The 45574-nt window shown below is 49.4% G+C and carries 38 protein-coding genes and 1 riboswitch; of the genes, 23 read left to right on the top strand and 15 right to left on the bottom strand.

Translation table 11 applies throughout. The features are described from left to right. Nucleotides 1–74 precede the first annotated feature (74 nt). The 3 genes from J3L11_RS03810 to J3L11_RS03800 all read right to left on the bottom strand — a co-directional run bounded on the left by J3L11_RS03810 (nucleotide 75) and on the right by J3L11_RS03800 (nucleotide 3677). Nucleotides 75–572, bottom strand: a complete 498-nt coding sequence (locus J3L11_RS03810) for a hypothetical protein (protein ID WP_207570134.1) — start codon at nucleotides 570–572, stop codon at nucleotides 75–77. 390 nt (nucleotides 573–962) lie between these two features. Next, nucleotides 963–2606: a pyridoxal-dependent aspartate 1-decarboxylase PanP gene (gene panP, locus J3L11_RS03805; protein WP_189615926.1), complete on the bottom strand. Its 1644-nt coding sequence runs from the start codon at nucleotides 2604–2606 to the stop codon at nucleotides 963–965. A gap of 171 nt (nucleotides 2607–2777) precedes the next feature. Beyond that, nucleotides 2778–3677 carry a LysR family transcriptional regulator gene (locus J3L11_RS03800; RefSeq protein WP_207570133.1) on the bottom strand — a complete coding sequence of 300 codons (900 nt, stop codon included), beginning with the start codon at nucleotides 3675–3677 and terminating at the stop codon, nucleotides 2778–2780. A 156-nt stretch (nucleotides 3678–3833) separates the two neighbouring features. On the opposite strand from J3L11_RS03800, the gene J3L11_RS03795 reads away from it, so the two are divergent. After that, a complete protein-coding gene (locus tag J3L11_RS03795; protein WP_207570132.1) occupies nucleotides 3834–5015 on the top strand; it encodes an MFS transporter in 1182 nt (393 codons plus the stop codon). Between the two features lie 154 nt (nucleotides 5016–5169). On the opposite strand, the gene J3L11_RS03790 is transcribed toward J3L11_RS03795, so the two are convergent. From J3L11_RS03790 to J3L11_RS03750, 9 genes are all read right to left on the bottom strand, one after another. Next, the gene (locus J3L11_RS03790; protein ID WP_207570131.1) at nucleotides 5170–6327 is read right to left on the bottom strand and encodes a glycerate kinase; all 1158 of its coding nucleotides are present in this window, start codon (nucleotides 6325–6327) and stop codon (nucleotides 5170–5172) included. 57 nt (nucleotides 6328–6384) lie between these two features. Further along, nucleotides 6385–7743, bottom strand: coding sequence for a GntP family permease (locus J3L11_RS03785; RefSeq protein WP_207570127.1), 1359 nt, complete (start codon nucleotides 7741–7743; stop codon nucleotides 6385–6387). Nucleotides 7744–7915: 172 nt separating this feature from the next. Further along, nucleotides 7916–9061: a sugar diacid recognition domain-containing protein gene (locus tag J3L11_RS03780; protein WP_133037741.1), complete on the bottom strand. Its 1146-nt coding sequence runs from the start codon at nucleotides 9059–9061 to the stop codon at nucleotides 7916–7918. Nucleotides 9062–9065: 4 nt separating this feature from the next. After that, complete coding sequence (locus J3L11_RS03775; protein WP_133037740.1) at nucleotides 9066–9677, bottom strand: uracil-DNA glycosylase family protein; 612 nt, start codon at nucleotides 9675–9677, stop codon at nucleotides 9066–9068. 7 nt (nucleotides 9678–9684) lie between these two features. Next, the gene (locus J3L11_RS03770; RefSeq protein WP_165900068.1) at nucleotides 9685–10143 is read right to left on the bottom strand and encodes a hypothetical protein; all 459 of its coding nucleotides are present in this window, start codon (nucleotides 10141–10143) and stop codon (nucleotides 9685–9687) included. Nucleotides 10144–10622: 479 nt separating this feature from the next. Next, complete coding sequence (locus J3L11_RS03765) at nucleotides 10623–12713, bottom strand: MtrB/PioB family decaheme-associated outer membrane protein (protein WP_133037738.1); 2091 nt, start codon at nucleotides 12711–12713, stop codon at nucleotides 10623–10625. 12 nt (nucleotides 12714–12725) lie between these two features. Continuing rightward, nucleotides 12726–13715, bottom strand: coding sequence for a DmsE family decaheme c-type cytochrome (locus tag J3L11_RS03760; protein WP_189615919.1), 990 nt, complete (start codon nucleotides 13713–13715; stop codon nucleotides 12726–12728). 72 nt (nucleotides 13716–13787) lie between these two features. Beyond that, nucleotides 13788–15794, bottom strand: coding sequence for an OmcA/MtrC family decaheme c-type cytochrome (locus J3L11_RS03755; protein ID WP_189615916.1), 2007 nt, complete (start codon nucleotides 15792–15794; stop codon nucleotides 13788–13790). A 318-nt stretch (nucleotides 15795–16112) separates the two neighbouring features. After that, the gene (locus tag J3L11_RS03750) at nucleotides 16113–18293 is read right to left on the bottom strand and encodes an OmcA/MtrC family decaheme c-type cytochrome (RefSeq protein WP_207570126.1); all 2181 of its coding nucleotides are present in this window, start codon (nucleotides 18291–18293) and stop codon (nucleotides 16113–16115) included. A 633-nt stretch (nucleotides 18294–18926) separates the two neighbouring features. On the opposite strand from J3L11_RS03750, the gene J3L11_RS03745 reads away from it, so the two are divergent. From J3L11_RS03745 to J3L11_RS03650, 20 genes are all read left to right on the top strand, one after another. Beyond that, a complete protein-coding gene (locus J3L11_RS03745) occupies nucleotides 18927–19166 on the top strand; it encodes a FeoA family protein (RefSeq protein ID WP_133037734.1) in 240 nt (79 codons plus the stop codon). Next, nucleotides 19159–21453: a Fe(2+) transporter permease subunit FeoB gene (gene feoB / locus J3L11_RS03740; protein ID WP_207570121.1), complete on the top strand. Its 2295-nt coding sequence runs from the start codon at nucleotides 19159–19161 to the stop codon at nucleotides 21451–21453. The genes J3L11_RS03745 and feoB overlap by 8 nt, the downstream gene beginning before the upstream one ends. 167 nt (nucleotides 21454–21620) lie before the next feature. Continuing rightward, complete coding sequence (gene glnS / locus J3L11_RS03735; protein WP_133037732.1) at nucleotides 21621–23291, top strand: glutamine--tRNA ligase; 1671 nt, start codon at nucleotides 21621–21623, stop codon at nucleotides 23289–23291. Nucleotides 23292–23667: 376 nt separating this feature from the next. Next, a complete protein-coding gene (locus tag J3L11_RS03730; protein ID WP_347566493.1) occupies nucleotides 23668–25791 on the top strand; it encodes a TonB-dependent receptor in 2124 nt (707 codons plus the stop codon). 38 nt (nucleotides 25792–25829) lie between these two features. Further along, nucleotides 25830–26909 (top strand): ATP-binding protein, encoded by a 1080-nt coding sequence (locus tag J3L11_RS03725; RefSeq protein ID WP_207570118.1) that lies wholly within the window; start codon nucleotides 25830–25832, stop codon nucleotides 26907–26909. Further along, complete coding sequence (locus J3L11_RS03720; RefSeq protein WP_207570116.1) at nucleotides 26887–27423, top strand: response regulator; 537 nt, start codon at nucleotides 26887–26889, stop codon at nucleotides 27421–27423. Before J3L11_RS03725 ends, J3L11_RS03720 begins: the two co-directional genes overlap by 23 nt. A gap of 330 nt (nucleotides 27424–27753) precedes the next feature. Next, nucleotides 27754–29823, top strand: a complete 2070-nt coding sequence (locus J3L11_RS03715) for a TonB-dependent receptor (protein WP_207570114.1) — start codon at nucleotides 27754–27756, stop codon at nucleotides 29821–29823. A 184-nt stretch (nucleotides 29824–30007) separates the two neighbouring features. After that, entirely contained in the window at nucleotides 30008–30766 is a 759-nt protein-coding gene (locus J3L11_RS03710; protein WP_207570112.1) for a transporter substrate-binding domain-containing protein, read from the top strand. 73 nt (nucleotides 30767–30839) lie between these two features. Beyond that, a riboswitch (TPP riboswitch) is annotated at nucleotides 30840–30952 on the top strand. Nucleotides 30953–31010: 58 nt separating this feature from the next. After that, nucleotides 31011–33173, top strand: coding sequence for a TonB-dependent receptor (locus J3L11_RS03705; protein ID WP_207570110.1), 2163 nt, complete (start codon nucleotides 31011–31013; stop codon nucleotides 33171–33173). A gap of 46 nt (nucleotides 33174–33219) precedes the next feature. Continuing rightward, on the top strand, nucleotides 33220–33480 hold the full coding sequence (locus J3L11_RS03700) for a hypothetical protein (RefSeq protein WP_189615902.1): 261 nt from the start codon (nucleotides 33220–33222) through the stop codon (nucleotides 33478–33480). A 2-nt stretch (nucleotides 33481–33482) separates the two neighbouring features. After that, nucleotides 33483–34115: a nicotinamide riboside transporter PnuC gene (gene pnuC / locus J3L11_RS03695; RefSeq protein ID WP_207570108.1), complete on the top strand. Its 633-nt coding sequence runs from the start codon at nucleotides 33483–33485 to the stop codon at nucleotides 34113–34115. After that, nucleotides 34115–35122, top strand: a complete 1008-nt coding sequence (locus tag J3L11_RS03690) for a phosphotransferase (RefSeq protein ID WP_207570106.1) — start codon at nucleotides 34115–34117, stop codon at nucleotides 35120–35122. Before pnuC ends, J3L11_RS03690 begins: the two co-directional genes overlap by 1 nt. Nucleotides 35123–35173: 51 nt before the next feature. Continuing rightward, the gene (locus tag J3L11_RS03685; protein ID WP_189615896.1) at nucleotides 35174–36019 is read left to right on the top strand and encodes a DUF6279 family lipoprotein; all 846 of its coding nucleotides are present in this window, start codon (nucleotides 35174–35176) and stop codon (nucleotides 36017–36019) included. A gap of 90 nt (nucleotides 36020–36109) precedes the next feature. After that, entirely contained in the window at nucleotides 36110–36661 is a 552-nt protein-coding gene (locus J3L11_RS03680; RefSeq protein WP_133037722.1) for an NAD(P)H nitroreductase, read from the top strand. A gap of 237 nt (nucleotides 36662–36898) precedes the next feature. Beyond that, nucleotides 36899–37522 carry a 2OG-Fe(II) oxygenase gene (locus J3L11_RS03675; RefSeq protein WP_207570102.1) on the top strand — a complete coding sequence of 208 codons (624 nt, stop codon included), beginning with the start codon at nucleotides 36899–36901 and terminating at the stop codon, nucleotides 37520–37522. Between the two features lie 139 nt (nucleotides 37523–37661). Beyond that, nucleotides 37662–38261, top strand: coding sequence for a GNAT family protein (locus J3L11_RS03670; RefSeq protein ID WP_268244720.1), 600 nt, complete (start codon nucleotides 37662–37664; stop codon nucleotides 38259–38261). A gap of 139 nt (nucleotides 38262–38400) precedes the next feature. Beyond that, nucleotides 38401–38796 (top strand): hypothetical protein, encoded by a 396-nt coding sequence (locus J3L11_RS03665; RefSeq protein WP_242695076.1) that lies wholly within the window; start codon nucleotides 38401–38403, stop codon nucleotides 38794–38796. Nucleotides 38797–38953: 157 nt separating this feature from the next. Continuing rightward, nucleotides 38954–39985, top strand: a complete 1032-nt coding sequence (locus J3L11_RS03660) for a DUF2157 domain-containing protein (RefSeq protein ID WP_207570101.1) — start codon at nucleotides 38954–38956, stop codon at nucleotides 39983–39985. Beyond that, the gene (locus J3L11_RS03655) at nucleotides 39982–41055 is read left to right on the top strand and encodes a DUF4401 domain-containing protein (protein ID WP_207570099.1); all 1074 of its coding nucleotides are present in this window, start codon (nucleotides 39982–39984) and stop codon (nucleotides 41053–41055) included. The genes J3L11_RS03660 and J3L11_RS03655 overlap by 4 nt, the downstream gene beginning before the upstream one ends. After that, nucleotides 41055–41585: a GDYXXLXY domain-containing protein gene (locus J3L11_RS03650; protein WP_207570097.1), complete on the top strand. Its 531-nt coding sequence runs from the start codon at nucleotides 41055–41057 to the stop codon at nucleotides 41583–41585. The genes J3L11_RS03655 and J3L11_RS03650 overlap by 1 nt, the downstream gene beginning before the upstream one ends. 42 nt (nucleotides 41586–41627) lie before the next feature. On the opposite strand, the gene J3L11_RS03645 is transcribed toward J3L11_RS03650, so the two are convergent. Both J3L11_RS03645 and folX read right to left on the bottom strand, forming a co-directional pair. Then, nucleotides 41628–42518 carry a TIGR01777 family oxidoreductase gene (locus J3L11_RS03645; RefSeq protein WP_189615887.1) on the bottom strand — a complete coding sequence of 297 codons (891 nt, stop codon included), beginning with the start codon at nucleotides 42516–42518 and terminating at the stop codon, nucleotides 41628–41630. A gap of 67 nt (nucleotides 42519–42585) precedes the next feature. After that, entirely contained in the window at nucleotides 42586–42957 is a 372-nt protein-coding gene (gene folX, locus J3L11_RS03640) for a dihydroneopterin triphosphate 2'-epimerase (RefSeq protein WP_189615885.1), read from the bottom strand. A gap of 77 nt (nucleotides 42958–43034) precedes the next feature. On the opposite strand from folX, the gene J3L11_RS03635 reads away from it, so the two are divergent. Together J3L11_RS03635 and J3L11_RS03630 are read left to right on the top strand one after the other, a co-directional pair. Then, on the top strand, nucleotides 43035–44132 hold the full coding sequence (locus tag J3L11_RS03635; RefSeq protein ID WP_207570095.1) for an AI-2E family transporter: 1098 nt from the start codon (nucleotides 43035–43037) through the stop codon (nucleotides 44130–44132). Nucleotides 44133–44137: 5 nt separating this feature from the next. Beyond that, nucleotides 44138–45046 (top strand): class I SAM-dependent methyltransferase, encoded by a 909-nt coding sequence (locus tag J3L11_RS03630; RefSeq protein ID WP_207570091.1) that lies wholly within the window; start codon nucleotides 44138–44140, stop codon nucleotides 45044–45046. Here J3L11_RS03630 and J3L11_RS03625 read toward each other — a convergent pair. Beyond that, nucleotides 45043–45267, bottom strand: coding sequence for a hypothetical protein (locus J3L11_RS03625; protein WP_207570090.1), 225 nt, complete (start codon nucleotides 45265–45267; stop codon nucleotides 45043–45045). The genes J3L11_RS03630 and J3L11_RS03625 overlap by 4 nt on opposite strands. Between the last annotated feature and the right edge of the window lie 307 nt (nucleotides 45268–45574).

Genomic DNA, 45574 nt, shown 5'->3' with positions numbered 1-45574 from the left:
TGGGTCTTCAATGAGTTTCAAATGGTCAAACAAGGACATGGATTAGGCTGAGTAGAATAACATGCCTTCTCAGATCATGCTGATACTGATAAGTTCCATGCTGTTAACAAAGTATGATCCCACCCTGGGGAGGTGTATGGGTCGCTGATGAATAAATCATTATCTCTCACCGCACCTTCATACCAGCTGCGTTTACGGGGATCGTAGTTTTGCAAGATGACGTTGGGGTCATTTTGTAACATCTGACCATCGGTCGTCCCGAGGTAAGTGATAATAAAACCAAGTGCTTGTTTTGTTTGATGAAGGATAATGTGTGGCGCAATTTCCGGGTGTTCACTCAATGTGGTTGCTGTTTTTTCTATCGCCTGGACTCGGTCATTCATCCAACTGCTTAGATTGACAGAAACTGACTGTGCAAACCCGTCAATATCGGTGTTGAGCGTATTGTTAATGGTCTGATCGAGTGACGCCATACTTTGCCAAATCAAAGCAAAACTCATGACTGCCAGAAGCAGTGCCGAGGTCAGCGTTATTTTGATCCTTAAAGGCCAGTTATTGATGAAGGACAGCATACAACTCCTTAATCCTGCTGAATGATGGGATGCGACATAAAAAAGATTTCAGTAATGCAAGGAATACCAAGTGATGTTGTAACCGGGTTTCGGTCGGATATTCGAAATCTATGTCATTAAGATAAGGCGACTATCATAGCAGTTAACTTTAGAAAGTTATGATAAATAACTGGTAAGCATTAGCTGATGGCTCTGGAATTGGTTAATTATTCAGCGAAACGTGCCATGTGCTACTAGCATTGGGATGGCGCTGGTTTCCCTCAGCGTCTTTGCTGCTGGCCGCTGATTGCTGGCGGCGGAGGCTTAATTGCTCCGCCACTGATGACCACGGCAATCGCTGGCAACAGCTCGATAACCGCTGGCGTAGCTAGATACTGGTCGCTCAGTTAATCAGCCACCAGTAAGTTGCAGTTGTTGCAGGATCTCTTGTTGTTGTTCCGCCAGTTGCTGTTGTTCTGTCAGCACGTCGCGGAGGATTTGCTCCGTGGTCAACGGGTTCGCCAGTACTACGCGGAAAACTGTTACCGTTTGACGCTGGTAACGCGCAGGCTGCAACCGGGTTCGGGAAACAAAAGATTTCCCCTGTTCACGTTGGTTTTTCTGTACTAATTGTGTCAGATCGTTTAGCAAGTTGTTGAGCAACGCCACTTTATCCCATTCACCCTTGGTTACTGCAGCACTGAGCGCAACTTGTAGCTGTCTTGGTACATAGCGATACGTCAGCAGGCACAATTCCGGGGCACTTATCAATTCAAAATCTGGATGCGCAGTAATTAATCCGGCAAAGAAACGGGCCTTTTCCAGAGAGTTATTGATCAAAATCTCATAGCCGTGGCGGCCGATAATATTCAAGCAGGCGTGCACTAGCATTGCCATACCAGGCCGGGAACCTTCCAACGTTTGTGAGCCAAGATCTTTGGAACCACGGCGCAGGATATATTCGGCATGGTGCACAATGGCACGGGCGAGTCTGGGATCTCGAAATAGCACCATGCCAGCGCCCATTGGCACATACAGCTGCTTGTGCGCATCAATGGTGACTGAGTCCGCGCGCTCAATCCCATCCAGTAAGTATCGATATTTGGACGACATCAAACTGGCGCCGCCCCAAGCCGCATCGACATGAAAGTGGCACTGGTATTCGGCAGCAAGGTCAGCCAACTGGTGCAGCGGGTCGATATTCCCGGTTTCTGTGGTACCGGCAACACCAACAATTGCCATGATACGTACGCCTTGTGCCGTCAGCCGTTCGGCGGCTGCGCGCATTTGCGCTACATCCACTTTGTTGTCCGCATCGGTTGGGATTGACACAATATTCTGGCGGCCAATGCCCAGCAAGTCAGCGGCTTTGCCGAGGGAGTAGTGACCGCGTTCAGAAACTAGAATGGCCAGATCCTGCCAACCATAATGGCGCAGAGCCGCCATCAGTCCGGCGCTGGTAACCCCGGGAAATTCGCCATCGGCTTGCAGTAATTGGTTACGGGCAATCCATAACGCGGTGATATTGGCAACCGTGCCGCCGGAGCAAAACGCCCCTAGCGCGTGCGTAGCGCTATGCATCCATTGACGGTAAAACGCGGTATTTTCACCATAGACCAAGTGGTGCATCATCCCCAGCACCTGACGTTCTAGGGGGGTAAACGCCTTAGATGTTTCGATTTTGACCAGATTCTGGTTGAGTCCCACCATAACTTTGGACAGTGGCAAGACAAAGTAAGGCATTGCTGACGTCATATGGCCGATAAAGCTAGGTGCGGCAGTATGTACCGAATGTGCCACCAGGTTTTGCATCATCTCTTCGGTATAATCAGACACAAACGTGGGTTCAGTCGGGATGTTGTAAGCCTGAAAATCCTCTTCAATCTCGCTCAGCGGTTTCTCCAGTGCCACAATGCTCTGGGTCAGAAATCCCGCTAAATCCTCAGATAGCGCGTGTTCAATCTTACTTAAAGTCGATTCTGGCGCTTCTGGAACGGTAAAGATGCGCATCATGCTCTGCGCTGAGGCGGTTGCCTTGCGAGGCTTATCGGTCATGGATGGTCCAGATCTCACATTACAAGAGCCAGCCAACGGCAGGCGATATCTACTTGGGGTGCTCACTTTACTGCAAGCAGCATAAGGCGACAAGTTCTGGCTGTCAGTGCCATAAACACAAGCGCCTCTAGCCGATGCTTACTAAGCCGCCGTTGCCTATGCCGTTTGCCTTCACGAGCTCATTTTTTCGACCAGATAATCCACGAATACACGGATGCGGGCGGGCACATTGTTACCGCCGATAAACACGGCGTGAATCGCCTCTCTGTCCTGCGGGTTGTAGTCTTCAAGCAGTGCAACCAGTTGGCCGCTGGCCAGCGCCTGTTGCACATGAAAGCGGCCAACGCGGGTAATACCGATACCCTGTTGCGCCAGTTCTACTAAGGTTTCGCCGTTGTTTGCGATAACGTTACCTCTGACGGCGAGCATAAAATCCTTACCGTTCTGCCGAAACGGCCAGCCCGGCTCGATCCGGCGAAAGTTAAAATCGAGGCAGTTGTGCTTGGCCAAATCGGCTGGCGTTTGTGGCTCGCCAGCTTTAGCCAGATATTCGGGGGAGGCCAGTACTACGCGGCCGGTATCGCCTAAACGGCGGGCATGTAAACCGCTGTCTGGCAACTGGCCAAAGCGGATAGCCACGTCAACCTGACCGGATGCGACATCCCGGAGTTGGTCTGATACATCAATCTCCAGTGTGATATCGGGATAGCGCTGCAAAAACTCTTTTAATAGTGGCACGATTGTCAGGCGGCTATGTGCGGTCGCTGTGGTGACTTTGATCTTGCCACTGGGGCTGCCACGGTTAGCGATGGTTAGCTCGGTATCATCCAAATCTTTTAAAATACGCCGCGCGGCTAACGCGTAAGATTCTCCTTCGCTGGTTAAACGCAGACTGCGGGTGTTGCGCACGATAAGGCGCACGCCAAGGCGTTTTTCTAGCCTCGTCATCATGCGGCTGACGGCTGAAGGCGTAAGCTGCAGTTCACGTGCTGCCGCACTTAAACTGCCTGTACAGGCAACCGATAAAAAGGTTTCCATTTCTGCTGTTCTGTCGGTTTTTATTACGCTCATAAGAAACCTGCTGATAGTGATTAGCCTATTTGTGTACTGCTTATTTGTGATTCAGGCGCAAAGCTGAATGTCTCTGACGCTGCTTTTTCTCGGTTTTTAACATGAGTATATTCTGCTGCATCACAAATTAGCGAGATTTAATTCACGAGACACAGTATGAAAATCAATATTCCTTTATTCGCGCTAGCGCTAGGGGCCTTTGGCATCGGCGTTACCGAGTTTTCCCCTATGGGTATGCTGCCAGTGATAGCCACTGATCTTGGCGTATCTATTCCAACCGCCGGTATGCTGATCAGCGCTTATGCCTTTGGTGTATTGCTGGGAGCCCCTTTAATCACGCTGGCATTTGCCAATATGGCACGGCGTAATTTGCTGCTGTTGTCGATGGCGATATTTACCGCCGGTAACCTGATTTCGGCAATGGCCGACAATTATAACGTGCTGCTGTTGGGGCGAATTATTACATCGTTTAACCACGGCGCCTTTTTTGGTGTCGGGGCGATCGTTGCGATGAACGTGGTGCCGCCAGAAAAACGCGCCGGGGCTGTAGCCGCGATGTTTTCTGGTTTGACAATAGCGACCATCGGTGGCGTGCCGTTGGCCTCTTATATTGGTGAAGTGGTTGGTTGGCGCCCGGCTTTTTATGGTATGGCCGTTATTGGTCTGATGACCATGTTGGCGCTACGGCTGTCGTTACCGCCTATGGCCAATAAACAAAAAGCCAATGTGCGTAATGAGCTGCGGGTGCTGGGTAAAAAGCCGGTGCTGGTTGCCTTGTTGCTAACCGTGGTTAGCTCCAGTGCGATGTTTACCGTGTTTACTTATATCGTGCCTATTTTGCAGCAGGAGACTCAAGCTTCTACCTTTTTTGTGACGGCAATGCTGGTGCTGTACGGTATTGGTTTGGCCGTGGGCAATCTTCTTGGCGGTCGCTTTGCGGATCGTTCAATGGATTTAACGCTTATCGTGTCGTTAGTGGCGGTTATGCTGCTGTTGGTTGTGTTGGCTATCACTGTTGCCGTGCCATTAATGGTTGTGCCGCTGATTTTTATGTGGGGTATTGCCAGTTTTGCGTTGGTGCCACCACTGCAGGCTATGGTAGTACAGGAGGCAGCAGAAGCGCCCAGCCTGGCATCCGCGATGAATATAGGTGCATTTAACTTGGGTAACGCATTAGGCGCGATGTTGGGGGCGCTGATGATAAGTGCTGGCTTTGGCTTGAGCGCCGTGCCACTGGCCGGTGCGGCTACCGCAGCGGTGGGGCTGGTTATGGTATTGTGGTTCAGGTATGGCCGGCGGCCGGCGGTTGTTACAGCAGAGCAAAGCGCCGCAGGCTAACAATATTGTTTAAAAAGTAAAAAGCCTGAAAAACAGGCTTTTTAGACATTTACTGGGGCTTAATCTTAATTGCCGCTATGTGCATGAACTTGCATGACAAACCTAACGATGATGAACCATCTCTGCCCAACTGGTGTATATCGAAAAGGTAATCTTAGTTTTTGTCTTGTAGGCCAAGCACCCACATAGCAGCAATGTTACTGGCGGCTCGATGCAGGTTGGGGCGGGCATTGCGTAATGCATGTTCCAGATCTGTGGCGGCCGGGATGATATCGAAAATGGCTGCCATGCCTTTCTCTAGCACTTTTTCTGCGCCGTCGCCTAGACAACCCGCTATGCCTATCACCGGCAATTGTCTGGCTTGTGCCAGCCGCAACACACCCATGGGGGTTTTGCCGAAAATTGTCTGGCCGTCAATGCGTCCTTCACCGGTGATCACCAAATTGGCGCCCGCCAGCTTCTCATCCAGTTTGACGGCTTCCATGACGATATCGATGCCTGGGCGCAACTTGCCACCAAGAAACGCCATCACCCCCAGTCCCATACCACCCGCGGCTCCTGCGCCAGGTTGTTGCCGCAGATCGGCAAAACCGCTGCGAGCCAGAACATCGGCATAATGGCTCAACGCTTGATCCAAAGTGTTTACCATGGCTGGCGTCGCGCCTTTTTGTGGACCAAATACTGCGGAGGCGCCGCGTTCACCACACAGCGGATTATCAACGTCACAGGCGACTTCAACAGTACACTCGGCCAGCAAAGGTTGCAGCTGTGACAAGTCAATGCTGGCAAGCTGCGCCAGTGCGCCACCGCCAACGGCTAAGTCGTTGCCTGCTTTATCTAGCAAGCGGACACCCAGCGCCTGAGCCATGCCGGCACCACCATCATTGGTAGCACTGCCTCCCAGCCCCAAAATGATATGACGAATGCCGCGGGCAAGGGCATCGTTGATCAGCTCACCAGTACCATAGGTGGTGGTGATTAGTGGGTTACGGTCGGCAGCTTTCACGTGATGCAAACCCGAAGCAGCAGCCATTTCGATCACGGCAGTCAGCGGTGTTCCCGCAACCTGTCCCAGAATACCGTAGTGGGCACTGACTTTGTTGCCTAGTGGGCCGGTGACTGACAATTCAATGATGCTGCCATTGGTGGCATCCACCATAGACTGCACCGTGCCTTCACCGCCATCGGCAACCGGCACTTTTAGATATTCGGCATGGGGTAAGTGCAGTTTAAACGCCGTTTCAATCTCGGCGGCGACTTCCATAGCACTCAGACTTTCTTTAAAGGAATCCGGAGCGATGACTATTTTCATTGAGTGTTCCTGTTACAGCAGACTGCCGCCCTGATGGACGGCAGCAAATCGGAATATTTACAGCAGTACTAAGCTGAGCGACCAGACAAAAATAATGGTTACAATGCCCTGTACTAAGGTGGCCATGGTCTGAGCCTTGTAGGCTTGTGACACGCTCATGCGACTGAACTGAGTAACCACCCAGAAGAAACTGTCATTAGCATGAGACACTGTCATGGCCCCAGCACCAATGGCCATCACAGTCAGCACATGGCCCATTTGCGAACCTAAGCCAATGGATTCTAGCATTGGCGCAACCATCGCAGAGGTAGTCACCAGCGCCACAGTGGAAGAACCCTGCGCGGATTTCAGTGCCGCCGCCACAATAAATGGCATAAAGATGCCAATCCCCAATGCCGACAGGGTAGTACCCAGATAATCACCAATTGGCGTGGCTTTGATAACAGCACCAAAGGCGCCGCCAGCACCGGTGATCAACAGAATGGGGGCTGCACTGGTAAGACCTTCCGAAATCCGTTGTGAGAACTCTTTCATACGGTTTTCTGGTTTGAGCAGCAACAGCGACAACAGCAGACCTATCATCAAAGCATTCAACGGTTGTCCCAAAAAGTGCAGCAGCGCAAATACATTACCAGTACCAAAAGGCTTGGATGGAAAGGCGGCAATTGAACCGATACAAATCAACAGAATCGGCACAAAAATAGGGGCAAAGGAAGCCAGCGCGCTGGGCAGTTTGCCGTAAGCGGCTTTTACTTTCTCAAACTCTTCTGCCTGATGCACCAGTTCTTCGGCACCTTCGCCCTCTGGTTCATCTTTCATAAACCGGTTAGCCCATAGCAATCCCGCAAGTGCAGCGACAACGGCGACTACTAGGCCAACACCGATAACCAATCCCAAACTGTCTTCCAGTCCTAGGTTTCCCGCTGCTGCGATAGGCCCAGGTGTTGGTGGCACAAAGGTGTGGGTTGCATACAAACCGGTTGCCAGTGCCACGCTCATGGCGACACTGGACACCTTCATGCGACTCGCCATCGATTGTTTAAGACTGTTCAAAATAACGAACCCGGAGTCACAGAATACCGGGATTGACACCATGTAACCAATGATGGACATAGTGAGGGTCGGGAAGCGGTTACCCAGCAATTTGATCACCGAGTCGGCCATAGTGATGGCGGCACCGCTTTTTTCCAGAATAGTGCCGATGATTGTCCCCAATACAATCACCAGACCGATATACCCTAGAATACCGCCGAAACCTGTACCTATGGTTTTGGCAATATCCTTGAGTGGCAGACCGAAGCACAGTGCAGCGATAAACGTTGCCAGCAACAGCGTTAGAAACGGATGAAGCTTAAGTTTGGATGTAGCGATCACAATGAAGATGATCACTCCCAGTAATATCAATACCAGGTTCATGATGGTCCCTTAATTTTTTGTTATTCGGGTTTATCTTTAGGCGTTTATATCCTGGCGGCCAACAGGCACAAGGACTCCGCCATTATGCGGGACTTGGGGCTGACAAGGCTTTGGAAATGATCACGGAAATTATTGTCACAAACGACATTTTTTTGGTCATTTGCACAAAATACTAGGATTGTAGGCGTTCCAGTACTTCGCCAAGATAGAGCTGTAATAGCCCATCCAGTGAGTTGAGATCAATACCGGTAATCTGGGTGATTTTTTCGAGGCGGTAACGCAAAGTATTGCGATGAATATACAGTGCATCGGCACAACGCTGCTGGTCACCAAAATGCTGCAGATAGACTTGCAGTGTCTTGGTCAAAACACCGCGCCGATCGCGTTTTTGCAGCAAGCGGAATGGAGCCGCTAGCTCTTGACCCCGCCAGTCATCGCCCAGTCCAGAGAGCAGCACTGGCAACGCATGATCTTGATAAAGATATTTAGTTTGCTCCGGTGCCCGCCGTTTGCCGAGTGCCAAGGTTTCACAGGCGGTGCGATAGGATCTGACAATACCGCCAGCGCCGGGAAAATAATGCCCCAAGGCAATTTTTAGTCTGCCCTTGGTGTCCGCTGGGAGCCGAGCCAGTAACTTCTCAATACGAATGTCTTCCAGTGACGGGTCCCAACTGCAACCATCGAGAAATGCAGGTTTAAGAATGACTAACTGATCCAATGCCGTCAGCGCCACCAGATTGTTGCGTTGTGGATATTCCAGCAGTAATTGAATATCGCGCAGACTAGTGTGCTGCAGTTCATGTGCTTGCAGCTCAATAACCGCAGCTACCCGTGGCACAGTTAAATCAATCTGCAGCTGTTTGGCCCAGGTTTGCATCTCCTCGGGGTAGCTGCCCTCATGACGGATCAGCTGCAAAATAAACTCTTCGCGCTGACGTTTACGCCACTGCTCCACTTCCAGGGAGTTGGCTTGTTCCACCATCATCTCCGCGGTCATTTTCAGCAGTTCCCCGAATTGCATTAGTTGCGCTGGTGCGCCGGTAATCCCCACCACGCCAATGATTTGTCCGTGATAATGCAAGGGCAGATTGATACCGGGTTTGACGCCATGAAGACTGTGTACACCGCCATCATCGATAACCACTGTACGATTCTGGCTGATGGCCAGTAATGCGCCTTCGTGAACGGTATTGATACGGCTGCTGTCACCAGAGCCGAGGATCACTCCCTGACTGTTCATTACATTGATGTTGTGATCAATGATCCGCATGGTGCGATCGACAATCTGTTGCGCGGTTGCAGCATCAAGGAAATACATGGGGCTATCCGTTCATCAGCGCAGCTACCCGCTGCTGCAATAAAGGTAACAGGGTTTGCTCAAACAGTGGATGCTGTTTCAGCCACAAACGATTTCTGGGGCTGGGATGGGGCAGTACCAGCATCTGTGGCCACAACGATTGCCAAGCAGCAACCGCCTGTGACAAGTTAGCTTTTGCTAGCGGATTGCCGGCCAAGTGCCAGGCCATGGCATACTTCCCCAGCAGTAATGTCAGTTGAATATTGGGCAATGACGCGAGTAGTGGCTGCCGCCACGCCGCGGCGCACTCAGGTCGTGGTGGTAAATCACCTTGCCGTCGACCATTTTTTTCTTGGGTACCAGGATAGCAGAAACCCATCGGCACTAGTGCGAACAAGTCGGGATTGTAAAACTGCTCACGCGTGACACCTAACCACTGTCGTAATCTATCACCGCTGACGTCGTCGAACGGCCGTCCCCGCTCATGGGTAATCCGCCCGGGGGCCTGGCCTGCGATGAGAATTCTAGCGGGAGCCGCAGCCTGCAAAATGGGTTTCGGGGGCAGTGGCAGATGTGACTGGCATAAACGACAATCATTAATCTGTTGCAGTAAAATCGCCGATGCGGCTATAACCATTGTGGATTTAGCTTCCTAGCAGCAATTGCCACAAATGATAGAGGTTGTAGAGGCACCAACCTACACTTAGTAGCAACAATATCCAACGCATAACATGAAACAATATTGATGGTTTTGGCTGTTGATTAAGTGAAAACCAACCGATTAACAACGTCAAAATAACTAGCGGCCAGGCGAGCAAAGACAGCAATAACAAAAAGACACTGGCGCTCAGTAACACCCAGCCCGCATGATTACCACTACGACGAGCCGAATTCTGCAACTGTAATGGCAATAAGGCCAATGAGGCCGCAATAATAATTAACCCCAAATTCAGCGTGAGGTAGGCCGTTGAGCTGTTATCTTCTAGGACCATCACCGCGGCCAGTATCGGCATTAGCAATGACAGCGTGGTATGTGTGGTAACAAAACGTCGGCTGCTGTATTGACCATTGAAGTAAAACAGCAACTGCAAAGCCAAATTCACAAGTGTGAATCCGCCAAGCCCCAAGATGACAAAGACACTGGCTAAAACGCCATTGGTGGAGTCTGCAAAAACTGGCAGTGTTATGGTTGCCAGTGAGGCTCCTATTGCCAGGCGTCCACATAAAGAAGAGCTGAAATTCATACCGTAAGGTGTTTGTTATAAATGATCCGCCATACCATGTCGTAAACGGACGCGAGTTGCAAGGGCTGTTTGAAAGTGTCGAACACGAATACCACTAATTAACTAAAAAAATTGGGCGGGTCCCTCCGCCTGAGTATCACAAGGTAAAGTGGCATCGGTATCTGTCGTTGGAACAGATAGTAGATATAATGTTAATAAAATGTAATTTACTTTGGTTGCGGTGGCGAAGCAAGTGAAATCTGCTGTTACTGTGAACTGATAAGTGAAAGGGATAGGTGAGATACCACCATAGAAAAAGCCCGCATTAAGCGGGCTTCAATTATTGTGGTTGCTCGGGACTAAAGCTTGTAGTTTACGCTCAACATGACTAAATGCGCGGTGTAGTCGTGGCTGAGGTCGCCAAAGCTTATCAGATTCCAGATCCCATCAACGGCCAGATCGTTAGCGGCATCGTTGTCTTCATACTTCACCATCTTGTAATCAAGACGCAGTGCAACTTTCTCAGTGGCTTGATACTGGGCGTAGGCATTGACATCCTGCTCTTTAGCAAAGTAGTCGCCATAATCCCCGGTCACACCCTGACGTACTTTGGTTGTTGAATCAGATTTTGAGTAAGTGTAATCCAATCCCAGGCGCAGTTTTTTCTCTAACAGATTGTCGTAATAGACTCCTGCACCCACAACATCCACCTTGTCTTCAGTATTGGCAAACCAGGTCGCAACAGTGCTGAAGTTGGCGGCACCCGCTTGTTCATTCTTGATGGTCTGATGGTTGTAGAACAGATTCAGATTAAGGTCTTCCAGTATCTGATAGTTCACGCTAGCGTCATAACTGACTTCACGGGATTCTGTCAGCCCGATAACGGTGTCACTGTAATCATCCAATGCATAACGACCACCAAAATCGATAGTCAGGTTATCCAAGGGTGAATGTGTTACCCGTGCTTCCACCATCTTACGGTCACGATTTGCCAGATAATACTTACGCAGTAATGGATTGGCTTCAGAGGATGTCCACTGTGAGGCTTCATAATCGGAGCCATCACGCTTGCCATAGCTGCCTTTGAGCGACATATTCCAGTGTTCCAAGGCACTAACAGCCAAGCGCGCCCACACGCTGTTCTCATCGGTGACTTCACGATCGCTGTAATTGCGTTCGTCACGGCGATAATCATAACCACCGGTCAGTTTTACCCCAGAAATAATCCGGTAATCAGCGGCCAATTTGCCTTTCTGAACAGTAGAGTCATAAGGTGTATTGTAAACGGCGTTACCGGTGACGTTATTAACGCTAATCTGTGTCCACTCGTAAACATCTGTCTGATTGTCACGGTCATAATAGTTGTAACTACCGGAAATCCGCAGATCATTGCTGATGCGTTTTACCGCACGGATATCCATACCTGTGATGTCCACTTCAGCATCCAGATTTGTCTCAGGTAATGCGTAGTTATAACCAGAAGTAACAAAATCCTGATCCTGAGTCATGCGGCCCATCATCAGCCGTCCACTCACAACACTGCCATCGGCGCTATACTGACCACTTAGCGACACAGTATGGGCATTATTGTCGGGATCAAGCGACTTATAACCTGCCGTTGCACCGCCAAAGGTTGGGGTGTAGGCGCTGTCAAAGCCCAAGCTCTGATCATCGTTACGGAAAAACGAGCCGTTGTAGGTTAGGGCGGTAAACCAGTGATCGCCTTTGAGCTTGATACCAGCTTCAACGGTGTCGGTACTGTAATCTACCGGCTCTGGGAGCATGGCTGATTGATTGAAGATAGTACCGGAGGTAGTTTTTACCCCAGATTTGTCTTCACGCTGATAATGCACAAAAGTGCTCCACAGCTGATCGGCCTGATACTCAAAACCGAGGCCGTAACGTTTGCGTTTCAGTGACAGTTCAAAGGGTGACAAGCTGGAGGGTAATGCGGTCATGCTGTCACTCGCACCAGCGGTTACCCAGTTGCTTGGTAGTGACAGATAATCAGTACCAATGCCAGAGTAGGGGGTCAGTGCTGTTTCGCTGCTGTAGGTCGCAATCTGACGATAATTGGCAGAGACTTTGTACTTGCCAATTTTGCCAGAAGTGATTTCAGCTCGGCCGTTTTCCATCCCTAGGTTAGTGGCTTTGATTTCGGCCTGATAGCCATCTTTACCACGGTAACGAATATCTGCATCAACTTTCCCAACAACGTCATTCTCTGCTGCAAGAGCATTGGCAGAATGAATATCATCGCTGTCGTTGTAACCAACACCTACACCAACCTGGCCGCTAGCGCCGGTTTCAATTTTACAGGCGCTGCATTTCCAGTTTTTCATATTGATGCTGCCAGTATTGGCATCGGCGATACCATAACCGTCAGCCGCCATTGCTGCACCAGCGTTTGCCAGTAAAGCAATAGTGATCAAATTAATATTAAATTTCATCTTCCTGCTCCCTTAACGCTGCAGCAACTTGCCGGATGGGTTGTTGGAACCATGTACTTGGCTGTGGCAGTTCAGACAACTTCTACCGCCAGTAAAGGCACTGCCATTTACAGTAGAACCAAGGCCGGTATTGCCTAAATAGGCGTTACTGGTGTGGCCATCGCTGGCGTGGCACTGTTGACATAATTGTGGTGCACGGGCCTTCAACATGGCTTCATTGACTGAACCGTGAGGGTTATGACATGTCACGCAATTTTCGGTCACTGGCGCATGTTCCCACAACTTAGGTCCACGTTTTTCAGCATGGCAGCTGTAGCAGGTTTCGTTAATGGATGGCTTTACCAGGTCAGATTCTGTGCTGGTACCATGTGGATTGTGGCAATCGGTACAGGTCATCTGGTTCCACTTCAGCGGATGTGCAGAGCGTTTGTTCATGTCTGCTTTTTGCTTGGTGTGGCAACTGGTACACACTTCTACTTCTGTGGCTTTTGATAGCACCGGATCTTTGGCGGCATGGATTGTGTGGCAAGAGGCGCAAGCGACATCCGCATTATCATGATGACTGCCATCCCAGTTCATCCGTTTGTCATCTTTATGGCAACTCAAACACACGCTGTTCTGCTTCTGTGCCGACAGCGTTGAGCCTTTACCAAAGGTGATCATCGGTTCATTACCACCACGGTTATGGTTGCCCAGTGGACCGTGACAAGCTTCACACTGTAAACCAGCCATAGGACTCTTGCTGGAGTCAACAGCACCATGAACTCCTTCAAAAATGTCCATAACATGTTCAGTTTTACGGTGACACATCAGACAGGTGTCAGCACCTTTAGGGGAATATTTGCCTTCGGCAAACTTCTTATCAAGCGTTGCTTCCACTTCGGCGGGTGTCATTTTGGCATCCCATTTTGCTGCATGAGCAGTGTGGGTCAGCCCGAAAGACAACACTGCTGCCATCAGCGTGGTGCTCAGCATTGTCTGTATCTTTTGGTTTGTATTCATTGTTTGCATCCTTGATTTGTCCAAACTTGGCTGAAGGCAGGGAGGCAACGCCTCCCTGCGGGTCCGGGCAAATTACATATTGACCACTGTATGATCTGCTGCTGTTGGTTTGTGGCAGAAGAAACAGGTTTCTGACTGCGCGGCCTGGTTGGCGGCGGTGTAATCACCGTTAACAACTGCACCGTAGCTTTCAAGCGTTGCTTGAGAGTGCAAACCATCAGACCCCAGTGCATGACAGGAAGTACAAACGGCAGTGATTGGTGTGGTGTACTGGCCCGCAGCGGTTGCCAGTGCGCCTTTGTTTTTGAAGGCATCCAGATTCAGGTCATTATGGCACTGGGTACATTGGGTGATCACCCCAACTTCGTTGTGAAGCAGATGGACTTTCATCTCAAATGCGCCTCTCATGGCTCCACCAGTGTAAGTACCATCAGGAGTGTGACAAGCTACGCAGCCGTCCAGTCCTACGGTCATCTTGCCATTGACTTCGCGTCCCAACTGTTCACTGAGCACAAAACCTGCGTGATGGCCTTTGTGTAACTGGAAGGTTTCACCGTGACAGTTTTGGCAACCTGCGAAGCTCACTGAGTCAGTGTGGCGATGAGTCGGTGCACTGCCTGATTTTGTACCAAAAGCTAACTGCGCTTTCATGCTAGTGGTTTCGCTGTCAGCAGTACAGTTCACCAAGTTTGCGCCACTGGTGCACATTTCCAAGCCGATAAAGCTGAAAGCAGTATCAGCCGCACCACTACCAAATGGCAGAACCTGTGTGGTGTAAACCAGTTTTCCGTCAACAATGCTAACATCACTTTGCAGTGCGTTGTCGGCAATCAGGTCTTTGCTGTCATGGGCCTTGCCTGAGCCAGGGCTAGCGATGTAGCCCATTACTGGGAATTCAGGATCGACGTTAGTAACGGCTTCCAAGCGTTTGATCTTGCTCAGTTCAGTGCTGGCATCCAGCGGCTTTCCTTCACTGTCGAGCAATGTCACACTCAGGGTGGCAGAGTCATCAGTGTTCGCAACCAGTGTCGCTGACATACCTACTTTGGCGATGACAGCTTTTCTGTTCTGATAGTCAGTAGAGTGAACTTGCTCGGTCCATTCACTGTTATGGCAGGCAACACAGTTGGAGTTATCAGACTGTTGGCTATGTCCCTGACCTTTAGCAAAATCGATATTGCTATGGCAACTGCCACATGCTTGGGCTGTTGGTACTTTAGACCAGTTACCCCAGTCTGGTGTCAGCTCACCCTGATCACTATGGCAAGTGCTGCAGGTTTTCAGTGCATCAGTTTCATACACTGGGGCCGGTACACCTTCGTCACCCAAAGTAAAATGTTTGGCATGGATCAACATGCTGAATTGATCGTCTGAGTTACTCAAACGGTTCGGTGTATGACAGCTGGCGCACATGTTAACGTCATTGTATGAACCACTGTGGTGAGCGGTACTGACGTCACCATGACACTTGTTACAGCTGGCGGTGGCCACTATTTTGCGGGAATATCCGGGTTCATTACCTGCAATAGTGTAATCAACAAAAGCATTGCTGTTAGGAACCGCAGTGCCATCTGGCAGAGGCGTATTATACGCACGGATCATAAAGCGCTGGGCCAGTTCTGGATTAAATGTGGTGCGGGTGCCAGCACTATCTAAAAAGTTGGTGGCGAAAGAGTAGGTGTAAACCCCATTTTTCTTATCAACCAAAGTACCTGGACAGCTGCTGCTAAGATCACAGGTCTCATCGACGATATATTGCCACTGACTGGCATTACCGACACCAGTTGCCCCCTGAGGCAACAGCTGCAGGGCGTAAAAACGCATTTTCTGCAAACCAACCACAGCTTTATCGTCCTGGTTGGTCACCTGAAAACGAAGGCTGGCAACTCCATCCTGAACGGTAGTGTCATAAAAAGTAAAATTCAGATTGTTGATGGTCATGGCGGGGCTGCCTCCGGCAGCACCATCAGAACCGCTTGCACCATCTGCGCCGTCGCTGCCGCCACAGCCGCTAAGGGCCATGGATAACGCACCGGCAACCAGCAGTAGCGCATATTTCGATTTACTTGCGTTCATCATTATTTTTTCCCTGCAATGTGGAAGCACTCGGTCAACATTCTGCCGGTTTATTACCGATAGATAGGTGTTGTAATCAGCTTGTTGACCCATGCTGGATAAAGTATCTCCCACGAAAAGGCTAACTCAGAATATCAATAAATGCTTCTAAACAGACGTTAATGTGTGACTTGGATCCTTCTATTTAAAAAGGGTTATTTGTGCTGTTCTAGTTGTACTACAGCTTTTGCTGAATAACCTGTTAAACTATATAACTTACTGTTTACAAAAAATGAAGGAGGCATATTGCCTCCTTCGTTTGTCATGCAGTTAAGTATTAGCTTAATTGCCGTGAACTTTCAGCAACTGTGCTGGTGTGTGGCAAGTATTACAGGTTTCAGCGGCTCGCTGTTTCACATCGTCGGCACTGGTGCCATCAAGGATGCCGCCGTTGGTTTCGATATGAGATTTACCTGAGTCGGTCAGATACTGTTGGTGGCAGCTCAAACAGGCCCCGGCATCGGAAGACACCCATATTTCTGCTCCGCCGTTGGTAGTATCACCGTAGCGCCATACACGCTGTGCATCTCGTCCCAACGCAATGCCATCAGCGGTATGACAGGTCTGACAATCCGTTTTCAGCACGGTGCCTGACCCCAGACCGGCATACTTCAGATAGTGACCTGGCTGTTCATGCACTTTGAAGGCAAAACTGGTTGGCACTTTACCGCCTGGGTAGCTGTTATCTGTTGTCAGCGTTTTATCAGGGGTATGACATGCCTGACAGTTAACACCGTTGTCGTTGTGCACAATTGCCTTACCATGACAGCCCAGACACTTGTTGGCATCAATGATAGGCCGACGGGTTGCGACTGTGCCTGAGTCATCCACTCCGGTATCGCCCCATACAAAACGATAAGGATCCTGTTTGATATATACGGTGCGGACTCCATCGGCACTGCAGGCTGTAAGTTGTACGTCGTCTACCCCGTAACCGCCGTTATTGAAGCAAGCTTGCAGCGTTGACCAGATTTCAAAGGTTTTGCCTTTGGCATCTGTTGGCATGTTCATGTTATTCAATGTCAGTGTGTAGGTCTTGGTAGCCTCATCATAGCTACCTTCGCTCAGACGTGTGCGGCGGTTGCTGTAGGATGCGTCATTGTATGCGGGGAAGTCTTTGTCGATATCCCAACCGACCACCATGCGACTGCTCTGACTGACGAAACTCTGATCTACGGCATTGCCGTTGGCATCCAACACTTGTACTTTGAAGGTCAGTTTGCTGTTGGCGTCTAGCCCAATATCAGTCACCTTGACTCCCATCTGCTGTGCCAGCGTATAGGCTTTTAACACATCGCCATGACGTTTAACCGCGCTGCCAGTGCCAGCATACGGTGACTCGGCATTGTGGCAAGACATACAGTCGGTACTGCTGTGGTGTGCAGAGGGTTTTTCAGAATGACAGGCGATACATGCGGTATTGCTTTTCTCTTGGGTAAACAGTGCCGCATCACTAGGGGCGTTGCTCCCTTGGACATGACATACTGCACAATTTGCTGCGGGGGTTTGCGGGAAGTTGACTTCACCAAAATCCTCTAGAGCACCGTGATATCCCACTATTTTATAAGGATCTGCCACTTCGTTGCCATCTGCGTCATAGGTATGGCGCTCGCTACCGCGGTGAATGGCATGGATCATATAAGTGAAGTCGATACTGTTACCTGATTCAGGATCGCCAGAAGTGGCGGTATGGCAAGCTTCACAGTTTTCAAGATCCAGACGACGACCGCCATGAGCTTTAAGGCTGTCAGGCTGATGGCAGGTATAACAAGCGTTGATTGATACCACGTTGCGGCTTTGGATCCCCGTTGTCATCCCGCTTGAAGGTTGCCAGTCGAAATGGGCATTGACGGCAAGCGATGTCAGTTTGAGTTCAAGCGTGGCACGTTGAGTATCTTCGGCATGGTAGGTAACGGTCAGCGGCGTAGTGACGTTGGCAACATTGGTTTGGTAGGTATAGTTGTAGGTGCCATCACCATTATCCTTCAGACAATCATCGCAACTTTTAGCCACTTCAACATCGGCCTGATACTGCGCAGAAGGATGAAGATTGTCTACGTTGGTTGGTACGTCGGTCGGTTGCTTGACCACATTAATATAGGATTGCCATTGGTAACCATGGTCAAAACCGGCGCTGGTATCAGTGGCCGCATCAACCACATGAGTTAGCTGGGCGATACCAAAGCGCAGATCGTAATCCTTGGTGAGTCCCACCACTGCAACGCCGTTGGCGTTGGTCAGAGAGAAGGTAACGCTTACGCTGCCATCAGAAATCGAGGCGTCGGTAAAATTGGCATTCAGCGTAGTGGCGTTGTCGATGTTGATTGTGGTTAATCCGGGTTCACCGGGGGCACCGTCCTGACCGTCTTTGCCGTCGCTTCCGCAACCGGCGAGCATTAAAGACAATAGACCGGCTCCCAACAGCGCTTTGCTCGCGGCATTGAAATTAAACCGTTTCATCATTATGTATCCCTGCAAGGTTTGTTGTTCTCACTGTAACGGGCATTGATTTTAGAATTGTCGCTGCAGTGAGTGGAGTGAGATTTCCATACATAAGGCTATCCAAATGTAAGGCAATACGCAGTTATTTTAGCCGGGTTATGTGATTGAGATCTGACTATTTATAAAGGAGTAACTTGGTTTCTGGACAAATGTTTAAAGCCGGTATTCGTGGCTACAGATAAGTTTAAAAAAGACAACAACTAAGATGTTTCTGCCTGCAACCGTCGTCAGAAGCACTCAGCAACGGCTGCCTAATATCAGTGAGTGGTTTATGTGCACTGTCTAATATTTTTATATTTGGCCGCATGTCTTTCGCTGGAAAAGCAGTACAATCTCTGCAGTACTTGCATGTTAGCAGTTTTGATGTGGGTCATTTTTTGATTATCTGAAATCCGGCTCGTTCCCTGTTTTTCTGACCAAGCACACAAAGTTGCTACAAACAGCAGTTTATTTTCATCTGGCCGTTTATTCCTTCAGGGTTTTGTCACATAATACGGACACAATTGAAAATTATTATCGTTTACAACTAGCGCTAATAATTCACGCGGAAGCAGTCGTGTTAACGGCTGTAAGGCAGTCAAAGTGGTAGAGGCAATGAAGTTAAGTGAATTGAACCCCGGCGATCGCGCAAAAATCTCCGATATTGGACGTCTGGAGCTTCCATCCGCCGTTAAGCGCAAGCTATTGTCACTGGGTATCACGCCCGATACTCATTTCTCACTTATCCGTCGCGCACCGATGGGATCAGGTCTGGAACTTGAAATCCGTGGTAGTAAATTGTGTGTGCGCCAGGAATTGGCACAGATCATCGAAGTGGAGAAGGCCAATGATTAAGCAGTTTCATTGTGTCACGGTTGGTAATCCCAACGCCGGTAAGTCAACTCTATTTAATGCCCTGACGGGTGCTAATCAGCAAGTGGGCAACTGGGCCGGCGTCACGGTTGAGAAGAAAACCGGTCTGTTCACACTCAACGGTGTTGATGTTTACCTGACGGATCTGCCCGGCATTTACGATATTTTGCCATCAGAAAGTGACTGCGATTGTTCACTAGATGAACAAATAGCCCAGCAGTTTCTGGCAACCCAAAAAATGGATGGCATTATCAACATGGTTGATGCCACCAATATTGAACGTCACCTTTATTTGACCGTTCAGCTGCGGGAGCTCGGTATCCCCATGGTGGTGGTGCTGAATAAGATTGATGCGGCCATTAAACGGGGTATCAAAGTTGATACTGAGGCCATGAGTAAAGAACTCGGGTGTCCGGTGATTGGTGTGACGTCCCGCGAGCCTAAAGATGTTGAAAAAGTGAAGGCTTTGGTGGTGCAGTTTTTCGAAGGCCAGGTATCTTCAGCACCGTTAATCTTGGACTATGGTCAGGAAATTGAAGCAAGTGTAGCGGCGTTGCGTGCTGCCGAACCCAATTTAAGCCGTGGCCGGGCGCTGGCAAAATTGGCCAATGGCAAGGGCTGCAATGCTTGCCATCGCGGTAGCAATGATCAGGAAGTTGAGCAATGCACTGAAAGGTTGGCACGAGAAGGCAAGGACATTGAAGTTCATGCAGCCGCCACCCGATTTAATTTTGTCGAAGCATTATATCAGGCGGCGATTCACGCTGAAGATAAACCCACCCTGAGCGACCGTTTGGATCAGGTTGTATTGCATCCGATACTGGGGGTACCGATCTTCCTGCTGGTGATGTATCTGACATTTATGTTCGCCATTAATGTCGGCAGCGCTTTTATCGATTTTTTCGATATTGCTGCGGGTGCCTTGTTTGTGGATCACCTGGGGGCTTGGCTACAGAGCGTTAATTCGCCTGAATGGCTGATCACCCTGTTGGCCGGTGGACTCGGTCAGGGTATCCAGACCGTTTGTACCTTCATTCCAGTGATTGCCGCGCTGTTTCTGGCGTTGTCAGTGCTTGAGGGCTCAGGCTACATGGCACGTGCGGCGTTTGTGGTTGATGGTCTGATGCGGCGTATCGGCCTTCCCGGCAAAGCGTTTGTGCCCATGATTGTCGGTTTTGGTTGTTCCGTGCCAGCGATTATGGCGACCCGCACTTTGGGCAGCGAACGTGAACGTATTGTGACCGGCATGATGGCGCCCTTTATGTCCTGCGGTGCGCGGTTACCTGTATATGCGCTGTTTGCCGCAGCATTTTTCCCTAACTCTGGTCAGAATTTGGTGTTTTTGCTGTACATCATCGGCATTATTGCCGCCATTGGCACTGGACTGATGTTACGTAAGACATTGCTGCCGGGTAACAGCAGTGCGGTAGTCATGGAGCTGCCAGGGTATGAGTTACCAAAGCCGCGTATGGTGTTAGGTCGTACCGGAAAACGTACCAAGAGCTTTATCCTCGGCGCTGGCAAAACCATTGTACTGGTGGTCACAGTGCTGAACTTCATCAACTCCATCGGGACCGATGGCACCTTTGGTCATGAAGATAGTCAGGAATCTCTGTTGAGTGTTGCCAGCCAGAAAATTACCCCAGTGTTTGCCCCCATGGGCTTGCAACAGGATAACTGGCAGGCGACGGTTGGTATTGTCACCGGTATTTTTGCCAAAGAAGCGGTTGTTGGCACTCTCAATAATTTATACAGCAGTCATGGGCAGGATAAAGGGGAACTGACGCCACTGACCGACAGCTTTAAAGAAGCGTTGGCCACTATTCCGCAGAACCTCTTGGGGATCAATCCGAGTGATCCTTTATCGTTGTCGCTTGGACACGTTGATAACCTGAATGAGGCAGCGGAAGAACAGGGTGTGGCACAAACTACCTTCAGTGCCTTGCAAACCGGGTTCAGTGGTCAGTTGTCGGCGTTCACTTACCTGTTATTCATTCTGTTGTATACCCCATGTGTGGCAGCAATGGGGGCGCTGGTGAATGAATTTGGACCGCGCTGGGCCGGTTTTGCTGCTAGTTGGACCTTAGCGCTGGCCTATGGTACCTCAACAGTGGTTTATCAAGCGGCCACCATTCCCGAGCATCCGTTGCAGTCAGCTGCTTGGATTGCATTTTTCGCCGCGGCATTGGTAGGTTTCTACGCTTGGCTGAAACGCAAAGGGAAACGGACGCAACAACTCATTCCTGGGATAAAAATTATCACCGAGTAATGATTGGACATTTGATTGAAAAAGCAGCGCTATTTGCTGCTTTTTCTTTTTGACAGAACGTTGACGGACGTAACGACAGTTTTTATCCTAGAAGCATTGTCAGCGGGCATGATCTGTAGGATCATGCCCGTTTTATAACGATTGCACGGTTCGCAAAGAGGAATTACATGAGTCAGCTGGACACTGAAGTACGTCCGAGTAACTTCATTCGCAATATCATTGATGAGGATTTGGCCAGTGGCAAGCACACTAGTGTGCACACCCGGTTTCCGCCGGAGCCTAACGGTTTCCTCCATATCGGTCACGCAAAGTCTATTTGCCTGAACTTCGGTATTGCCCGCGACTATCAAGGACAATGCAATCTGCGTTTTGATGATACCAACCCGGAAAAAGAGAATATCGATTACGTCAATTCCATTAAGGAAGACGTGCGGTGGCTCGGTTTTCAGTGGAGTGGTGATATTCATTATTCATCTGACTACTTCGATGCTCTGTACGGCTATGCAGTTGAACTGATCAACAAAGGTTTGGCTTATGTCTGTTTCCTTAATGGTGAACAGATGCGTGAATATCGCGGTACCTTGAAAGAGCCGGGGAAAAACAGTCCTTATCGAGATACGCCGATAGCAGAAAACCTTGCACTGTTTGAAAAAATGCGTGCCGGAGGCTTTAAGGAAGGCGAGTGTAGTCTGCGCGCTAAAATTGATATGGCATCGCCTTTTATGTGCATGCGCGACCCGGTACTTTATCGCATTAAGTTTGCCCATCACCATCAGACTGGCGATAAATGGTGCATCTACCCCATGTATGACTTCACCCATTGTATCTCTGATGCGCTGGAGCATATTACCCACAGTCTGTGTACGCTGGAGTTTCAGGATAACCGTCGACTGTATGACTGGGTTTTGGATCATCTGGACGATTTCAATTATGACGGCCGTACCCGTCAGTATGAGTTTTCACGGCTGAATCTTGAATATACCGTTATGTCCAAGCGTAAACTGAATGAACTGGTTACCCGTAAACTGGTGAATGGCTGGGATGACCCGCGGATGCCAACGATTGCCGGTCTGCGTCGCCGTGGTTTTACACCTTCATCTATTCGTGAATTCTGCGACCGTATTGGTATCACCAAACAGGATAACTTAGTAGAAATCGGTATGCTGGAAGCCTGTATTCGTGAAGAGCTGAACGATAACGCGCCGCGGGCAATGGCAGTGATTAATCCTATCCGCATGGTGATTGAAAATTACCCGCAGGGGCAGACTGAAATCATCAGTGCGCCAGTGCACCCGAATAAACCGGAACTGGGCGAGCGCCAATTACCTTTCAGCCGCGAACTGTACATCGACGCAGAAGATTTCCGCGAAGAGGCCAATAAGCATTATAAACGCTTAGTGCTCGGTAAAGAGGTCCGTTTGCGCAACGCTTACATCGTTAAAGCGGAACGTTGTGATAAAGATGAACAGGGCAATGTGACCACGGTTTATTGCAGCTATGATGCTGACACTAAAGGTACTAATCCCGCTGATGGTCGTAAAGTAAAAGGCGTGATCCACTGGGTAGAACAAGCCAGTGCCTTGCCTGCAGAATTCCGCTTATACGATCGTTTGTTCAGCCTCGCCAATCCCGCTGGCGCTGAGACATTAGATGAGGCATTGAATCCTGATTCGTTGCAGATTCGCCATGGCTTTGTGGAACCAGATCTGAAAGTCGCCGTTGCTGAAAAGGCTTATCAGTTTGAACGTGAAGGATACTTCTGTGCTGACTGTAAGGATTCTTCTGCAGAGCATCTGGTGTTTAACCGTACCGTGGCCTTACGTGACTCTTTCGCGTAATCGCCAATCCAAGAGAAGGCGCCTTATGGCGCCTTTTTTATGATTATCAGCTGTTGTGTCATTTTATCGCTGTCATGCTGTTGCCAGCCATTCTGGTATGGCGGACTTCAAGCCGTTGGTTCTCAGTAACCAAACCAATAAAATTACATCAGTAAGCACTAGATAAGTTTAATCTTCCGCTATATATAGCCTCTACCGTTACCATAAGTGGCTACGGCTCGCTGAGCCTTGCTGCCGACTGTATACCCGCTTAGCAAGATGTCGACGCCAGTTCAGGCTGTTGTCAGGGTGCGACAATATGCCACGCCAGCTGTGATCCAGCTCTCGTTATAATGCGCGCAATTTTCCCAGATGATTGACATTGAAGGTGATCATTGTGCGCAGAAATACTCAACAACAGGAATACCACTTTTACCGAAAGCCCTCTGCTATCGCGGTTGCTGTTGGCCTGGCATGGTCGATGCCTACGTTGGCTGACGACTATACCAATCAACCCATAGAACGACTACAAGTGCTGGGGCAGCAACCTGAACACCACAGTACTTTGGGGGCGGTCGATACCCTATTGGCCCAGCAAGGCGTTGATTTTTCTGCTGCGGGCGGTATGTCAGCGCTACCTGTACTTAACGGTATGATGGGCGATCGCATAAAAGTGCTTATCGATGGCAGTGATGTTACCGCCTCCTGTGCCAACCAGATGAACCCGCCCTTGTCTTATATTTCGGCAAATCAAGTCGCTACTGTTGATGTCGTAGCCGGGGTGTCGCCCGTGAGCGCCGGTGGCGATAACATCGCTGGCGTTATCAAGGTCAGCAGCGTTAATCCCATATTTGTCGATAGTGACACGCTGCAGTGGCAAAGTGGATATGTGTCAGCTGGATACCACAGCGTTAACGATGCTATGTTACTCGGAGCTGGCGTTAAATTGTCCAGCAACAGCGTTAGTGTTGATTATCAGGGCGCGTATGAAGATGCCAACAGTTATCGAGATGGTCATGGTGACAAAGTGCTGGACACCTTGTACCGGGCACAGAATCACGCGCTGACGGCTGCCTGGCGCGATCAAACTCAGCAATTTGCGGTGAAGCTAACACATCAGTACATCCCATTTCAGGGATTTGCCAATCAATATATGGACATGACTGATAACCATAGTTATGGCGTGCTGGCTCGCTATCAGCGGCAGTTAGCCGATGATGGTGAATTCAGCGCCCAGGCCAACTGGCATAGTGTCAGCCATAAAATGGGTTTTTTCAGCCCTGAGAAAACCGGCATGATGCCGATGAATACCGACGGCGATGATTACAGCTATCAGTTGCACTGGCGTTTGCCTGTTAGTGCCAAAGATACCTTGTTGTTGGGGCAGGAAACCTATGATTACCGACTGGATGATGAGTGGCCAGCGGTGGCAGGTTCCAGCATGATGGGGCCCAATAACTATATCAATATTAATGATGGTAGGCGCTTACGGGCGGCGGTATTTGGCGAATGGCAACAACAGTCGACTACGCGCTGGTGGTGGTCTGCCGGTGTTCGGTATGAATATGTGACGACCAATGCGGGCGACGTTCAAGCCTACAACACCATGGCGATGATGGGCATGATCAATGCCGATGCTGCGGCGGCCAGTGCGTTTAATGCCACTGATCGTAAACGTAGTGACAATCTGCTGGATGTCACCTTGTTGGCGCGCTACCAACTGACGACCGGGCAGCAACTGCAATTGGGACTCGCCCGCAAGAATCGTGCGCCCAATTTATACGAACGATACAGTTGGGGACGAGGGACCATGGCGGCCACCATGATAGGTTGGTTTGGTGATGGCAACGGTTATGTTGGCGATATTACCCTTAAGCCGGAAACGGCCGACACATTGAGCTTTGCTTACAAAGCCTTTGCCGATGATTGGCAACTGGCAGCAACAGTCTGGTACACCAAGGTAACAGATTACATTGATGCAGATGTGATAGGCAGTTTCAATAAAAGTGGTTTAGCCAATGGCCAGCGTAATTTGCTGCAATTTACTAATCTGGATGCGACGCTCTATGGTGGCAGTGTCAGCAGCGTTTATCGTCTGGCAGATAATTACACGGGACTGTGGCAGCTAAATGCCAGTGTCAGTGCGACACATGGTGAGCGAGATGATGGCGGTCAGCCTTTATATCAGATAAAACCTTGGCAAACAGAACTGGCGCTGCAGCAACAGTTAGGGGACTGGCAAAATAGTATTGCCTGGCAATGGGTTGCTGCTAAAGACCGTGTGGATATTAGTCGATTGGAAAATGCTACGGCCGCCTATTCGCTGCTCAATATCAGCAGTCGTCTGCAATGGCAGGGGGTTACTCTGACATTCGCCGTCAATAATTTGCTTGATCATAACTATGAGTTGCCACTCGGCGGCGTCAGTATTGCGGAATATAAGGCCGACAGCAGTCAGGGCTTCCCACAACTGGCCGGTGCCGGACGCTCTTTGGAGCTTGGCGTCAGCTACGCTTTTTAATGTATGCTGTTGGCAAATAGATAGTGGAATAAACCGCGATGATGCTGTTGATCGTGATGCTGCTGTGGCGCCGGCCATCACCCAGGCAAATGCTGTTTCTGTTGCTGGCGGAAGTGCTATTGGTGAATACACTGATAGCCATCAATGGTGCCGCCAGTAATCCATTTAATGCCGTGTTGTTGCTACCCGTAGTATTGGCTTTTATGTTGCTGTCTTGGCTTAACGCCGCAATGGTGCTGAGTGTAAGTATTGCCTTTCAAATTAGCCAGTTATGGCTATTACCTCGACATGGCGACCATGCGGCGATGATGCTCAGCCATTACTACGGTATGGTGGTGGGTTTTGTTTTGACTGCTGTGCTGGTAGCGGCAGTGGTGTGGTATCTGCGGCAGCGGTTAGCGTCACGCGAGGAAGCGATTCATCAGTTGCGGGAGCGGCAACTGCGTAACGAGCAGTTGCTAGCCATCGGAACTGCCGCCGCCCAGCTTACTCACGATGTCGCCACCCCGGTACAGTCTATGCGCTTATTGATCGACGAAATTAAAGAGCAACAAACTACCAGTGTTGCGCTGACAGAACTGGATGTGCAATTGCAGCGTGTTGAACAGCAATTGCGTAATTGGCGTGAGGTTGCTGACGATGTGCGCGAGTCCCGATTGCGACCTTACGCGATTAAACAGTTGTGGCATTCGTTGCAACATTTACTGTTATTAGCCCGACCAGAAACCCCCATCCGCTGGCACTGGCTTATTACCGCCGAGTCGAGACGAATATACGCCGACGGTACGCTATTGCCGGCGTTGAGCAATATTATTATCAACGCCTGTGAAGCCGCGCAGGGACAAGCTGATGCCTTGGTTCACGTTTCTGCCAATACAACGGACAGCCACTGGCGGCTAAAAATTGAAAACCCTGCCAACGGAGTGTCACCAGACCTTCTGCTACAGCTTGGTTTCCGGTTATTGCCCAGCGATGGTGGTCATGGTGTTGGCGCGGTATTGACCAACGCAACCATTGAAAAATTTCATGGTGAGGTTAATTGGTGTCGTGAAGGCGATATGATAGTTACCCTTGTTGAGCTACCACTGGAGTTTCATGCAGAAAATCATAGTGATTGATGATGACCTTAGCTACTTGCAAGTGTTACAGCGGCGTTTGCAGCAGACGGGGGCCTATGAGGTGGCAATTTATACTTCGATTGCCACTGCCTTGTACCACCCAGCGCAGCGGGTGCACGCCATTTTACTGGATATGATGCTGGAGCAAGAATCAGGCATCGCGGGGATCCTCGCGCTCAAGGAGCATTTTAAGCCAACGCATCTCATTATGTTGACTGGCTATGCCAGTATTGCCACAACTGTCGAAGCGATGCGGCGCGGGGCCACCGATTATTTGGCAAAACCGGTTGGCCTGAACGAAATACTGCAACGGTTGCAGGGATGCGTTGAGGTGGACTCTGTTGGGGATACCCAACCGCTGACACCAGCGCAGGTCGAATGGGAACATATCCAGCGCACATTGCTGACAAATGACGGTAACATTTCTGCGACCGCCAAGGCACTGGGGTTACACCGGCGCACACTACAGCGTAAATTACAGAAACACTCGCCAGTACGCGTACGCCATTCCTGAGTTTTCGCTGATGATGGTGTGGTGCTGTTCCAGCGCATGGGCACCACGCAGGTTTTTGTGGCGGTTGGATTCCGTTGCCGATTAAGCGTTTTTTTGTTCTAAGCTCATCGTTTATCTTACTAAGGTATTACCCGTCTTATAACAATATGATTGCCTAATAATAAGCTGCTGTTTTTATTTAATTTGTTTAAAGGTGTGAACTCCCTCTTTGTTTCAGGTATTACGTTTTTATAGAAAATATTATTAAGTATGACTTTGATCAATTTTCGTAATACTAAAAGTCCTTAAACTTTTCCCTCGCGCTAATTTTCTAACCAAATAACAACTGATATGAAATTGACTTCAACAGTAATTTACGGGGTGCCCGTGCTGTTTGTCGCGGCACTGGTGCAGGCAGAAGATACCACTCAAACATCTACCTCAGCCTCACAGCCCATTGAACGGGTAGCAGTTTTTGGACGGCAGCTCAATTTGTTAGGGCAGAGTAGTTCCGCATCTGAGGGCATAGTGGGCGCGGGCGAGATTGAAGCTCGGCCATTACTGCGTACGGGAGAGGTGCTGGAGTTTGTGCCGGGAATGATGGTGACTCAGCACAGTGGCTCGGGTAAAGCCAACCAGTACTTTTTACGGGGATTCAACCTAGATCACGGCACCGACTTCGCAACCTCGGTTGATGGTATGCCCATCAATATGCGCAGCCACGGTCATGGTCAGGGCTATACCGATCTCAACTTTCTGATCCCCGAGTTAATCGGGCAGATCCATTACTACAAAGGGGCATATTACCCTGAAGTGGGGGATTTCTCGGGCGCTGGCTCCGCGGCTATTTCACTGACAGACGATTTGCCTTATCGCCAAATGGCGTTAACGCTGGGGGAATATGGCTATCAACGCTTGCTGGCGACCGGGCAACAGCAGTGGCAGGATAACAAGTTTATTTTTGGCGGCGAATTGCAACGTTACGATGGCCCTTGGAGTGATGTAGAAGAAGATGTCCGTAAAGTGAACGCTGTTGGCCGTTATCTGACACACGTAGGTAATGGACAACTGGCCGTCACGGCAATGGCATACAGTAATGACTGGAACTCAGCCGATCAGATCCCTGAACGTGCGGTAACTGCCGGTATTATTGATGAATATGGTTCGCTGGATACGGATTTGGGTGGGGATTCCAGCCGTTACAGTTTGTCGGCCAGTTATGTTGACAGTGACTGGCAAGCCAGTGCTTATGTGATCCGCTCACGCTTGAACTTGTTTTCTAATTTCACCTATTTTCTCGATAATCCAGTAGATGGCGATGAGTTTCAGCAAATGGATAACCGCGAAATTTGGGGCGGCAAGTTGGCGCGTGACTGGCATGTAGCACCATTCGGCATTACGACGGATATCACCTCCGGCATTGATGTTCGCTATGATCATATTGGTAAAGTGGCGCTGTACCACACCAAAGCTAGGCAGCAGATTGGTACCGTGCGAGATGACGCAGTGGATGAGTTTTCCAGCGGTCTGTTTAGCAAGCTGGAAGCCGAGTTGACCAATGACATCAAGTTCCGCCTCGGCGCTCGCTATGACTACTACAACGCTGATGTGGATAGCGATAACACATTAAACAGTGGTAATGCTAACGATGGTATCTGGAGCCTGAAAGGCGGGCTGTCTTACTTGGTAAGTGATGATCTGGAGCTCTATGCCAGTGCCGGGCAGGGCTTTCATTCTAACGATGCGCGAGGGGCTACTATCAAAGTCGATCCGGCCACTGGTGAAGCAGTGAACAAGGTGGATTTGCTGGTACGTTCTACCGGGGCAGAACTGGGTTTTCGCTACTATGATCGGCGATACATCAATCTCTCGGCCGCATTTTGGTATCTGGATCTGGATTCTGAACTGCTGTATGTGGGCGATGCCGGGACGACTGAACCCAGTCGAGCTTCTCGGCGTTATGGACTGGAGATCTCTGCCTATTACTGGCTGAGTGATGCCTTCAGTGTCGATGCGGAACTGGCAGTAACCCGTGCCCGCTTTACCGAGGATGAGACCCTAGAGGGTAAGTATGTCGATGGCACTGTCCCTTGGGTTGCCAGTGCCGGTATTAACTATGAGCCAGATGCCTCGGGCATCCACGCTGCGCTGCGACTGCGCTATCTTGGAAAACGGACGCTGGACAGTTTCAAAGAACATGAAGCTGATGCGACAACCCTGGTTAATTTGTCGCTCGGATATGCTTATCAGGATTGGGACGTGAAGGCGGAATTGCTTAACCTGTTTAACAGTGACGACCATGATATTGACTACTGGTACAGTTCTCGTCTGTCCGGTGAAGATGCCGAGGGTGTCGAAGATTTACACTATCATCCGGTAGAACCTCGCATGTTACGGTTGAGCGTCAGCTATCATTATTAAGAGTTTGTGTGTCCAAGCCTGCCGTGGAGGGCTGCCCGGCAGGCTTTTTTTGTGAGCATTATCTGGTATTTGCTAACACTTGCTGCAGTCTGATAAAAAGCTGTTACTGTCTGATTCATAACCATTAATGGTAAAGTCAGGCGCGCTGTAATGACGTCAGACATTGATTTAGATGGGCAATGCGATGGGCAATAAAGGCTATCAGATACTGCTATCTCTACTGATACTAATGTCATCGGCAGCGCAGTCTCAGGTGTTGCTCACCGCAGATTTTCGTTTGCGACCGCCGTTGATGACCTATGGCAAAACACCAGGAACATTTTCCGGCGACTTGGTTAATATATTGGAACTTGCCTGTCAACGGGCCGGTTGCGAGCTGCAATGGCAGGAAATGCCATTCCAGCGCTCACTGCATCGGCTACAATCCGGCGAAGTGCATCTGGTGCCGCGGCTAATCCGTAATGATGAACGTGAGCACTATACCGCCTTTATTGGCCCAGTCGCGGTAGAAGACAACCCGATTATCTTCATCAAACATAAATACGCTAAGCTGGATACGGAACAGCAATTGTTTGCCGGTACGCTTGGCGTGAAGTTAGGCACCTATTATTCTGCATTTATCAATGACGATCCCCGGTTAAAAAAGTATCAGGCGGCTGATGACACCAATCTTGCCAAGATGTTTGCTGCCAACCGTTTTGATTATATTGCGGTAATTGATAAAAGCAGTATTGAAGCGGCATTTCAGCGTCTTGGATTCCATGATTATGATTACGCTGCACTGCATTATGCCAATCATGTACCCATCTATTTTGGATTTTCCAAATATGCTGATCACCAGGAGTTTGTTGGCAAATTGCAACAAGAGCTGCAGCAGATGGCCACGCGCGGCGAAATTGATAGGATGTTTGCTGTAGGGCTGCCTTCTCCGTTAAAACCCTAAGTTTTTGTTCTGACCACGCCTAGTTAATCTCTGCCGAATAGCACTTCATTAGTTAACAAATTTAGGTATACTGACTCGCGCCAAGGGGTGTTTTCCTGTTTTTGCAGGTGAACTGAGATGTCTTATGACGAACCCTTAGAACCTGATCCGGCTAGTACCGGCGTAGGAATGGGCCACAATTTGTGTACTTATCACTTCGCTTATCCCATGCCGGATCTCAAACATGCAAATATTTGAGGTCCAAATGTCTAAATTTTTTTATCCGGGTGTTATTGCCACTGCCGTACAACTGGCATTGAGTGCCCCGGTCATTGCCGCCGATAATCCCAGTAACAGTGATTCGCCCAAAACTGCAGACTCGCCCATTGAGGTGATGGTGGTCAGTGCTGACTTTCGAGGAACATCGGTCGAAAGCACGCCCTCCAGTGTAACAGTGGTTGATCAGCAGCGGATTGATGACCAGGCCGCCGAACACTTTGAAGACATGATCAACAATGTTGCCAACTTCAATTGGTCGGGTGCCACATCGCGGCCGCGTTATTTCCAGATCCGTGGTGTGGGCGAACAGGAAGACTACAAAGGCGCACCCAACTCCTCGGTGGGTTTTATCGTGGACGACATCGACCTTTCTGGTTTGGGAACTGTGTCCAGCCTGTATGACCTGCAGCAGTTTGAAGTGTTGCGTGGTCCACAGGGTACTCGCTATGGTGCCAATGCGCTTGCCGGGCTTATCTATCTCAAAAGTAATGATCCTACCCAAGTGTTTGAGCATGGACTGGAGCTATCGCTCGGGGATGACAATCTGCGTACTCTCAGCGGCTACAGTTCTGGGCCATTAACTGATTCGGGCAAGTTGCTGTACCGTGTGGCACTGCAACAGCATAAGCAGAATGGCTACATGGATAACCAGTATCTGCAGCGTGATGATACCAACCAGCGGGATGAATTCAGCGGACGTTTGAAACTGCGCTGGTACGCTACCGACAATCTGCAAGCGGATCTCACTGTGTTGCACGCCGATTTTGACAATGGCTATGATGCCTGGACGCTGGATAATAATGGCAAACACACGCTAACCGATCAGCCGGGTGTAGACAGTCAGCGCACCACAGGTGCCAGTCTCAAACTCAATTACAGCGGTTTTGAATCATTTGAGCTGATTTCTCTCACCAGTTGGGCGAATAGTCATTTCGATAATGGCTATGACGGAGACTGGGCCAATCCCGAATACTGGGCAGCGCGTGATTGTGACGGCGAGGCTTGTGAGTACAACTACTGGTGGGATAAGCAAGGCAAGCGCCGCACGGTTACGCAGGAATTTCGTATCACCTCTAATGAAGCTGGGCGAATTTTTGCTGGCAGCACTGACTGGCTTGCGGGCATCTATCTAATGGATTTGCATGAAGACAATGACCTGTATTCCGAATACAACGGCTGGCCGGATGAGGTACTGCAATCGGATTATAATGCGGATAACTACGCGATCTTTGGCCAGTTAGATAGCGCTTTAGGCCAGGGTTATCGTTTGTCCACAGGGCTGCGACTTGAGAAGCGTCGTAGTGATTACAGTGACAGCAATGCCGATAATTTCAGTCCATCCGAAAACATGTGGGGTGGTCATATCGCGCTGTCAAAACAGTTGACGACAGGGCAGGAGGCATATGCCCGCGTTGCTCGTGGCTATAAAGCTGGCGGTTTTAACATGACACTGCCACAGTCGCTAGCAGATAAAAAGCAGTTTGATGCCGAAACCCTTTACAACTATGAACTTGGGCTGAAATCACAGTGGCTTGATGGGGCAGCTGATACTCGTTTAGCGCTGTTTTATATGGATCGCCGCCACCAGCAGGTTTCAGCTTCTTTGCAAGATCCCGTCGACCAGCAGCGTTTTATTCTGTTTACCGATAACGCCGGTAGTTCGCGAAATTATGGTGCCGAACTGGAAGCTAACTGGTACCTGTCTGATTCTCTTGAGCTTTACGGCAGTGTTGGTTATTTGCAGACGGCATACGGGACGTACCTCTATCACGATAAATACGGCACTAGCGTCGATCTCAGTGGCCGTGAGCTGGCACATTCTCCACGCTGGACCTATAGCGTCGGCGGCAGCTGGCATGCTGACAAGGGCTGGTTTGTCAATATCAATGCCAGCGGCAAGGATAAGTTTTACTACTCTGACAGTAACGATTCGCAATCTAAGCCTTACACCATTGTCAGTGCCAAGGTGGGTTACGATGCTCAAAGTTGGGCGTTGTATTTTTGGGGCCGTAATCTGTTTGACAAACAATATGGCGTCCGTGGGTTCTATTTTGGTAATGAACCGGATCAGGACTGGGCGGACAAGCAATACATCCGTTATGGCGACCCGCGTCAGTTAGGTGTCACCTTTAAGCTGAAATTCATCTAATACAGTATGTCCCTGCTGTCGGCCGGGACTCGTTGGAGGAAAATGTATGCAACTCACCGTTGATATCAGCATGTATCCATTGCATGACAACTATAAAGACCCCATCCGCTGGCTGATAAAGCGTCTGGACAGCTACCAAGGCATTGAACGGGTGACTAATTCGCTATCGACCCAGGTGACTGGTGATTATGATGCCGTGATGCAGATGTTGTCTGTGGAGATGAAAGCCGCGTATGAACAGTTTGGTACTGCGGTTTTTGTCTGCAAGTTTCTGCAAGGTGAATTTGACTTGCGGCGTAGGACCTGAACATGGCGCAACTGTGGCAGATGTTCAGCCAAGCAGTGACTGAAGCGCAGGGCATGGATCTGTGGGAAGGTCTCGCCGTTATACTGGCACTAGCGTATCTGTTGTTAGCGATGAGGGCCAGTGTTTGGTGTTGGGGCGCGGCGCTGGCTAGTACTGCCATCTATACCGTCTTGTTCTGGAAAGTGTCACTGTTGATGGAGTCGGTCCTCAATGTTTACTACATGGCGATGGCGCTTTATGGCTACTGGTTGTGGCGCCGTGGTGGTGAGCAGCAACAGGGCATTACCATTAGCACTTGGTCGTGGCAACGTCATGCCGTTTTGAGCATTATCACCGCAGTATTGTCATTGCCGCTGGGCTGGTTTATGGCCAATCATACCCATGCGTCATTTCCCTATCTGGATGCTACCACCACCTGTTTTGCGGTGATGACCACCTGGTTGGTGGCGCAGAAAGTTTTGGAGAACTGGCTTTATTGGGTCGTGATTGATTTGGTGTCTATCTATTTGTACCTCAGTAAAGGGCTAATGCTGACCTCGTTATTGTTTGTGTTATATGTAGCGTTGGCAGTTGGTGGCTATTTCCTGTGGCGCGCTGACTGGCGAGCACACCAGCTATCGCTGAGTGAACGTTAATGGAACTTGTGAGCATCGTAGGTGAGCTTGCTGAGGCTGTACAACAGGCATTGCAGCAGTTAGATCTTCCCATGCCTAGAGCGATTGAGCGGCAGAGCCTGGGGCTAAGTAACCAGAGTTTTCGCTTGGATTTTCAACAAACTTCGCTGCTGCTGCGGCTGAATTCGCCAGTAACCGACCGTATCTGCAATCGCGAAAACGAGGTGACTTGCTGGCGTGTGGCCCAAGCTGCTGGGCTAGCACCACAGTTGCATTGGGTTGACAGTGCTAAACGTTTTTATCTGAGTGAATGGTTGACTGAATCTGCCAGCGGTGACGCTGCCGGATGTGTGCCTTGGCGTCAGCTCGCAGCCTCTCAGCCTCACAAACTGTCCACCGAGTCATTCGTCAGCTCGCGGCCAGTTGCGGCGTCATCAGCACCGGCCCAGCAGCTATTGCAATTGCTGCTGGGATTACGCGAGTTGCCGCCACCTGCATTAGATATCAGCCTCCAATTACAGTGGCAGATTTATCTGGTGCGATTACAACAGATGTCCGCTGACGGTGATTATGCCGGAGCCAATACCCGTGACGCGGCGCAATGGTTACAACGGTTGCAATGGCTGCAACGGCTGTCATTGAATACAAGATTTGCAGTGCTAGATGCTTGCTTGTTGTCGCACCAATATTGCCATCGAGATCTCAGTGCCCACAACTTGTTGCTGCACCAAGATCGCTTGTATTGTATCGACTTTGAATACTGTTGCAGTTCGCATCCGTTGTTCGAACTGGCAGGCGTTATCGCCTGCCATCGATTATCTCCCTCCGCCAGACAATGGTTGATACAACAGTACCTAGACAATCATCCACACCTGACGTCAAACAGCGTGCAGGCGTTAGGCGCCGCATTAGACATTTTCTGGTTATATTCCTGTGCCTGGGCGCTGCAAATGGCTGATAGACATTGCAATGACCACCATGAATTTTTCAGTTGGTTTGACAACTACCGGCAACTTATACGAGAGTGATTAGCATTCCGGTAAACAGAATGCCGATGATTATCAGGGATAGGTCAACGGATGAAACGATTCTTGCTACTGCTGACAGCACTGCTAATGCTCAGTGCCTGCTCTACCAAAATGAGCTATCACTTTCTCGATTGGGCGATTGCTTGGCAACTCGATGACTATGTGTCGTTAAATAAAGCGCAAGAGCAACAGTTTGAGCAGGCGTTGCAAGCTTTCATGCAGTGGCATCGGCAACAGGAACTGCCGCGTTACAGTCATGATCTGCGACAGTTACGCAGTGCCTTACAACAACATTCTTTAACACCTGAATTTCTCAGCCGTTTTACTGATAACGCTAGGCAGCATTGGTTGCGGATCTTTTCTCACACGTTTGATAACATCGTGCCGCTGGTGGCGTCGTTCGACGATGCTCAAGTGGCACAGATAAAAAAGCAGTTGGCAAAAGATCAGCAATCTTTGCAGCAAGAGTATCAGGATAAAACTGCCGAACAGCTGCTAACCCAAGCCGATGAACGCTTGCAGGAGCAGTTACAGGATTGGATTGGCCGCTTAACCCCTCCACAAAAGCAACTGATACACCAATATAATCAGCAGCGGCTCGATATCACCAAATTGTGGCTGGATTACCGTCACGAGTGGTATCAACAGTTAGTGATGGCACTGGAGCAGCGCCACGATCCCATCCTATTACGGCAGCGATTACAATTACTATTAACCACACCGGAACAATTGCGCTCGGTGGAATATCAACAACAGCTGGATACTAACCGTCAACGTTTGGGGTTGATGCTGGTACAGGTGGCGCAGCATATGAACGCCAAGCAGCAACGGCATATTCAACGTAAACTGGATGATCTTATCAGTGATTTGGACGACCTGAGCGGAGTGAATGGTTGAGTTCGCAGCAGTTGTTACTGCAAGCATTTTCATTCAGCAGCAATTTGTTATGCTAAAGCCACAAGGGTATCTGTTTTAAAGGACATTATTTTGGATGCTTTAACACTTCTTCTGACCCGTCAATCCTGCCCGCGCCTAGTAGCGCCAGCGCCGGATGATGCGCAACTGAAAGTCATTCTGGATGCGGCCGCCAGAGTGCCTGATCATGGTGGTCTAGCGCCTTGGGAGTTTATTATCGCGACAGGTGAGGGACTGAATCGACTGGCAGATGTGTTTGTTGCCGCGGCCACTGAGGCCGGCGAAGACGATGATTTTATTGCCAAGGCGGCCAACATGCCATTGCGGGCACCTATGGTTATTACCGTGGTCGCCAAGACCCGAAGTGATATTAAAAAAGTCCCAGAGCTGGAGCAACAGTTGTCGGCCGGGTGTGCAGTGATGGCAATGCAGCAAGCGGCCTTTGCACAGGGTCTGGGGGGGATCTGGCGTACCGGCAGTTTTGCTTTTGATGAAACGGTGAATAAAGCGTTAGGGTTGGACGACACCGATCAGATAGTAGGTTTTTTATACCTTGGAACTCCTGCCATTGAAATGCCGCTAAAACCGCAGAAAGACGGTAGCACGTTTGCTCGTTATCTGTGAGTGCTATTAACCGCGTAAAAATGCCGACAGTTATGTCGGCATTTTTGTTTCACTGGCAGTGATCCTTTGTTAAGCCATCCCATGTATGTTCTGAGTTACTGGTCTATGGCCATTGCTTATATATCTAATGATTAGATTTGTAACTATTTGATTTGAAATCGTAATTTGTTGCTAAGTCAGTGGTTTCAGATTAGCTTCATGCTCCTTTTCTTGGTGTCTGACACAGTGGAGCAGCAGATGGCCGATATGAGCAATGAGGCTTTTTTTGATCGGGTAGCTGCGGCATTGGAACAACCTGGTTATTTGGTGTTGCCACAACTGGTTGATCCGGCACTGGTTGCGCAATTGCAACAGTGTTTGACACAACAACATAGCGCTGAATTTCGTGATGCGGCCATTGGCCGTGGCAGCCAGCAACAGCAAAATCAGACAATTCGTGGTGATCGTATTCGCTGGCTTAGTCCTGATGTACAACCGGATGCTCAGTGGCTGGTGCTCATGGAGCAGTTGCGGGTGGGACTGAATCAACGGCTATTCATGGGGTTGTTTGACTATGAAAGTCACTATGCTTGGTATCGCCCCGGCGCGTTTTATCGTAAACATGTGGATGCCTTACCCGGCAGTCGTAATCGCATTCTCACCACGGTGTTGTTTCTCAATGAACAATGGGGCGCAACTGACGGTGGTGAATTGCAGATCTTTGATACGGAAAACAATCTGTTGCAACAGGTGGTGCCGGAGGCCGGAACTCTGGTGATTTTTCTGAGTGAGCGTTTCCCACATGAAGTTCTGACCACTCACCGGGGCCGTGGCAGTATTGCCGGGTGGTTTCGCTTGAGCAATAGTCACTACGGTTTCTGATAGTGCTAAGTCCCTGAATTTGTATCTCAACAGCTTGTCCTTTTGTCTGAGTTTCATGCTAGTCTGATAACAAAAGGCCTGCCGCTTATGAACACTGCGGCAGGCTACCAAGAAAGATGACGCGAGAAGGAGAAACATTGTGGGACAGGACGGTTATTTATCTGGCGAGTATGTCATTCTTGAACCGCTGAGTATGGATCATTTACCAGCGCTATCACTGGCGGTTGCTGACGGTGAGTTATGGAATCTGTGGTACACCAGCGTACCTCATCCTGACGAGATGAAAGCCTATATTAAGGCCGCTCTGGAAGCTGAAAAGCGGGGCGAAGCCTTGGCCTTTGCGGTGCGTTGTCGTGATAGCGGGACGATAGTGGGCTGCACACGGCTGTGTCATTGGGATCAACCCAATCGCCATATCGAAATTGGTTACACCTGGTATTGCAAGAGTGTGCAGCGCACCGCCGTGAATACCGAAAGTAAATTACTGTTGCTCAGTTACGCATTCGAAACACTGGATGTGATAGCCGTGGAATTTCGCACCCATTTTCACAATGAAGCCAGTCGCCAAGCGATTGCAAGGCTGGGAGCCAAGCAAGATGGCATCTTGCGCAATCACAGAATATTGAAGGATGGCACCGTGCGCGATACTGTGGTGTATTCCATCATTGATAGCGAGTGGCCAGAGATAAAACAACACCTGAAAATCATGCTGCAACATCATAATCATAGTGAGGTGTGATTTAAGGACGATGTTGATGTCCTCTATCTAACCACTGCTGCAACATCGCTTGGTACATAGAAAAAGTGATCCAGATCAACTTGAAATTCATTTTTGACTAAAGTAGTTTTTGATCATCCAACCGAAAAGGAAGATCAGGATGACAGTCAAAAATATCGTGTGGGCAGCATTGGTACTCGCTAGCGGTTCGTCGGCTTGGGCGGGTGAGGCCGAGCAGGCATTTACTGGTGAATTGCACCAGTGTGCAGCCTATTATCAGCTAGGTTCGCAGATGGTGGCGGCAATGAATGCACCCCAAATGGCCGCTGTGGGTGAGCGTTTGAAAAACAATGCTAAGGAAGCGGAACAGCTGGCGGCAAAGTATGAAGCCGTTGATGCCACGCAACAAGCCGTAGCCAAAGCCACCGAGCAGATGATGCAGTCTACTGGCGGCAAAGGCATGGGGGCACTGATGCAGCAGTATAAAGATAAGTGTCAGGAAATACTCAATGATCCGCAAAAACGGCTGGATTACTGGGTGATGGCAAAAATGTAAGCATTTGGGGCCCGCGATTGCGGGCTCGACTTTTTACTAAGCTCCTTAATCTCTAATCAATTGTTACTGCTTACCGATTATTCCTTGATTTTATTTATAATTAGCCTTCAAACTAGAGCCAGTTTCAGCCACTGGATACTCGGTTATGGAGCAACGCATGAGGCGTAAGTCGCTGCTGTATCATTGGTATCAGCAAGGGGCGCTCACTGAAGAGACGATGCCGCAAGCACTGGCAATGACAAAAGCGCAACCGCAGCAATGGCAGTCTTTTATCAGCCAGTTGTTGCTGGGAGGTGTGGTGCTATGTTTAGGCTCAGCGCTGATCTGCTTTATTGCCTACAACTGGCAACATTTCGGCCGTCTGGGCAAATTAGCACTGCTAGAAAGTATCTGGCTGCTGTTAATGGTTGCGCCCCTGTTACTGCAGCAGTATTCCGCGCGTTTTGCCATCTGCAACATTGCGCTGCCTTGGATCTGTTTGTTAACCGCGATAGTGACAGGTGGCGTGTTGGCGTACGTTGGTCAGGCGTACCAGCAAGGCGCGGACGACTGGCAACTGTTTGCTTTCTGGTCTCTGTTGGCGCTGCCGTGGCTTTGGCTTGGCCGTCGCGATTGGCACTGGGGACTACTGGCTGTTTTGTTGAATCTGACGTTGTCACTATGGTTTCAGATACATGGTTGGCCAGCGTTCCAACGTTGGTTTCCCGGTGAACAATCCACTTGTTTACTGTGGTGGCAGGTGCTGTTAAATCTAGCGTTGCACCTGACTTTATTTCGCCTTAACCGCCTGTCCATTGCTCAGTGGCCAACGGCTAAAGTGGCTGAAGCCTTATGTGGTGCCGCGCTATGGCTGTTGATGCTGGTAGCGATTGCTAATGCGATTTTCTCCGGTGATTTGTTGTTCGACGGCGGTGCCAGTCCAACATTCTGGTCTTGGTCACAAGCTTGCTGGTGGTTAATCTCAGCAATGATGCTGATGATTTATTGGCGGGCTCACTGTCTGTATGGGCTGGCTTTGCTGATGTTTGCCCAATTGTTTTATTTACATATGTGGTTGCTGCGTGTGCTTGGCGAATATCACCTTGAATCTTCCGGCTATCTGCTGATGTCGGCGTCGGCGGTGGGCTTGTCGGTGACGATAAGTTTATGGTTGATGAAGCTACAACGGCAATTCGGAGAAACGCCATGAGCCGACAGATATTGTGGCAGCAGTTAGTCGAGCAACATATAGTGCAAGGTGAAATGCCTGTGTTGCCCCCAGTACCTTGGTATGTGGTGCTGCTACAAACAATGGCTGCATGGGTAGCTAGCGGCTTTATGTTGGGGTTCCTCGGCAGCCTGATGTTGCTTTTACCAATCCGTGAAAGCGATGGTTTTGGGATTGGGGGCGTCACCAGTTTTGCAATCGCTATTTTTATTGTGACGCAGCAGCGACGTCGCGATAGCGGCTTGTTTGTGTCGCAGTTAGGTTTCTGTTTTGCTATGGCCGCCATTGCAGGAATTGCTATCTGGTTGGTGGAGCGCCTGCATCTGAACAGTAGTGACATCTACTTGATGCTACTGTTGTTGGGATTGCTGCATTGGTTGACACTAGCGCTTTTCAGTATTCGTTTTTGCTCAGCGTTACTGATGTTGGGTGCGGCTATCCTGTGGTTACTGGAGCAGGGCCTTGGCATGCTGTTATCGCCGATGCTACTGGTCAGCAGCTTTTGGCTATGGCGACAGGAACATGATTTTGGCTCTTGGCGGCAATTGCTGCGGCCATTGGCATATGCCTGCGCTGTATGGTTACCCTGGGTGCAACTTCCTTTGCTGGAGTATACCAGCCGGGCATTTCATCAAACCCAATGGTTGTTATCATCACCTTGGTCAGCGTTACTGAATCTATTGCTATTAGCTGCCATGTTTCACGTCATCTTAGCGTGGCGACCAGGGACAACCGGACAAAAATGGATGACGGTGACACTGTTGCTGTTGTTGGGCTGGTGGTTATATTGGATCCCTGGGTTGATGGCCGGATTTGCCTTATGCGTGTTGGGTTTTGCTGTCGCTGAATGGCTGTTGTTAGCAACGGGCGTATTGTCAGTGTTGGGATTCAGCAGTTGGTTTTATTATTCTCTGAGTTATACCTTGCTGTTTAAATCCCTGCTGTTGTTGGGCCTTGGTTTAACCTTGCTGCTGTTGCTTGGGTTTATGAATACTCAGTGGTTTAAGAGAAAGCAGTGGCTAACGTTCACTATGCCTCAGGAGGCAGATTAATGGCTGCTACTTGCTATCAGCCACCGCGGAAGACCGTATTGTGGGCATTCATGCTGGGATTGTGCAGTTTGTTGCTGGTGAATTTTTCCGTGTGGCACAAAGAGCAGTTATGGCGCAATGGTGAGCCAATCATATTGGCGCTAGCACCCAAAGATCCTCGCTCACTGATGCAGGGCGATTATATGGCGTTGGATTATGTGGTTGCCAGAGAGCTGCGGCAGGCGTTGCAGGATGATGGTAACTGGCAGCCCAATTTGCAGGGCTGGCTGCTACTGACACTACAGCCGCAGGGGCCAGCGCTTTATCGTGGTTATCGTTTCAGCAATGCTGATACTGGTATGACCGGACAACAGCGATTGCTACCTTTTAAAGTACGTAACAATCGGGTGCGTATTGCTAGCAATGCCTGGTTTTTTGAGGAAGGCCAGGCAGCACATTTTGATGCGGCCCGCTATGGTGAGTTTCGCTTAGCAAATGATGGCGAACTACTGTTGGTCGGTTTGCTGGATGAAAATCTACAACCGCTGTGAATTGCCGTCATTGTTAGCGCCCTCTGAGCAAATCATTTGTCATTAAAACAGGTCTGCCAGTGCCTGTTCCAGTTTCGGAAATTTAAAGTGAAATCCCGCTTGCATGGCTCTACTTGGGATCACATATTGACCTTCTATCAATAGCTCGGCCATTTCCCCAAACAGCAGTTTTAGCATAAAGGCTGGTGCGGGCAGAATTGCCGGTCGCTGCAATGCTTTCCCCAACGCGTGGGCAAATTCCGCATTGCTAACAGGATAGGGCGCTGTCGCGTTATAGACCCCTTGAGCAGTGGTGTGTTCCAGTAAAAACAGGATCAATTCAACCATATCCGCTAAATGGATCCAGCTCATCCCCTGTCGACCATTGGCAATGGGACCGCCCAGTCCGACCCGAAAGGCTGGCAGCATTTTGGCGAGTGCGCCACCTTTCGCCGCCAATACGATGCCCGTCCGCAAAATACACACGCGGGTAGCATTTGATTGCGCCGCCAAGGCACGGCGTTCCCATTCGGCACAGATATAGTGGCTGAATTCTTCTTGTGGCGTTGCGTCCTCGTCCAGCAGCGTATCATCTTGTCCACCGTAATAGCCGATGGCCGAACCACTAATAAAACAGCTAGGTGGATTACTTGAGGATTTTATCAATTGACTTAGTCTGGAAGTGATATCCCAGCGGCTGCGGCAAATCAGTTGCTTTTGGGATTCGCTCCAGCGTTTCCCCACAATAGGTTCTCCTGCCAAATTGATAACTGCGTCAATGTCGTTGAGATGTTGTAAGCCATCTAAAGACGGCAAGTATTGATGGTGAAACCCCAGTTTTTGTCTGGCAAGTAAGGGATTACGACTGACGATTAACAGCTGATGATCAGTTTCAAGGTTTGCCACCAGTGCAGTTCCAACTAACCCTGTGGCGCCGGTAATCAGTATCTTCATCACACTTCTCCCCGAGATATCACTGTCTATGCTGATGATAGGATTGGGCTGCAAAACTGCATGTAAATCATTCTGGTCGTTGCCAACTCAGTTGTAATGATACTGAATCGGCAAAACGCAGCGCATGTGGCTTGTCTACTTCCACCGTAGCGTATTCTACCCAGGGATGTTCACTGGCTATTTCCAGAATTTTGCCGGTAAGGTGCTCCAGCAGTGAAAACCGGTTATCTTCTACCAATGTAATAATGGCTTTGGTGATTGTCCGGTAATTAAGCGCATGCTCCATGTCATCTGTTTTTCGTGCTTTTTCGGCGTAGTAATGCATGGTGACATTGATGATCACGTCCTGTCGGTTGTTGATCTCTTCATCTTTGATCCCGATAAAAGTGCGCAATCTGAGATTTTTAATGCGTATAATAGCCAATTCTGGATTCGTCATGTGATTACTTGTTGTTTGATTTGCAGTTTTATCTAAAAGATTAGCAACTTTATCTGGGAACAAGAAGGATTTTAGCAATGTCACAATCGTACAGTCCGTCAATGACGTTACGCACTTTTGCCTTGATGGCGTGTATGGTGGTGGTGCTGGCTGGCATCAAAGCTGCTGGCAGTATTGTCGTGCCGTTTGTGTTGTCGGTTTTTATTGCGGTGATCTGTACGCCAGCGATTGCGGCCATGACGCGTTATCGCCTACCGCGCTGGCTGGCAGTATTGTTGTTAATGGCACTGATTGTGCTCGCTGGTTTATGGCTCGCATCTGTAGTGGGTGGATCAATCAATGAGTTTTCCAAACAACTGCCGGTATACCGAGCGCAATTGGTTGAGCAGTTTTCCTGGGTGCTGGATAAACTGCAGCAGTTCAACATCCAGATCTCTAAAGAAAAAGTCCTAGCATATTTTGATCCCGGGATGGCCTTGTCGCTGACCACCAATACGCTATCCAGTGTCGGCAATGTAATGGCTAACTTGTTGCTGATTGTCCTGACAATTGTGTTCATGCTGTTTGAAGCGGAGTCGTTGCCGCGTAAGTTGCATATGGCGTTAGATGACCCTGATATGCGTTTATCACAAATAGACCGCTTCTTGCATTCTGTAAACCAATATATGGTGATTAAAACTCTGGTGAGTTTGGCAACTGGTGCCATCGTTGGTATCGGTTTGTGGCTGATGGGAGTGGACTATCCACTGCTATGGGCCGTGGTTGCATTTCTATTTAATTACATCCCCAATATTGGTTCCATTATTGCCGCGCTACCCGCGGTGTTGCTGGCATTTGTGCAGTTAGGACCGACAGGCGCTGGTGGCGTGGTACTGTTGTATGTGGCGGTGAACATGGTGATGGGAAATTTTGTAGAACCTCGCTTCATGGGGCGAGGCTTAGGCTTATCTACGCTGGTGGTCTTTTTGTCGTTAATTTTTTGGGGTTGGTTGCTGGGCTCTGTAGGTATGTTGCTTTCGGTACCTCTTACCATGATAGTAAAAATTGCACTGGAGTCAGGTGAGGGTAGCCGTAAGTTGGCGGTGTTGTTAGCTGACGACGCCAGCGCCTTTGCCTTGAATAGTGCAGAAAATGGCGCTGATGCTGCTACTGCTAAAGATAAAAAGGAAATTTGACCAATATGCAGTTGTTATTGGATGCTATCAAACAGCTGGCGTTACCCAGCGATGCTGGGCGTTTATTTCATGGGCGCGGCGGCCTTTATCCAGGGTGTGAACACCTGAATCTGGACTGGTATGCGCCGGTGTTGTTACTGACTTCCTTTAAACCGCTCGCAGAGACTGAATTACAAACGCTAGAGCAGGCGGTGTGTCAGCGATTAGGTGTGTTGCAGTATCCATGCAATTTGGTCTATCAGTATCGTGCTAGCTACCAGACCGAAACCCGATTGCTGAGTGGTGAAGTGCCTGAACCTCATGTGGTTACCGAGAATGGCTGCCGTTTTCAGGTGCATTTGTTAAGAGGGCAGAACCACGGATTATTTCTGGATATGGCTAATGGTCGCGCATGGGTGAAAGCGCATGCTGCGCAGTGTAAGGTACTGAACTTATTTGCTTATACCTGTGGTTTTTCCGTTGCCGCTATAGCGGGTGGCGCGGATGAAGTGGTTAATATCGACATGAGCAAAGGCGCATTGGCTATTGGTAAGCAAAATCATCTGCTAAATAATATGCCTGCTGGTGTACGGTTCTTGGGCCATGACATCTTTAAATCTTGGGGTAAGTTAAAAAAACTCGGGCCTTATCAATTGTTGATAGCCGATCCCCCAAGTAATCAGAAGGGCAGCTTCGTTGCCACTAAGGACTATTTGCGGTTATTAAGGCGTTTGCCGGAATTATTGAGTCCAGGTGCAAAAGTGTTGTTGTGTCTCAATGCCCCGGAACTGGATCGTGCGTTTCTGCAGGCACAAGTGGCTGAGGCTGCGCCGCAGTTGTCGCTGTTATACCAGTTGGAAAATCCGCCAGTATTTGCCGATAGCAACCCAGAACGAGCCCTAAAGGCGTTGGTGTATTGTTATGAGGCGTGTTAGTAACGCAAATGATCGGGCACAATGCTCTGGCTGTCACTTTCTAATATAGATGCAATGCTAGCGGCGTCGGCATGGGTCATAGCGGCAAATTGAAATAACAACCGATCTTGTACATCCAACGGCAGATGAATGCGTTCCATAAACATCCTCATCCCGAGAATGTCGCCATTACCTATCAGACCAGCCAGTGTCCGTGCTTCCATGTCCAACAGATGATTCATGATGCAGATCTCCAAAACAAATTTAGCCATATATAAGCAATAGCAGATATATGCGGAAGGTGATGGAATAAATTGCTTTAAAAACATCTGCAGTCAGATCTTAAAAGCATTATTTTTGATTATAATTCTCAATTAATTTTGAAAGTATTACGAAATTTATTACTAAAATTGCGCAACATTGCGGCTTTAAATAGCATTTTTCATTTAAAATGCTGTTCAAAATTGAAACAAAACTGTAAGTCTAGCAACTTTGGCGCTATAATTTTCCTGCCAGTGCGTTAACAGACGTGCTGAATTATGCACTGTC

It is taken from the genome of Shewanella sp. 4t3-1-2LB (assembly GCF_017368415.1).
GTDB lineage: Bacteria > Pseudomonadota > Gammaproteobacteria > Enterobacterales > Shewanellaceae > Shewanella > Shewanella fodinae.
The sequence above is the reverse complement of the archived record's forward strand: the minus strand, read 5'-3'. Positions and strand labels throughout refer to the sequence as shown.

Coding starts and splice junctions, on each gene's coding strand:
- J3L11_RS03810 (WP_207570134.1), bottom strand. CDS start 572: ATGCTGTCCTTCATCAATAACTGGCCTTTAAGGATCAAAATAACGCTG.
- panP (WP_189615926.1), bottom strand. CDS start 2,606: ATGACCGATAAGCCTCGCAAGGCAACCGCCTCAGCGCAGAGCATGATG.
- J3L11_RS03800 (WP_207570133.1), bottom strand. CDS start 3,677: ATGAGCGTAATAAAAACCGACAGAACAGCAGAAATGGAAACCTTTTTA.
- J3L11_RS03795 (WP_207570132.1), top strand. CDS start 3,834: ATGAAAATCAATATTCCTTTATTCGCGCTAGCGCTAGGGGCCTTTGGC.
- J3L11_RS03790 (WP_207570131.1), bottom strand. CDS start 6,327: ATGAAAATAGTCATCGCTCCGGATTCCTTTAAAGAAAGTCTGAGTGCT.
- J3L11_RS03785 (WP_207570127.1), bottom strand. CDS start 7,743: ATGAACCTGGTATTGATATTACTGGGAGTGATCATCTTCATTGTGATC.
- J3L11_RS03780 (WP_133037741.1), bottom strand. CDS start 9,061: ATGTATTTCCTTGATGCTGCAACCGCGCAACAGATTGTCGATCGCACC.
- J3L11_RS03775 (WP_133037740.1), bottom strand. CDS start 9,677: ATGGTTATAGCCGCATCGGCGATTTTACTGCAACAGATTAATGATTGT.
- J3L11_RS03765 (WP_133037738.1), bottom strand. CDS start 12,713: ATGAAATTTAATATTAATTTGATCACTATTGCTTTACTGGCAAACGCT.
- J3L11_RS03760 (WP_189615919.1), bottom strand. CDS start 13,715: ATGAATACAAACCAAAAGATACAGACAATGCTGAGCACCACGCTGATG.
- J3L11_RS03755 (WP_189615916.1), bottom strand. CDS start 15,794: ATGATGAACGCAAGTAAATCGAAATATGCGCTACTGCTGGTTGCCGGT.
- J3L11_RS03750 (WP_207570126.1), bottom strand. CDS start 18,293: ATGATGAAACGGTTTAATTTCAATGCCGCGAGCAAAGCGCTGTTGGGA.
- J3L11_RS03745 (WP_133037734.1), top strand. CDS start 18,927: ATGAAGTTAAGTGAATTGAACCCCGGCGATCGCGCAAAAATCTCCGAT.
- feoB (WP_207570121.1), top strand. CDS start 19,159: ATGATTAAGCAGTTTCATTGTGTCACGGTTGGTAATCCCAACGCCGGT.
- glnS (WP_133037732.1), top strand. CDS start 21,621: ATGAGTCAGCTGGACACTGAAGTACGTCCGAGTAACTTCATTCGCAAT.
- J3L11_RS03725 (WP_207570118.1), top strand. CDS start 25,830: ATGATGCTGTTGATCGTGATGCTGCTGTGGCGCCGGCCATCACCCAGG.
- J3L11_RS03720 (WP_207570116.1), top strand. CDS start 26,887: ATGCAGAAAATCATAGTGATTGATGATGACCTTAGCTACTTGCAAGTG.
- J3L11_RS03715 (WP_207570114.1), top strand. CDS start 27,754: ATGAAATTGACTTCAACAGTAATTTACGGGGTGCCCGTGCTGTTTGTC.
- J3L11_RS03710 (WP_207570112.1), top strand. CDS start 30,008: ATGGGCAATAAAGGCTATCAGATACTGCTATCTCTACTGATACTAATG.
- J3L11_RS03705 (WP_207570110.1), top strand. CDS start 31,011: ATGTCTAAATTTTTTTATCCGGGTGTTATTGCCACTGCCGTACAACTG.
- J3L11_RS03700 (WP_189615902.1), top strand. CDS start 33,220: ATGCAACTCACCGTTGATATCAGCATGTATCCATTGCATGACAACTAT.
- pnuC (WP_207570108.1), top strand. CDS start 33,483: ATGGCGCAACTGTGGCAGATGTTCAGCCAAGCAGTGACTGAAGCGCAG.
- J3L11_RS03690 (WP_207570106.1), top strand. CDS start 34,115: ATGGAACTTGTGAGCATCGTAGGTGAGCTTGCTGAGGCTGTACAACAG.
- J3L11_RS03685 (WP_189615896.1), top strand. CDS start 35,174: ATGAAACGATTCTTGCTACTGCTGACAGCACTGCTAATGCTCAGTGCC.
- J3L11_RS03675 (WP_207570102.1), top strand. CDS start 36,899: ATGGCCGATATGAGCAATGAGGCTTTTTTTGATCGGGTAGCTGCGGCA.
- J3L11_RS03665 (WP_242695076.1), top strand. CDS start 38,401: ATGACAGTCAAAAATATCGTGTGGGCAGCATTGGTACTCGCTAGCGGT.
- J3L11_RS03660 (WP_207570101.1), top strand. CDS start 38,954: ATGAGGCGTAAGTCGCTGCTGTATCATTGGTATCAGCAAGGGGCGCTC.
- J3L11_RS03655 (WP_207570099.1), top strand. CDS start 39,982: ATGAGCCGACAGATATTGTGGCAGCAGTTAGTCGAGCAACATATAGTG.
- J3L11_RS03650 (WP_207570097.1), top strand. CDS start 41,055: ATGGCTGCTACTTGCTATCAGCCACCGCGGAAGACCGTATTGTGGGCA.
- J3L11_RS03645 (WP_189615887.1), bottom strand. CDS start 42,518: ATGAAGATACTGATTACCGGCGCCACAGGGTTAGTTGGAACTGCACTG.
- folX (WP_189615885.1), bottom strand. CDS start 42,957: ATGACGAATCCAGAATTGGCTATTATACGCATTAAAAATCTCAGATTG.
- J3L11_RS03635 (WP_207570095.1), top strand. CDS start 43,035: ATGTCACAATCGTACAGTCCGTCAATGACGTTACGCACTTTTGCCTTG.
- J3L11_RS03630 (WP_207570091.1), top strand. CDS start 44,138: ATGCAGTTGTTATTGGATGCTATCAAACAGCTGGCGTTACCCAGCGAT.
- J3L11_RS03625 (WP_207570090.1), bottom strand. CDS start 45,267: ATGAATCATCTGTTGGACATGGAAGCACGGACACTGGCTGGTCTGATA.